Raw genomic sequence first — 57,671 nt, 5'->3', positions numbered from 1 at the left:
CTTCGCGGTGGCAGCCGGCATACTGTTTCCCTTGGCGATAATCGGATTTGTGATGCATTGGAAAAGCTGGGACGTCTTGGGAATGGCAACCCTTCTGCTTTTGGCCCTCGCTATGATTGGCCTATCTTTCTCAATGCTTGCTTTCTACCGCGACGCGGAGGAAATGTTCAATGCAGGGTACAGATGGATCCCCCGCTTACTGCGCCGGTCATTTCTTCAAGTCCACCGCTGGCTTACCAGGAACAAGGGTCGGCGCGACTCGCGTTCGAGCAGCAAATGTGACCCGAGCGCTAGGCCTTTCTCAACGACACCGCCGCAGTAGGAGCAAGATAAGCGACTACAAATTCGAGCCCGACACACTGAAGCGAGCCTGAAAATATGTCACGTCTTGGAATTGAGCGATCCACCGGCCTGGTCTACGAAGGTCGGGACCACCCGTCTTATTTGGTCTTACCGACACCGGTGCTGTCGCAAGCTACGCTCATCGAAACCATATCCGACTTCAAGAAACTACCCGTGGGCTTAGAAAGCCACCCCTTCACATGGATATTTCGAGAGGAGTCGTTTGACCCGGTCTCCCGTATTCGACGAGGACGGCTATTCCAAAAATACGGAATTCAAGGTTGGGAAAGCACATTGGTAGATGCACATCCTGCAGTTCATTCCGATTTGGATAATGCCCGCAGCAACGGTAAGATAAATAAGGAATTGCACCTTTATATTGAATGCGTTGAATTATTGGAAAAACAAAATAGAGGTGAAGGATTTCGTCTTGCTCTCGGTGTCGCTGACGCTCATTCTTTGTGGCGAATTATTCAGACTGAACGTACAGCCAGTCTAGGTATCCTGGTAACCTTACGAGCTGAATCAGCTTTTGGTGTCTTGCCAGAACTCGACAATACGAAAATTCTGCCAGATAGCCTTTCTCTTGTAAATTCAGTCATCGAAAGAGTTATCAGTGTCGCGTACAGAGAGATACCAACATCCGTAGTCGATCAATGTCGAAATGCGTGCACAGTTCTATCATCACGATGGCTGTTTCAATCGAAAGGCGACGAATCAATATTAAAGGAAGATTTAGGAAAATGCATTAAGGCAATCCAGTTGCATTACAAAGATGAGCCTCGGATCGCGCTTTGCAATGCACTTGACATCGTTCGAACCCTTCATCCTCGCGGAAAAGATAACGAGGCGCAGCACAGAAGGCTCAGGCCAGTTTCAGAGGAGGATGCGCAACTGGCCGTGCATCTACTGGCATTCGTTATCCGCGAAATTGGCTGGGCTCGTGTTTAGCCACGGTGGGCCAGCGTCGCGCGGCTGCGGCTGACAGGGCCCAACACCGACAGGCGGATGGAGCAATTTGCGGGGCGGCGACTCTGGCGAGCCCATCGCATATCAAGATATCAAGGGGGCGTCGCATGCACAGCATCATGGCGCCTCCACCATTGCCCCAAGCTATCGTCGGCGTCCTCACTCTATTGGCTCAGTTAGGTCTATAGGCTCAACAGTCTTCGCCAAGGGTACGGACTGAACAGGAAAGTCACGCCGTAGTTTACGCGCAAGCTCTCCGACAGCGTCGCTGCGATCAAGTGCCTGCTCGATCAGCAAAGAAGCAACCTGTCGCGCTTGCGCTTTTGCGCCAGGCTCGCGATTGTTCTCACGTCCGCGAATCGCATTGCGCCAGCCAATTTGGGCTTTCGCAACATCGATATGATCCAGCACCCGAGTTGACCTACCAGGCTCGATCTGCACGAGGAGACGTAGAAACAGCAGGCCTTCATTGTAGAAAGTCGGGCTAGGCTGCGAAAGCGCCTGCGCCATTCCATGGTAGTGTGGTTCAAGTAAGGCGGGAACAAGCGTCGGATCCGACCGAGCCATCCTCACCAAGACCAATGCTCCCAGTTGCCAATCAACGTGATCACCTCGGCAGAGCGCGATGCGTCTTCCTGCCGCTACATGACGTAGCGCGCTAGCAGGAGCGAGCGCCGCGAGATGCGTGGACATAACGACGATACGCGACTCATTGCGCTCAACCATCGCTTGGTGAGGTGTTCTGTCTAGAGCGGACACGTCTGGTTCATGCTGCAGCTAGTCGATTGAGGTAGCTTGCAGCGACTTCGCCTGGCGTTTGGTACCCCAACTTGGAATGCCGCCGTTGGCGATTGTAAAAAATTTCAATGTACTCACGAACAGAGGCCATGGCTTCCATCCGGGTGGCATACCGATGGTGGTACACCAGCTCTGCTTTCAGACTGCCCCAGAAGCTTTCCATGGGCGCATTGTCGTAGCAATTTCCCTTGCGTGACATCGATGCCTGCATGCCGAACTGCGCCAGCAACCTGCGATAGCCGTGAGCACAGTATTGGCTACCCCTGTCCGAATGATGTATCAGGCCGGGCCGCGGCCGCTTGCTACGCACCGCCCGGAACAGCGCCTCGCCTACCAGTTCCTGTGTCATTCTGGGCCCCATCGCGTAGCCCACGATCTCGCATGTGTACAGGTCCTTGATTCCTGCCAGGTACAACCACCCCTCGTCGGTTGCGATATACGTGATGTCAGTCACCCACGCGGCGTTTGGCCTGTCGGCTTCAAACTTCTGCTCCAGTAGGTTGGGCGCCACTGGCAGATTATGTGCCGAGCGCGTTGTCGCCACGAATCGACGCTTTTGCCGACACCGAATCCCCATCTCATTGCGCAGTCGGGCCAGCCGGTCACGACCGACCATGAATCCATCGCCAGCCAGTTCTCGCTGCAGGCGCCGCGTGCCATACGTCTGACGCGTGCGCTTGTGGGCCGCCCGGATCGCCAGATGCAACCGCTCCTGTTCCGGACTGAGCCCGTGAGGTCTGTGCGTCCAGTCGTAATAACCACTGCGCGAGACTCCCAATACCCGGCACATCATCTTCACCGGATACACTTCTCGCCATTGCCTCACGAACGCGTACCGGGCAGTGATTCCCTGGCGAAGTACGCTGCGGCTTTTTTTACAATATCGCGCTCCAGCTTCGCTTCTGCCAGCTCCTTGCGCAGCCTCGCATTCTCCGCCGCCAGCTCCGCCACTGTCACGCCTCCTGGTGCCGCTGTTGCTCCAGGCGCTTTGGCTCTCAACACCCAATTCGTCAACGTGCCCTTCGGAATCCCAAGACGCTGGGCGGCCGACTGCAGCGTCAGCCCCTGTTCCAGCACCAGTCTCACGGCCTCTGCCTGAAACTCTTCCGTGTACGTCTGTCTTGCCTTGCTCATCTTCGCGCGCTCCTGATCCACGATCTTAATCTAAGGACCAGGCGTGTCTGTCTCGATCAGGCTACCTCAGTCTCCGGCTGCAGAACAGGATCACCTGCAAGCGCTACGGGACGCGGCGGCAGCCAATTCGTCCGACTTCGCGATGCAGAGCGCGATCACTCTTGGGATCGACAATCCTTCCCGATTCTCGCCGGAGCAACTTCAAGTCGCAGTAGCCTGGGCCAACGCTCCCGCTCCAAGACCTACGGCGTCGACGGACGATGATAGCAATGACGCGTCGCCAAATATGCGGCCGGAGGCCGTGCTTGCAGCCGCGATGATGGTCATGCGAGACGGGGATGCCAGCTTGCGGGATACGCATGGCGACTGGGCGCGTGCCCGGTTGCAGGACGCGCTCGCGTCCGACGGCCACGACCCCGTGCATCAGGTTCGACCTGGCCTTCGCTTTAACCCGGTCGCAATCGCCTATGCCGGACTCATCTATGCCCTAGCCCACTGGAACACTCAAGCAGATGTAGAAGCCTTGCTCGCGGTGGCGGCGGAAGGTCACCATGCAGCTGCTCACGGCTTCGGCGTTGCAATCGAAGCACTGTTGAGAGTCGATGAGCGCCTGCCTCGGGCACTTCTCCGCTGCGCGCTCCGTGCATGCATCGTTCCCGTCCGCAAGTGGGATATTTCTGAGGAGGAAAATGCTACCCGTGGCGAGCGGCGGAAGGCGGCTGCAGCAACCGCAGTTGATGCGGAAATGGTATGGCTGGAAGGGGCCGGCCCCGAGCCTGCGTGGCCTGTTTTTCCCAAGGCGCACACCCGTCCTAGACGACGTCTTCGATTGCCCGTGACTCCCATGCAGGTTGAAGATCCGCCCGAAGCTGCAGAATTGCCGTCAGAGGAAGAGATTTACCACCGAACGGCGGCGCTGTGGCTACGCCAGATGCAAGAACTTGGCAACGCAGACAAGTTGCCGTGGCTTCGCGATGTCGCTAATGCCTACATGTCTTGGACAATTGCAGCAAATGGTGGCGAGCTCGTTGACGGGGAGGAAGCTGACGACACACCATCGGAATGGAATAGCGTCTTCTTTGCGCTGACCGCTCGTTGCACGGTCGGTCTAAACGCGACTGAGGTCGCAGATCTCGTACGACCGATTGCAGTACTACCGGATCAGAACTTCTTCGATGTTCTCGCTGACTTCTTGCGGAGCTTTGACGCGGTCTACTTCGGTGGCGGCGATTTGGATGCTTCAGTTGCTGTTGCCGTTCGATCGGGGTTCGTTGACCGCATGATGGAAACCTGGGGATGGAAGCGTCTAAAGGGCACCAAGAAAACGTCCATTGAGACGCACATCGCCCCGGCGATCGCCACGCTATTCTTTAACGACTACAACTTTGTCGCACCTACGAAGAGCTATCTCCTCGAAAAAGGCGTGGAGCGGCTCGGGCCGTTTTTGACAGTCTTGGCTCGACTCACTCAGTCCGGACCGTCGCCCTTTGTCGCCCTCGTCCTGTTAAACCTTTTGGAAGTTGCGCCACGCTCGGAGCATCTCGGTCTCCTCGTTCAAGCAGGGAAGATCTGGCTCGCAACCTATCCTGACTCTCGATCATTCTGGGTCGATCATGGGTTCGGTAAGCGATGGTGCGATTTCATCGAAAGGATTAGTATTCTGGCCCCTATGGCAATCGACGCCGATGCGGAAATTCGCGCCGATGTGGACAATACCGTGGCAGAGTTAGTTGGTCTTGGCGTTCCCGAGGCGAACAAACTTGAGGAATTACTCAACGGCCCACGCGGCCGTTGAGCTTCCGGCTTTCTCGTAAGCAAGGCGGCGGACGCGCTCGCGCCGAATCCTCGATTGTGAAAACGCCTGATGTCGACACCGTGATTGACCGTAAGGTGAAAGCCGTGCAGACCAAGGACTTCATCTACACGCATTCGATCTGCGGTGCTGAGAAGTAGGCGTACGAGCATCAACAGAGTGACCGTGCAATGGACTTTATCGAAAAGCAGATTCCACCACCAAAGTCGTGGGAGAGGTTCGAAGATCTGACTCGCGCACTATTTGCCGCTGTGTGGAAGGCGCCTCTCGCTCAGAAAAACGGTCGATCTGGACAACAGCAGCACGGTGTCGATGTCTATGGGACGCCCGAGGTCGCGCCAGGCAATAGTTTTGGCGTGCAGTGCAAAGGGAAGAACAAGGGCTACGGAGCCAAGGCTACTATCGCGGAGTTCGATGCAGAACTCACCAAGGCAGAGAAGTTCAAACCTACGCTTGGACATTGGACGTTTGCTACCACTGCTCCCAACGACGCCGCACTTCAGGAACATGCTCGGCTTGTGTCCGAACGCCGAGAGAAGGAAGGTAAGTTTCCCGTCGTGGCCGTCGGCTGGGACACGATTCAAGGGCTGCTGTCCAGTCATCAGGCAGTGGTGGAAGAAATCTATCCTGAGTATGCAGGTGATCTGCCGAGAATCATGGCAGCGCTGCGTGCGCTACCAAGAGCTGACGAACTCGATCAGATTCGGCGCGGCCTTATTGCGTTCTTGCCACGATCAGCAGCAGCCGAGACCGAAGTGTCTGCATGGTTTGAGGTTCAGTTCGAGGTGGCACGTGATCTCGGACCTGCGCTGATGGGGCGTTCGCTCGGGCCGGCAGATGTCGGGGCCTGTCCCACGCTTCCTGAGGTAGCTCTGCTGACTGCCGACCTAGAGAGGGCTGGCTCTGCTCGCCTCGCGGGCGTGCCCGGCGCTGGGAAGTCAATTACAGTCCTTCAGGTGGCACGCCAAATGCTCGATCGTGGCTGGCGGGTGCTACGGCTGGCTGATCCGATGGGAAGAGTTCCTCCCTTTGATGAGAGTTCAGATCCCACTCTCTATATCGTCGATGACGCGCATCTGACGCGTCCTGCGCTACTGCGGGAGTTGGAGGAGCGGGCGACCGCATCGCGCTGGGTGTTGAGCGCGTATACGATCTCCGACGACAGGGGGGGCTTTCCTGGCGCCATTCAGCTCGATGCTAAGCGCGCTGTCCGGGTCATTGCGGACGGCTTGCGGGCTTCGCCCGAAGCGACGCTGGCCGCCGTTCGTCGCGCCGACGATCGGATCGGCGATCGTCCGGGGGACGAGCGGCTCGATCTGCGCCTTGAACACGCGGCGGAGCAGGCGCTCTACCCATGGCAATTTTGTTTCATCCTTGGGGGAGGGTGGAGACGGGCGAGCGCATTGGCAAGTTCCGCTCGTGCAGCTGGAGCGGACTTGGTGCTCGCCGCTGCGGCAATTCGTCAGTTGGCAGCCCGTGATGCACACTGTTCGCGCGGGGCGTTGCTGGAATTAGTTGGAGACGCATTGCCGATTGCCGACAGCAATGGTGCGATAAACTGGTTGGTAGCGCAGCGATTCTTGCTGAGTGTTGATGATCTTCGCTGTCCGCATCAGCGTCTCGCCAGTATTCTACTTGCACGCATTCTTGAGGGGCATTCGGCCGAAGAGCGTCAGATGGTTGCTTGTGTGGTTAAGACGGTCCTCGCTGACGGCGAGATGCCGTTAGCTGGCCTAGCTGTGTTGCTGGGTGAACTGTCGACGGCGGGCGGGTATGGGCAGTGGCGTTGGCTGGTCCAGCGGGCATGGCTGACGCCCATCCTGGAGCGCTGTTGGTCTGCGACAGACCCACTCGATATTAGACATGCATGTTGGGTACTCAGCAACCTGCATGATTACCTGACGGATGAATTGAGCCAGATTGGCAGCCACAAGGAAACTCTTGCGGAATGGATAGAGGCGGCACCTGAAGGCGCATGCTATGCGATCGGCCGCGTCATCAATAATGTACTCAATGCTGATAAGACGCTCGGGGAAAGCATCGTCGCGCTAGTTGATCCATGCGTCATGGCTCGGGCTATCAGTACCGCGACTCCATTGCACGCCGGCGAGATCGCCGATTTGCTTTCCAAGATCGGGGCTGGAAAAGATGATGTGTGGAAGACCTGTTATCTCGAACACGTCGACCGCGACGCGTGTCGCAGTCTGGCCTCAACCTGGCCGCAGGACGCCTACCTGTCGGTCATGGCGGATTTCTGCGAACATTTCTGCTACTTCGAACCAGCGTTCGGATTTACGCTGATCGAAGCGCTGATCCCGGCCATCGCTGATCGGCTGCGAGCTGACCCTCATGATGCGTTCGACGAGCTACGCGATATCGTGTGGAACGCGTTGAGGCTTTACGACCCACTACAGATCTATGTAGGGAGGTTGGCGCCCTCTCGGCGCATGCGGCAGGTGGGGCGAACGATCTGCGCCTGTTGGTCGCCGAAGGACCTCGCAGCCCAACTGTCGTGCAGCACGCACAGAAACTTCCAAGCTGCCGCTGGACTCCTCAGCTTCATGCGCAAGGCGTCGCCAAAGCAATTTGAGGCAACGGTACTCGCCCTCGACTGGAACAAGATCGACCAGACAATCGCGCGAGATTGGGCAGAAGGTATCGGCGATGCCAGAATGCTGCTGGGCGTCGCGTATGCCGTACCGCCAGCGCGATTCGAGATCCATGAGGTAGCCTGATCGAGACAGACACGCCTGGTCCTTAGATTAAGATCGTGGATCAGGAGCGCGCGAAGATGAGCAAGGCAAGACAGACGTACACGGAAGAGTTTCAGGCAGAGGCCGTGAGACTGGTGCTGGAACAGGGGCTGACGCTGCAGTCGGCCGCCCAGCGTCTTGGGATTCCGAAGGGCACGTTGACGAATTGGGTGTTGAGAGCCAAAGCGCCTGGAGCAACAGCGGCACCAGGAGGCGTGACAGTGGCGGAGCTGGCGGCGGAGAATGCGAGGCTGCGCAAGGAGCTGGCAGAAGCGAAGCTGGAGCGCGATATTGTAAAAAAAGCCGCAGCGTACTTCGCCAGGGAATCACTGCCCGGTACGCGTTCGTGAGGCAATGGCGAGAAGTGTATCCGGTGAAGATGATGTGCCGGGTATTGGGAGTCTCGCGCAGTGGTTATTACGACTGGACGCACAGACCTCACGGGCTCAGTCCGGAACAGGAGCGGTTGCATCTGGCGATCCGGGCGGCCCACAAGCGCACGCGTCAGACGTATGGCACGCGGCGCCTGCAGCGAGAACTGGCTGGCGATGGATTCATGGTCGGTCGTGACCGGCTGGCCCGACTGCGCAATGAGATGGGGATTCGGTGTCGGCAAAAGCGTCGATTCGTGGCGACAACGCGCTCGGCACATAATCTGCCAGTGGCGCCCAACCTACTGGAGCAGAAGTTTGAAGCCGACAGGCCAAACGCCGCGTGGGTGACTGACATCACGTATATCGCAACCGACGAGGGGTGGTTGTACCTGGCAGGAATCAAGGACCTGTACACATGCGAGATCGTGGGCTACGCGATGGGGCCCAGAATGACACAGGAACTGGTAGGCGAGGCGCTGTTCCGGGCGGTGCGTAGCAAGCGGCCGCGGCCCGGCCTGATACATCATTCGGACAGGGGTAGCCAATACTGTGCTCACGGCTATCGCAGGTTGCTGGCGCAGTTCGGCATGCAGGCATCGATGTCACGCAAGGGAAATTGCTACGACAATGCGCCCATGGAAAGCTTCTGGGGCAGTCTGAAAGCAGAGCTGGTGTACCACCATCGGTATGCCACCCGGATGGAAGCCATGGCCTCTGTTCGTGAGTACATTGAAATTTTTTACAATCGCCAACGGCGGCATTCCAAGTTGGGGTACCAAACGCCAGGCGAAGTCGCTGCAAGCTACCTCAATCGACTAGCTGCAGCATGAACCAGACGTGTCCGCTCTAGACAGAACACCTCAGCTTGATCGGCGAGGTTCATCGCATGCAGGACCATGAACTCCGGATTACTGAGATGGGTTTGGGCTCCGGCTGGTCCCAGGCGAGCAGCCGCATCACGTAGCAGTCCCGTTAGCTTTTGCAGTTGCTCCGGCTCGGTTGGCAAGGCGTAGTTGCCGATTAGACCATCTAGCGTCATGCGCCTAGACAACCGTTTGTTCAGCTCGGCGGCACTGACCCTACCGCGCGGTTCGGTCTGTAGCGCTTTCAGCCCGAAGAAATCTGGGGCCTCGAACTGATCATGAACCTGTCGCGTATGGTCTAGGCATAGGAGTTCGGGGCACCCAAGAAACTCCCCAGCTGACGTGGCTGACTTTGGCCAATGCGAGATGATCAGGTCCACCGCAACAAGCAGATAGGCCGCGCAAGATCCTGGTGGCCCGAGTACATCTTTCAGAACAGCATCGAAGGGTTCACCGGCCTCGATACGTTGATGGGCCCATGCTTCCAATGCCATCAGCGCCGACGTTATCGCGTAGTAGTTGCTGTTCCTAGACCAGAAATAGGTACCTGTCCATGGAAAGGCACGTGCGCCATCCGAATACGCCAGCGTGATCGCGTTATCGCCGGCATTACGGCCGCGGGTGCCGTGAGCGATAGCATGACCCACCAAGCGGTGAATTAGCGAGAGCCCGTCCGCCGGCGAGTGCAGCAGTAGTTCGAAGAACGGGCCTTGCGCCGGAGAGGCCGGAAGAAACTCGTGATCGACGAATGTGAAGGCCTCTTCACGCTCGTCATGGAACCGACGATGGCGGGGGCGCGGTTGATCAATCAGTGCTTGCTCGGTCAGCCTGGCCAGTTCAGTGGGCGCCGCTTGTGCCAAAGTTCCACGCATCTTCAAGATGTTTCGGACCAAGTCGTCGTTGTGCTCGACTTGCGCGACGGCCCGAAGATATTCTGCGGCTAGATCGGGTGTGGTGCGAGCGAACATGAAGAATCCGCTGCGAAGATCCCGCCGGACCGACTCCACTTGACCGCGCTCAAGGCGCTCCCAAAATCGCGGCCCTTCATTCGGGCCGGGCGGCCTGTTCCTCGGTTCCACCAATCTCAGCCATCGGTACAGCTGTCGCGTTGTGAGCGGTGTGATGGTTCGAAAGTTGCGACTGCGGGGCGCTTCAGGTCCAGCCGGTCGATGAGACTCACATCTGCATGTAGTGCGCAGGCAATAGCCCATTCGCGCAGCACGTCGTGACGGAAGTAGACGCGGTCCGGGCCCAAGCTGCGCAATGTGCCGCTCTGAACCAATGCGTCAATAGGCTGTGCCGACTGTGTACTGACATCAAGACCATCTGGTCCTGTGAGCGTCTTCCGGGCCAGATCGCTCAATAAGCGAGCCCGATCCCGCCATCCAGTGTCACGCTTGCCATCAGCCGTGGACCACCACTGGCTGGCCATCTCAGCTTCTGTGTGTGGCAAAGTGTCGGCCGCAGGCTTACTTGCGACGCGAGCGAGCCGAAACAAATTCTTTGTCACCTGTCGGGCAGGATGGTTCTCGCTAAGCAATGGGCTCAACGCTGGATCTCTGTTTGCGAGTTGTTCGATCTCCGCCTTGCTCAACGCATCGATCATCACCGGCGACGCGCGCTTCAATCTATCGAGCGCGTCCTCTGGCAACCAACTGGGTTCCTCCACTCCGAACTCAGCTCGAGCAGTGGCGAGAACCGATACACCTGAGACATCCGCGGCGGCTCGAAGCATGTCAACGACGGTGAGACGTTCCTCGCCGCTGAAAGCGTCAAGATTGTCCACAAACAGGATGGCGCCGCCGTTATTGGCAAGCTCGACCAAAAGCTCATGGACGGTACCTTCAAAACCGATCTGCGCGCGCATGGCTGTCCAGCCGCGTGGAACGCAACGACCAGGGCTTAGGACGAGAACGTGCCCCTCTGCCTGCAAGGACTCGGCCATCTGACGCAGGACACCGGACTTACCCACGCCTGCGTCGCCGCGAAGTTCGACATAACGTCCAGCATCGAATGCCTCGTGCACCGCGGCCACGCGCTCATGTCGCGTAAGGACGACTTGGCCTACGTGGTTTTCGATGTCAGCGAGCGCTTGGCGGGCATGTTCAGCAAGGGCCGCCCGTGCACTTGCGTGCCGCCGGTCTTCGGCGAAGCGAAATCCGCGAGGATGCAGGGACTGCAAAAGGGACGTGCGACTTCTGTCCCCGCCGTTCTTCGCTACGCTGATGGCTAGCTCAACAAGATTCCCCCAGAAGGCGTCCACTCGCGAAGCATCGTCGGCATGCAACGTGCGGAGCGTTCGCTCCCGAGCGAGATCCTCCGAGGCTGAGCCAGGTGCTGTGAAGTCGAAAGTGAGAATCTGAAGCCGGCGTAGCAATTTCCAGATCGTTTCGTCATCGTGAGGTGCCCCCTCTTCCTTAAGGTGACCTTGGAACGTTTTGACGAAAGTCCGCATGTCGTCGTTTGCGACACCAGGAAGCTTGAGTTGTGAGACGAAGGTCTCTGCATCTCCTATTTGTCGAGCCAGTGCGAGCACGTCCTGATATGGACCTTCGATCTTGCGCGACCCTCTGGCAGTGGCGATTGCCAAGCCATACTGTGTTGGCCAAAAGTCCGGGCGACGCACGGCTTCGGCAATCTGGCCGACAACCTTTCGGAACACTGGGTCCGCAGGGGTCAACGTGATCGTCCGCTTGACCTGTATTTCCAGTACCGTAGGTCTGCCGGAACCATCGACTGCATGAACGATCACGTCGTCGAGCGGCCGCCCGGTGTTCGCTTGCTGAAGTGCAATTCGATCGATCGTTGTGCCGGGAAGACCGCGTGGCGGTGCCCCACAGAGCATTGCGAGCAGATAAAACGCTGCAACCTGCCCTTCAAAGTGTGCGCCCGCAGGCCCACTGGCAGCCGTACTCGTGCCCTGTTGATTAGGGATGCCAGGGTCATTGCCTTCCGGTTGCATCTTTTCCATAGTATGCGGCCCCACGCGAACGCGCTCTGGGTTACGACCCCTGCTAGCTCGCGAGGCGATTCCACTCAATACGTCGCTGACGCCAATGGTCGCCGATAGTTTGTATGAAATCAGCTTGAACCAGTTTTGCCCGCTCTTCACATATTCGCGTGGACTCTCGCCGAATGATGAGTCCCTCCATTGGCCCCTTGCGGTATCGACTCGCCTTGGATTTCAGCATGTCTTTCAACTGCAAGAGCGTACACCGCCCCTCATAGACTTGGGGCACCGTTGATAAGCCGACCCTCAAGGCCAATTCATCCCTTCGACGGCTGCTCCAAAACTGTCCTGTACGTCGTTCGTACACGTCGAATAGCAAAAACCAATCTGGCAGATTTCTATAGTCCAAAGTATGCCGAGCAGCGCACCATTCCCCGAAGAGGATCAGATCGGTTTCTAGATGTTCGAGAAGGATTGCCAACAATCCCTCGCCGTGTGCATTCATCCAATCAGGTAACCGCACGAATTGACCACCATACGGCTCGTGAAGATAATTCCCTCGGTTTTGCGCTAGCAAGTCACCCTCAGTCGAGAGCGAGAAGCCTAGATTGGCTCCATCCAGCTTTTCTTCGACAACCAAATGCCCTTGGAGAAGTTGCCCCACCTCTAATGGAGAGAGCACTTTGTCATCGCGCGGCGACCCCGCGCCCATCCAGGCGATGTGCGGGGTGTGGGGAAAGCGAAAGAACTCACTCATGCGCGACCGAGCTTAGCCTTATACTTTTCCCTCGACCAGTGCTCGATAATGGGCGTCAAACCGACTCCATGCTTTTCGAGCGCCTCTTCCCATCCGTGCCAATCAGTATCGCCGGCAAATGCAATCGGACATTCACCATGGGTGTCTTGGGCCGTAAGCGCCGCAGCCACCATCTTCCGATCAGCAATATCGTGTATAACCTTCGTCAAGGCTGTAGGGATGACAGTATAGCTGTCCTTTTCAGCCTCCAGGCTCACGTTGTCGACGGCCGCCGTGCTCCACTTGTTCATAACTACTTGGATGCCGAAGTCGTTAAACCCCAGCTTTCGACAGTACTCGTCGTAAATTTCACTTCCACCATCCAGCACCAAGTGACTATCAGAGTTGTTAAAGCCATCGAGCCAGCACCATACCTCCTGCCTTACGACCGGATCGTCGGGAGTCGCATCAATGTCGGTTGGCGCGACCGGATCCGCCGCACTCGCGGCAATGAGGACGTTGGTATCAACAACATAGCGGGGCTTCATCCTTGCTTCTCCAGCGCCTGTCGTGCAAACATCAACCTGGCTTGCTCTCGCGTCTCGCCCAGTGCATCACCAAAGAAGTTGTCGGGCCAATCCTTAACCCGGCCATACTTGTCGATCGGCAATGGACGCAACTTTGCCCCCCGTCGTCCACGCTCCACGAAATACATCGCGATTTCATCTGTAGCCGTCTTTTGGCGAGCCACGAGCGTTTGCATACGGCGGAAAAGATGCTCCGAATGGGTTTCGACCAGGAATTGCACCTTACGCTTTTTGCTGACCTCCGCAAATAGTTCGGCCAACACGGACTGAGCAAGTGGATGCAAATGGATCTCCGGCTCTTCTAAAATGATTGTGCTACCTTCAGGCGCGAAGAAAGCCAGTGTCAAGACTGGCAGCACTTGCGAAACACCTATCCCGACGTCTCGCAAATTGGACGACACACCTTGCCGATGCACCACGACCTCGTAACGTGTCGACCGACCAAGCTGCCGAACTTCCAACCGATCGGCGATCTTCATCCGGGATAGCCATTGCGAGACACCTGTGATGACCCTGTTATGTTCCTCACCCTTGGCCAGTGCGCTAGCCAGGAGTACGTCCACGGCGCGGTGACCATCGCTGCCAACCCCGCCCGGCGTGGACTTGTTCCAGACGTAATCTCGCTCCGGCTTGCGACGCAACGGACCAAGGTACGCAATATTCTCAAGTTCGCGTCGAATGGCGAGGCTGAGATCCTCCACAACGCTACCTTCTTTTTCCAGAAAAGCGATTGCCTCGGCCGGGAGCGCAATGGACCGCTCAGGCGCAAAGTTGCGTCCCTTCCCCCGCGGCTGCGCCTCTTGATTCACCACAAGCGAGTATGCCCCCTTCTCTCGGCGGATCGCTCTGAACTGATGGTCCCCGGTTGTCAAGCGAGCTTCCTGCACCGCTACGCTGCCTGATGACAACTTGCTATAGGTGCCTTCAAATTCCCCGGCATCGATCCGTACATTCCTACCTTTCGGAACTTCGAAGGAAAATCCAAGCGCGAAGTAGCGAGGTGCTGTGGCTCCGCTAAAGATCACGTCATCGAAGTCACCGAAATTGAAAAGGTCGTTCACCTCATCTCCGCCCAGGTTTAGATGAATCGTTCGATCGGGGGATTGAACCGTCTGCTTTAGCAGGAGGAGGCTCTGAATGAGCGAGGATTTACCGGAAGAATTCGTTCCCAGCAACATCGTAACCGGCTTGAGCGCGATTGGATCGGTTTCCGACCACGCCTTGAAATTGTAAATTTTTAATTTAGTTAGCATGTCAATAAGATTGCTTGTAGAACAAGCCCGGCGCAGCCAGGCCGGCATTTTCGAATGCAGACTGCTGGGTAAGCTGAAAGCTTAAATATCGGTAACGCGCGAAGATCCCGTACCCCACGATGGTACTAGTTCCACTACTGCATCTCCCATTTTGCAGCGCTCGCCAGCCCTTCATGCTTCCTGGTGTCCTTGCGCCCAAGTGGGGCTCGATGGACAGCTACCGACCAAAAACAGGGGGGCATCGAAGGACCGCTCCAGGCGGCGCTTCTTCGCGCGTCGGCGCAAGAACTTCAGCGCCCGGAGATAATACCTTGACGGAGCGTGATGGACAGTTGGTTTCCACCGGCACGGGGATGCTTTGCAAGGGGTAGTCGTCCTTTTTGTACAAAATCTTACGGTTTCCCCGCAAAGCCGGTCTTTTTGCGGGGGGGGCGGGGGGGCAAAGCAGACAACTGCCCGGAGTACCATGTCCGCCCGCGATTTCGGATCGTGTCATCGGCCCCTGACCAAGATAAAGCCTTATGCGCTGCAGCGCATAAGGCTTTATCTTGGTCGCCGGGAAGCCGAGATGGCTACGGACGCGTACGGGTGCCAATCTGAAGAGTACGTCAGGTAGGCGGGATCTGTCGCCACCGTCGATACCGTTCGCTCCGCTGCCACAATGAGGACTTGAATTGGGAAAATTGCTAGCGATTAACGACTTGCCCATTTTCCCAGAATGTCTGGGCGAATCCTGCATCGTCTGCGAGCACCAAGCGAACTTTGCTCGAAAAGTGACGTCCAGTCAGATCTTGGTAGGTAATCGTGATTGGTATTTCCGCACCGGCCCGCCAAGAATCCGATTGCCCGAGGTGCCAGAAGGCGTTCGTGATCGAGCGGCCATTGGCGAGTACTGGGATGGTAATACCGCTAAAGAAGCAGCGTTCGGCGTCTCTTGGAACGAGCGAGCACGCTGACGCGGCCCGTACAACTGATTCCACCGCAACCAGGCGGATGTCTCGCGCTGGGCGATTTCCCGTATTCTCAACTAGCAAGTTAAGAGCGATTCCGGAATTTCCGCCGGTTGCTGTAGTGACTCGGGCAAAAACAATCGGCCTATTTGCCTCTCTCCATGAGTACATGGAAAACCCGAGCGACAACAATGAGACGGCAGCAGAGAATGAACTGATGAAAATAGCGGCCATATCTTGATGTTCCGATTTCTAAAAATGCACTGGGATTAGCCGAGGGAGTGCTCTCTTACCCGACCCGGTAAAACTCCTTACTCTGCCCCGCATTGACCGCCCGCTGCAGCCAGTCCGGCATCTCGCCGGTGCCGTCCCTGGCGTGCGGGATGCCGTCGGGCATCAACGGACCCCCGACTCGGGGGTCCTCATTCCTGCCACGGGTCGACCGGGGGCGCGATACCGATGCTGTACTGGTCCATGAAACTGGGCAGCAGGTAGAACCGGTCCAGCGGCACTGGGCCGCCGCGCGCCACCATCGGCGCACGGTCGAAGATGGCGACACTGGCCTCGTTCGCGAAGCGCGACGTGAAATAGATGCCATCGACGTGCGGGAACGCATCGTGGATGGCCCGGCTCCACAGGTTCGGCCCCCGATAGTCCGCAGTCGACAGGATACGATTGTCCATGCCGAGATGGAAAAGCGGCTGGGTCAGGTCGGCCAATTGGAGGGGCCGGCCCAGCGTCGTGCCCAGATCGCTGATGCTTCGTTGCGTCAGTTCCTCTTCGTCCAGCAGCAAGGGGAGGGATTGACCCTGGAACCGGTCCCGCAGGACTGCCTCCGCCATGCACCCCGCGAAGCTCGGCGAGGCGTAGAGGACGCCGAATTCGTCGTTCGGCGCATCGAAGCGGTACGGATTACCGCCAGTCGAGCGGCGGTTGTAGTGGATCGGCCCGTAGATCGAACGATGGATGCGCCACAACGGCGTCACCGCGCTATCAAGTTGCCTCACCGGCATGGTACGGGCGGCCAGATCCTCGGGTGGCAACGGGCAACCCAGCAGCTGCGCAGTCAGAAGCTGCATCAGGCCGCCCCTTGCCCGCCGGCGTACCGGTTCCTCACCGCCTGGAGCACTGGCTCGACGGACTTGGACGCATCGAGGATCCAGTCCATCGGCCGTGCGTCACCGAGCGCCTGGAGGTGCCGCTGCATGAAGTTGTGCACGACCCAGCAGCTAGCGCCAGCCTCGATGAACGGCGCCAGGACGGCGGTGAGCCGTTCCGCTTCGGCATCGAACTGCCATTGCGGGTAGCGCAGGCCGCGTTGCTTGCCGGGCGGGACCAGGGCGTACAACTGCCCTTTCAGCCGCGCCTCGTTGATGGCACGGTCCGACCGGCCGGAATACGTGGCGGCGTCGCGCAGGGAGAGGTTCTCCGGCCGTTGTAGTTCGGCCAGCGCGTGGTGGCGGCCTCGATCTCGAGCAGCTTGCAGCGGGTCCTCAGCGGTTGCCTTCGATTGCGCGATTGGTCGATGGACGTTGATTGCCTCAGCAGCACGCAAAATGAGCTCGTCCAACACGCGTGCCGAAACGGGCCCGCCAAGATTTGTGAGTCCGAGAATTTCTTCCATCCTGGCATGGAGCCGTTCCGCAAATGATGTCCGGTGGCGAGCTTGCTCGTCAGTGCTTCCGCGGGTCTTGCACTGAAAAATGTGGTACTCACCGGCTCCTGAGAGCAGGACAACATCAGCGGGGTCATATTCCGGATCGTTATGGGGTGACCCCAGCGTTTTTAGCTCTTCTGGAATTCGATACACAAATAGGCCCGGCACTTGTTGCTCGTGATACCAGCGAGGGGGAATGCCTTTGCACCGCAAATCCTCTATGGCTTTCGGATCGAAAGCACTGGTCTGCCGTAGGAGTGGCAAGGCCTTAGGATTTATCCGATACGTGGCATGTGGCTCAGAAGGCGCCTCAGGTGAGCTCGTCACTTTTATGGTGATGTGCTCTTTGAGTAGTGATGGGAGGGGCTGCGTTTTCGTTTCCATGCCTAAGGCTAGTTCATGAACTTCATGAACGCAAGAGGATCTTGGGCGTAGACCCCATCGGCGCATTGTAGATACCTCATTGGCCTCTCAACTCTGAGGGGCCGGCCGGGATACGCCCTTTATGCGCTGCAGAGCATAAAGGGCGTACCTTGGTCGCAGCCAGTGTCCTTGCTGGCCAGGTTTCCGCAGGGCTGGCCGAAGCGATTAGCGCAGCACACCGCGGGGAAAGCCAACTGTATCGCCAGAACGGAACGCTCTCACCGTCGTCGGCACTGGCGGAATTTGCAAGGATCGAAATTCGTCGAGGACATCTGACGTCACCTCCTCGCATGGGGTCAGGAATTGACTGCCTAGTTTGCGCTGGAGGCGTCGAGTTGCATTGACACGCGCTCATCGTCACGCAAGCCCTGTTATCCAGCCTAGCCCATTCCCTCCTCGAGCGGACTTGCGCTCCTCTTCAAGGCGCAGCCATCACGAGAAGGGCCTATCCCCGTGGGAACGGGAGGAAGCACGGGCCACACTCACGGCTGCAGGCGGTCCAGGGCCTATCCCCGCGAGCACGGGGGAAGCAAGATGATCAGCTGCTGCATGTCCTTCTTGCGGGGCCTATCCCCGCGAGCACGGGGAAGCCTGGAGTCGACCGCCAACGGCGTTGGCAACACGGGCCTATCCCCGCTGGCGCGGGGGAAACGGTACTCGAGCCGAATTTCGCATGGCCGATCAGGGCCTATCCCCGCGGACGCGGGGGGGAAGCTCCGAGCCTGACGCGCCGAAATAGCCCAGGATGGGCCTATCCCCGCGGCCACGGGGCAAGCTCAGCCCCCGACATCCACGGCTGGATCGCCATGGGCCTATCCCCGCGAGCACGGGGGAAGCAGGTGGCGCTGCTCGAGCGCGATCATCTGGGCGGGCCCATCCCCGCAGGCGACGGGGAAAGCGACAGGATGTACAGCGCCTTGGACATGCGCTTGGGCCTATCCCCGCAGGGCACGGGGGGAAGCACGTTCACGATCACCGGCAGTTGGTCGGCGAAGGGCCTATCCCCGCGGGCACGGGGAAACCCTTGTGATTTCGTTTTGGAACAGAGGGACTACGGGCCTATCCCCGCGGACACGGGGGAAACAAACGCGGCCTCCCGTCCCTGGTCCTCGAGAAGGGCTTATCCCCGCGGGCACGGGGAAACCTCTATATCGCCAACCGCACGCTGATACTGCGTTGGCCTATCCCCGCGTGTGCGGGGAAACCTCCTCGATGGTGGCGGGGGTGGGCCTGGCGCAGGGCCTATCCCCGCGAGGACGGGGGAAGTGGCTCTCCGGGTTGTCCCGCTTCTGTCCGCTTGGGCCTATCCCCCCGGGCACGTGGGAAGCGGCAAGCTACTGGTCAGCAATGACCCCATCACGGGCTTATCCCCGCGGGCACGGGGGGAGCATAAAGCCAGCGCTGGGTCCGACCTATGAGGCGGGCCTATCCCCGCGAGCACGGGGGAAGCTCGTTCATCATGACGTTCCCGTACCTGCATCAGGGCCCATCCCCGCGGGCATGGGGGAAGCCTTCTTGTCCGCGCACGGATCGAACGTGTACAGGGGCCTATCCCCGCGGGCACGGGGGAAACGGCAGGTCGAGCTGACGCACCAGAGTCCGCTTGGGCCTATCCCCGCGGGCACGGGGGGAAGCAAGGTCTACGACCGCTACGCCAAGGAACGCGGGGGCAACCTTTCCATCCTTGAAGTTGACCGCGTCGACATACGACCTATCCCCGCGTGTGCGGGCAATCCTCTGCACCGCGTTTGGTGACGGTGCACTGGTAGGGCCCATCCCCGCGTAAGCGGGGAAACCGATCTGCTCGACGGAGTGATCGGCGAAGCCGAAGGCCTATCCCCGTGGGCGCGGGAAATTGGAGATGTGGAAGCAGCTGGACTCAATCCCATCGGACTATCCCCGCGTACGCGGGGATAGCGTATTGGTGCGACGCGCGTCACCGGTAATGTCGGGCCTATCCCCGTGAGGACGGGGGAAGCTCAGCCAGGGCCGCGTTGATGTACTGCGCCGGGGGTCTATCCCCGCGTGCGCGGGGAACCTACGCCTGCCGCGATCCCGAGTGCGGCCGCACGGCCTATCGCTGAGTGTGCGGGAAGGGACGGGAAAAAACTTGCAGTGGAAGTGGTCATCTTCCCCTCACTGGGGCCTATCCCCGCGGGCACGGGGAAACTTCATCACCTAACCCATTGATATCAAACAAATACTGCGTATAAATCCGAATTTTTAAAGAGCCTAAGTCAAGCTTTATCGCGACGGGTTTGCCACATTTCGTCCGTTTCAATTAATTCTACGGGCGGAGTCCCTAAGTGAGCTAAACCTGTCCCGCTGGGCTCGTTGATGTCGCGCCAACTTTTCGAGGCCCAACCTACCTTTGAGCATCTGCCCCGCTCAACTCAGTGCGAAGCTGGTTTGAGCAGCAGCATGCCGAAGCCGAAAGCGCGGTGCCGACCAACGCCCCGGCGGATCAGTTGTGTGAAGGCTGCAGGATCATGGACTCTTAGTTGCCCCATGAACACGGCATCCGGCCCGCTCACCGCCCTGGTGCGGCGTGGCGTTCCGTCAACGCTCTGGGTTTGGCGGACCACATCACTAAGCTGAAAGCGCGTCATACACGCGCTAACTACCTGTGCGGCGTAGCCGGCGGCAAACTGCTTATCAAGCCACTGACGGTACACGGCTTCCCGGTCTAGGGGCTGCCTCCCCGCTTCCCCCAACTTCTCAACTGCCTGCAGGAAGGCATCGCGTTCCCGACCATCACGGCTGCCACGAACGATCGGCCGTACCCGCACCTCGAAGTCGAATCGCTGTCCTTCCGCCCATTGCTCCGGAAAACGCCTGGCGCTCAGGCCTGGACTACGTGGCGTTGCGTCCAGGCCCAACGCCGCCGCAATGTCAGGGGCTGCAAATGCAGCTTGCTGCTGCAACTGTTCCAGCTCCGCTGTTGCATAGCCAAGCAGGCCGCGCTGGGCTCCGAGGTAGGAAAACGGCTGGGGCGCGTGCTGGCCGAACGCCGAACGCAACAGCGCGTGTATTGCGTATCCAAGGTCGCCCTGCTGACCAAGGTAGCCCTGTCTTGCCGCCCATGCGGTCAGCCGTGGCACATCGGGCTGGCAATGCATCAGGGTGATTGTCATGGATGTTCCCCTTTCATTCGATGAGCCCCTCGCGCACTGGCCGCCAGCCACCGTGTACACCGCTGGTCCAGTTCCGCTCGTCGCAGATATCGAGCAAGCGGTCGCCCTCGCTCAATCGACCCTCGCCCTCGGGCCATTGCAGCCGAAAATGACGCCCGGCGACCGTCGTCTCATTTGGCAGCAATGCACCGAGCACGTTATCCGCGTCGACCCAGCCGGCAACGAGCCGTCCTGTCGGCAGACACGGCTTGCGGCCAATAAACAATGGGCGCATCGGCCTGTCCAGCGCACGCGCTACGTCGTCGAGGGTGGGCGACTCATCGACCGGCTCTAGGCGAATGGCGAGCAGCGCATCGAGATCCGCGTGATACCTGCGATAGCGCAAATGAGGCCCTTCATAGGTGCCAGCGCCCCCGCGCCGCTCCTCAACACTGCCCCACGTGGTCCAGCCTTTGTCGTTGGCGCCCAGCTGTGCAGTCTGAAAGTCGGTGATCCGCTGCCCGGGATTGTCCAGTCGCGTCCCCAAACGCAGCCGAGCTTGCAGCCGGTCGTGCGCGGCCACATCCCCCCGATCCCACCCCAAGGCATTGGCTACCAGGCCCGTCACCATCGACAGCGCGGGAAAATCGCGGATGACACCATGGTTGTCGATGGTTTCACCACCAAACGCGATCAATGGCGCCCGCAGCCGAATCAGCAAATGGCGCGCCATTCTTTATTCCCCCTGCGCGATCCGCGCTTGCAGCCATTGCGCCAAGTCGGCCAAGGACAGCCGCTCGCCTTGCGGCACGTTCACGTCGTCCAATGCCAAATACCGCCGCTGAAGGGGCGCACCGTAGGCCGCGTCCAGTTTGGCCACTTCGTCACCGAGGCGCTTCACCGCTGCGTGGCGAATATTCTCCGCGTTCAGCGGCAAGGCGTTCTGAAAGGCTCCAGCGAGACTGCGAGGCTGCCAGTCACCAGTCTCAACGAGGATGAACTTCGCCCAGTCAAAGGGTGCGGTAGACCCGCGTTTGGCACCCGGGCTCACTGTCGCGATGAGATGCAGCAGGTGATGTACGACTCGGCTTGCCAGCTCGCGTCGTTCCGTGGGTGCCGTGAAGCATTCCTTAATGTCGATGCCCTCCAAATTCGCCACCAGTTGCGGTACGTCCACTACGACATACCCGTAGTACAACCCGGAGGCCAGTTCCGTGTCGAAGATGCCCGCAGAGCCCTGTTCGCCCGATTCGTGTAGCAGGTCATCTACGACCGTGAAGTAGTCGTTTTCCACCTGCGCCTCATGCACGGTGAACGCGTGACCAACATAGACAGCCGCCTCGCGGCTCGCCAGCACATCCGACGTGACCATGCGGCCGAACAAGGCCGATTCCAGGCCGCTGCCATGCTGCAGAGCCTCAATGTTCTTCTTCTCATCCTTCAGGAAGCCGGCGACCGCCGCCTTCAAGTCCTTCTCCTCGGCGTGGTCCTGAATCAAGCGCAGGGTGCGCTGGACCAGATACTCGATCTCCGCCTTGCCCAAGAGAACGGCTTGACCCGTCTTTAGGGCTTCGTCCCCTTTTCTTTCCTTGTCCGTCCTGTCAAGTAGCTTTCCACTGCGCAAGGCTTCTACGGCAGCAAGTGCCGAAGCTTCGCTGGCACCTCGTTCCACCAGCGTTTGCCGAATGTGATCCAGCGTGTAGCGCGAGCGAATCGCCATCGGCACGCCGAGGCTCGCCAAGGAGTGGTGGTCATCCGCTACGCGCCAATGGCGCTTCAGGCATTGCGACGAGATGCGCGTGCGTACGGCGTCTCCCAACGGCAAGCGCTTGGCAAGGCCGGCATCATCACGATTGATCAACGCCCCCGGGTAGTTATGCAGGGTATGGATTTGAACAAACCGGGGAACCGACATGGACTCTCCTTGTTGAATTCGGGTACTTAGTTGGTGGACGAACGGGCCTGTGCTGAGAAGTACCGGCCAGCAATTCGCAGACGTATTTCCTCCGCCTCTTCCTGTGAGCGGGCATTCACGCTGGCCTCCGCCATGACGAGGCGCCCCAGCTCGACCCAGTTGGGCGCAACAGACTTGCTGGCCATCAGCCGCACGATGCGCGGCAGCAGCTGTGCGAATGCATCGCCTCGGGCCGTGAGGAGCTTAGTGACGCGTGATTCCGCCACGCCCGCGCGAGACAGTTGCTCGCCCAGCGAGGTGCGACCATCGTGTCCTGCCAGGGCCATACCGCTAGCTACCATCGCCCAGCGCTGCCAAAGCACCGACCCCCACGATTCGGGCGTCAGGCCCGCCGCAACCGCGGTGCGCGACAGGGCCGCCAACTGGTGCGGCAGAATCTCCCGGGGATCCAGCCGCGCGAGAGCGGCTCGCTCGCCGAGCCGTGCACCGGCGATATACCTCGCCATGGCAGGAAACGGCGACGAAGGCTTGGTCGCAATGGCGCCATCGCCCTCACTATCGATCGTGGTCGGCGTGCTCATAGGTCGACTCCCTGTTTTTGTTCGTTGGCCCCTTGGGCCGCTAGCTGGCGGAAATGATTGGCGATGACTGGCAGTGGCGACGAAGGCCCACGCAGCGCGCCGTGGAAGCGATTCAAGGCAGCTGCTTGCGCCCGATAACGCTGCATGCCGCTACGTGGCCCTGCGTTGAATGCCTCACGCAAGACGGCTTCGCATCGGGCTGCCAGACCCAGAAGCCAATTGAGGTACTCCGCTTCCGGTTCCTCAGCCTCGACTTCGCGCGCAAGGTCATCAAAGAATCTCGGATCCTCGTTACGTTCGACGGCCCGGACAAAATTCGAGGCACGGTCCTTCACGCTATCGCTGGCGTTCGACGAGGCCTCTCCGTTGTCGAACAGCAAGCACAAGGCCCCCCAGACCAGCTTGCGCATTTCGCCAATCGCTTCTACCCGCCGCTGAGATAGCTTGGCGAGCAGGTCGGCCTGGCCTGCGCGAATCAAGGATCGCATCCTGGGGGAGATCGGTATGCGGCGTTCGTGATAGCCCTCGGTTTTGCCTTGTCCCCGCGCAACGGCCTGAGCGAGCATAACCAAGCCTGTGCTGCCGTCGTCCACCGACACTTGCTGTGCAACCGGCCTTCGATACTTACTGCCAAATAGCAGCTCGGAAGCGAGCTTGTAGTGGAACCCCGCCCCCGAAACAGTGAACGCCTTCGCGTCCACCGCATCCACCGGGGTCCAGGCGTCGCCCGTCATGCCGTTGCGTTCCTTGGCCGAAATGCGCGCCACCTTGCTGCCGGTCGCCTTCGCCATGAGCTTGCCATCGACAACGAGCAGGCGTACACGGCGGCAGATCTCGATATAGTGAGGATCGAGGGAGGCAAATGACAGGCTCGTGGCGCCGTCCCAAGGCATCAGCCACACCAGTGCCACGCCGCCCTCCGCCTGAAGCCCCATGGCCTCGGCCGTATCCGACCTGGTCGCAAGCAGTAGGCGCACGTCCCGAATCCAACGACAGCCCCATCCGCCCTTAGGCACGACGCCCAACGCTGGCCGGCTGGCAAATCCACCATTCATGCGAGATATGCCGTAGTTGCCCGCCCCAAGGAAGCCCTCCTGCGACTGCAGGCTGACTAGAGCGAACAACCAATCGTCCGGCTGTGCCCGGCGTACCCGAGCAGGCTTCAGATCGTGCCCTTTCGAAGTCACCAGCATGTCCAACTCATCTGCAGCATACAGCGCGTTCTTCCAGCTCTGCACGTCGTTGGAAGGTACGGGCGCCTGCAACAGCGCCGGTCGATCCGCCGGCGTGACCAAGCACCATGCCGCCCCATCGACATGCTCCGGAGTCAGCGCAAGCAAGGTATGTCGCCATTCATCCGGAGCCGAGAATGGCTCGCTGACACCAGCACCATGCATGGCAATGGCGGCGAGTTGCACCAGAAACGCATGCCATGGGTGGCGTTGATGAGGCCGTAAGGCAGGGAAGTCGCGAACCTCGTCGGCCAACAGGGCAACGAACAGGCCGGGTAGGCTTGTGCTGACGGTCTGTGCATCCGACACGCGTCGGTAGCGAATCAGGGCTTCGTCAAGCAACGAATACGCCAGAGTCATGCAAATCCTCCTGCAAGGTGAGTCGTCCTCGCGCGATTGATGATGCGCAACGCAATGTCATGAATCGCTTGCACTACGCAGGCGTTCCAGTCCGAAACGGTAGTATCGGAAACGCGCCGTCCCGAGTGTGAATTCAAAACCGCCGTTGCCGGGCAAGATATCGGTCGGCTTGACATCGATGGCGAGGCCGGTCGGAAGCTGATGGTTTCGGATCGCCAATTGGCGAACCTCTTGGGCAAACGGCCCCATGAGCGGGACTGCGAAATCCACCAGGCGGTCAGCCGCCCCCAGCCGGGTGGCCACCTTTTCATCCGTCGGGAAGCTCAGGTCTTCGAATGGCTCGGAAAACGGCAGAGTCTGCAGCCGCCCAACACTGCGCTTGGCGCCAGTGTCTCCATCGATTTCCTGCCCCAGCTTGCGCCAGGCGTCGCCCAACTCGGATTCGAGGCAAGCAAGGCGGTCGGGGTGGGTCGCCAACTCGACGAGGAGGCGGTTGTCTGAGGGAATCACACGCGCAGGTTGTGCGCACACCAGTTGGCGCGTGGCCTCCAGAATGCGCAAGTCAGGGTACACTCCGCCCCGCTCGCCGTTTCTCAATCGCATTAGCCCGAGTCCTTGGCGGGCGCGCGTGAGCAACGGCTCCAGCCTGCCCCCCTCCGGAGTCAGCACGTAAGCCCGGGCTTGTCGATAGTGCGTCGGGCGTTCGCTCTCTGGTCGCTCATGCCGGTGCAATCGCCCGACGCGCTGCAGCAGCACATCCATCGGGCAGAGGTCGGTAATCAACAGGTCAGCATCCAGATCCAGGCTTTGCTCCAACGTCTGGGTACCGATCACGATCCGTCCGCCGACATGCTCACGCTGCTTTCCGATCCAAGCGGTCACTTTACGATCAAGCAGTGGGCGATCCTGGCGGCTGAAACGGCTGTGATGCAGCGTGCTAACGCCGTTGACTCTGAACAGATATTCTTCAGCCGGTGTGCCCTTAACCAAAGATTCCAAGGCGAGCAGCGTAGCAACCGCGGAGGGCACGGTATTGCGGATGACGAGCACGCGGGCACCGTGTTTGGCTGCGTCCAGAGCCTGAGCGGCAATGCGTTCGGGCGCGTCAATAATATCCAGCGCATGCCAGTACACCGTCTTTTGCCGTGAGGTGCCAGGGACTGTATTAAGGTGCGGGCCGTCGCTCAGTGCAGGGTATGGCAGTTTACAGGCCGCCTCCAGGTCGGGAGGCAGGACTGGCGCACTGCCAGGCTTATGCAATAAGGCCTGATAGCGGGCGCGGGCAACGGAGCCCAGGGTGGCAGACAATAACAAGGCATGTCCGCCCAGACGCAGGTGAGCGGCAAGCAGTTTCTCCAGCAGGACCCCCATATAGGCGTCTGACGCATGAACTTCGTCGACCACCAGCAAGCCGCGGGACAGCAGTGCATGGCGCAGGTGAGCGTGACGAACCTGCAGTGCACCCAGCAAGGCTTGGTCGATCGTGCCAACCGTCAGCGTCGCAGCCAGATAACGCTTGGGTGATTCAGCCACCCAGCGCTTATGGGCCTCGCGTTCGTCCGGATCGTCAGCCCACAGCACCTGGAAGTGGGGCAGGCATTCCTTGCCGTGGCCGTCAGCAGCTTCGTATCCCGGTAAGGCGCGAACAACCGTGGGGGCGTCGTCTGGCCACAACCTCTGGGTGAACTCGAGCAGGCGGGTGTAGAGCTGCGTCGCCGCGACGCGGGTAGGCAGCGCGAAGTAGAGGCTGTCTACCAACCCTGCACGGAACAGCTGCGTGAAGCGCCACAAGGCCGCCTCGGTTTTGCCGCTCCCGGTTTCCGATTCGAGAATCACCAAGGGCCCCAGATCCAGCGAGGCAGCCTCCGCTTGAATGGGCCGGGGATTGGCCACGCAGAACGCTTGGCTGAAGCTGGGGTTGCGGGCGATGAGCCGATCGCGCAGGCCATCGACATTCAGGTGAATGGCCGCCACCGCATTCTTTGCATATGTCGCCACGGTAGTCAGGCGATCTTCTCCGGCCGCGCTGTATCTGAAGAAACGCGTGTCGGATCCAAGCCAATCGGCCAGCTGCACCAGTCCGGCGAAGAGATGACCAAAGGCTGGGCAACTTGGTAGACCGGGAGCACTACCGGCAAAGGCCAGGGGATACATCTCTCGTACCACCGCGCCGATGCACTTCAGTATCGCTTCGGGACTGTAAAGCTCGGTACCGTCGCTCAGCCGCACAGGGCGCCAGATGCGGGGGTCCCCCGAAGGATTCTCGCCCACCGGCCGGCCATGATGACTGATGCTGGCCAACAGCAAGCCAAACACCGCATCGCCCCAAGCGGATATCGGCTCCAGGTCTAGGCTTTGTGCAAGTGATGGATCGCTGAGAACGTATAGTGCCTCAGCACTGTGTCCCGCGCTGACTGGCCAGTGCAATGGTTTCTCGGCGTCCGCCCAGCGCTTGCCTTGAAAGCCTGCATTGGCCTTGCCAAGATCGTGCAGAAAGGCCAGGGCAGCCAGTCGCTGGAGATCGGTGTCCGTTAGCGTTCGTTGTGCCGCCTGCTCCAACGCGCGACGGATACCGCGGCACTGGGCGAGTTCCCAGAAACAGGCCGCTACATCTGCCATATGATCGACTAACGGGTGCCAGCTGGACAATCTTCCCGTTCGATCTCGCTCAAGCTTGCCCCAGGCAAGATACATTTCCGGATGTCTGAAGAAGACGACCGGGCAATTATGCTATTAAAAGCACTTCATCCGCCACATCCATTTCGAGGCAACGCGGCAATCGCGGCGCGGTGAGATCTGCCACGTGCCGACAACCCGCTTCTCAGCGCGGGGGCGAGCACCCGCCTCGCCGTCACCACCTCGCGCGCATGCCCTAGCGATCGACACGTCGCGTGCGAGCGGCGTGTGCATGCGCGATCATCAGTCGATGCTCAGCCGGATCTGGTGGGGAGACCGCGCCAAACCGGGGGCCAGCGTCTTCAACCGGTTGTTCGCCGCACGCGCGCCTTCGGTAGTCGGCCGCGCAGGTGGTGTGACAATCTTCTTTGGTTGGGAAACGCCACGAGGTGCCTTAGATAACGGATCCGTCTTCGGGGCTGAGGGAACTGGAGCCATGGTAGCCCGCCCTGTGTTCGGGGCCTCCATTGGGGGAAAAACGCACTGGGCGCTCTCGCAAATCCGCTCGCCTTTGCACTGCATGTCATATTGGTATCCCACCGCGCCGGTGCGGGGCGTGCCCCCCGCAATCGCAATGTCGAGAAGCAAGCCTGGCGTTTTTATACTTGCCCTTTCGAAAGGCGGCGAGGCGACAACTATCCTGACATGGAGGGTAATGAAAATTACAAACTTCTTCCCAATTTCTCAAGCCTTTGAACATGAAGTTGGCACAGTTAATAGCTTCATGTGGGCGAGCTACGCAGGATTATGGAAAATACATTTTGAGGCCAATCGCCTAAATGATGCTGTGGCGGTAGATAATTGGAAGAAGGCTGAAGAATATCTTCTCGGAACTGTGCCTGGCGCCGGCGGGGTCGATCTTCAGGATATCGCCATTAATACGCCTTGGAATGAACATGAGATTACCTTCGAGCAGATGGTTCTAGTTCAAGCGGCCGTCATGTACGAGGACTGGGCAACAAACTTCTGCAAACTGATTACATCGAATATAGACCGCGCCAGCGAACTGCTCCAATTTCCATCGTCCCAGCCGCGTCCGGTATCGAAAAATCAACCTAAAACATGGGTCGATCTGAAGAATTTATTTGACGCCAACCCTTGTGTTCTATTGCAAAACGATTATCAACCAGCGTTGGTTTCTCGATATAACACCAATAATGTCGACGCACTACTGTTGTGGTATCGATTCTTCAAGGAATGTAGAAATGATTCTATTCATAACGGTGGCAGGCATTCAATAAGATCGGTTGATGCCTTTAGCAGAGCAGTAGTTTCCCCACTAAAATCAATCGGATTGAAACGCAACGTGCAATTTCCTTCCCCGCCGACCCAGGGTGACCCTATCAAACTAGGTCTTTCAAACGCTCTTTTGAGTTTCGGGGTGGTCAGAGATTTAGTGGACGCATTTGACGCATTATTGTGTCATTCGCCCGGAGCAGAAAATGACTTTAAATCGCAAATTCAGGTCGGTATACGCGTAGGAAAAAAGGGAAAGCCGCCTAGCGGCCGCCCAGGAAAACTTGAGTAGTATTTGCGTTCTGCGCTTCTCCACGCACGAGTTCCGCTGCCGAGCTCCCTCTCCGGGACAGAATTCTATCTTCGGCAACTAAAGATGATTCCGGTTTAAAGCGAACATCAGCGTCCATCTAATAACAGCCGCTAAAATTCTAATGAATCAAGAAATATACTTCTCGTTGATCCGACCCATCGAACCGCAGGCTGAGCTTTCAGATTTGCTCAATAGAACACACGACGACAGGTCGGCCATTATAAACGTGCACCTTATGTGCGAAAAATTACTGGAAGCATGGATTTGCGCTCACAGCGAAGACGACTCCTATTTTTATAAAAACAAGGGGATGACGTTTTTTAAAAAAATTGAAACAGCCAGAAAATTCTGCCTACCAGGACCCGCGGTTAATTTTCTAACTGATTTGAATCGAGCTAGAAATACGCTCGCCCATACGTTAAAAGTTAAAACGATGGAGCCCTGCTTTCCTGAAAAACTAGCGGCGCATATTGACGGATTTAACGGGCATGCGTTCGATCCAGCGGGCATCATCGTTCGCGGCCCCGGGACGCAAGTATTCGAACTGGCCAGTGCGAGCACTCCGAACCAAATAAAGCTATGTATTTTGTATTTTTCATTTCAAATGAAGCTTCATTTCTCGGTAGTCGACGAACCAAATTTGGGTGAGGATCCAAATGGTGTCACCCTTCAATTAGGAGTTCCCTTATCTTCATAGCTCTGGCGGCGCGCCCCGCCTAGCATGGCCGTCAATCGTCCGAAAAGCAGGTTGTGCGCGTTCCGAGGCCGCCAGGCCATCTGCTGCCGTTTGACGAACCGCTTGCTGACCACCTGATTGACGGCCGACTCGACAAAACCTGAGGCAATGGGCTCCCCATGCCGATAGCGGTCACCGTAGTTCACGATGAAGTGTCGGTTGTTGTCGAGGTAGACAATGAACTCCTCGAGCTTGCCGAGAAGTTTGCGCTCCTCGGGGCTGGCCTCAGGGTCCAGATCCCAGCTCAGGCTTTCCAGGCGGCGCAACGCTGGAAAGGGGCAGCCGTGCCACAAGTGCCACTTGGCGCCATGCAGCGTCTTGATCAATGCGGTATTGCTGGGGCCATCGCTGTGTGCCGGCCGGCCCTTGATCATCTGTTCGAGATTCTGTACCCGCATGGCGATGTGGTCTCCCTTTGTTTTCACTGCAGTTTACCGTGCTAGCCACCCCCAGTAGTCATGCGGGTTTCCGGGCCGCCACGTAAGAAAAGCGCCAATAAATCAGTGGGTTGCTGTCTACCCCATCCCATTTGCTGCAGGCGGCATATTCTCATGCTGAATGTTGCGACCACCTCTCATCGCGGCTACCCTCCGCAGTCCGTCTCACGCTTAGGAGAAGCGCGATGGATCACTGGCGGTTGGCCTACCTCGGGATGCGGCAGATCCCACAGGAACTCAGCGAGTTCGAGCTTGCCACGTTCTTCACCTACTCCCCCAAGGAGCGGGCACTGATTGATGCTAGGCGTAGTCCCTTGTATCGCTTGGCCGTTGCCGTACACATCGGCTTTATCCGCATGACGGGACGCACGCTTGATGCCTGCAAGCAAGTGCCCAGATTTCTCTGGGCGCATGTCGGTGCCCAGGTTGGTGTGACGCCACCGGATATGGGCACGCTCAACGCACTCTACGATGGGCGCACCGATACATTGTCAAATCACCAGATGCTGGCTTACCAAGTCCTCGGCTTCAGTCCGATGGCTGAGCACCAGCGCCGCTATGTCACGCGCTGGCTCAAGGAACGTTTGACGGGACAGCCGAGCCGCACCGAGCTGTTTCAAGAGCTGAAGCGCTGGCTGTATGAACATCGGATACTGATACCTCATGATCGCGCACTAAAAAGACTGATCAGCCAGGCCGTCGCCACGGCTGAGGCGGCGCTTGCTGTCGCTCTGGTGCGCGCCTACGGCGCCTCCGTGGACACGTGGGGCATATCACTTGCGCGCCCGCATGGCGATCACACGAGCCTGCAGCAATGGCTTTGGGCCGTCCCGTTGCGAACCTCGACCCACCAGATCGGGGAATTGTTCGACAAGGTCGAACTCCTTTACAAGATGGGCATCCACCGAAACTGGCCAGCGGCGTGTAACGAAGCGCTGATACGCTACTATGCCCGGCGCTGTGCCAATCGGCCGCCTTCAGTGAGCAAACGAGTCGCGCAGCAACCCCGCCGATTGGAAGCCGCTTGCTTTCTGCGTTACGCTTTATGCGCCGCCACGGATCATCTGGCGACCATGTTGCGACACTGGATTCAGAAGTCTGTCAATGACGTGCGGCGCCTGATTGAGGCTGGCCGACCGGACCCTGGCACCCAAATGCGAGAGTTCGCGACCGCGGTCAAAGCGCTGGCCGCGGATGAGACGCTAACCCGTGAAGCACTCTGCCAGCAGTTGTCGGCGCTGGCCGACGCGGCGCTCAACCGGCGAGCGCCCAGCCGTGCCAGCCTGATCCGCGCGCAACTCCTGTCGCGACACCGCCAAGCTCGAGCGTTGCTCGGCAGGTTGGTTCTGCTGCCATTCGCCGCCCTGTCAGCACACCCGGTGATTGAAGCGTTGGCAGTGCTCCAGGAACTCTACGCGCGGAAGTCCGATCATCTTCCCGACCCAATCACGATTCGACTTGGTCGCGCCTGGCAACCCGCTCTGGACGGAGAGGACCGACAGCGGGCCCTGGCCGCATTCGAGTGGGGTACGCTTTTCGCCCTGCGGGTGGCATTGCGCAATGGCTCAGTCTTCCTTGAGCACAGCTTTGCCTTCCGAAGCCAAGCGACCCTCTTGATCAGCGCCAGCGATTGGAAGGCCAAACGCAACCACTACTATGGCCATCTTAAGCTGTCACAGGATGCTCAGGCATTTCTGAAGCCTGTGATCGCGCATCTGGATGAAAGCCTCGCCAGGCTCCGGGACGCTGTCGTGTGTGGGGAGCTCATGATTGACAATGCGATCCACATCGACCCCTTGGTAGCAAGCGCTACGCCCGCGAATGTGAAGACATTGCGAGGCGCACTGTTCGAGCGGCATCCAAACGGTCAGTTGCCTGAGATCCTGCTCGAGATCGACAGCGCCACGCACTTTAGTTGGCTCTTGCTGGGAAGGGAGCCTCATTCCCGCGGCGAATTGCTATTGGTCTACGCAGCGATACTCGCGCACGGCACATCGATGTCAGCTGCGGATCTTGCCCGAATGGTGCCGGAGTTGTCGCCTCTCGCGATCCGGCAGATGATGCATCGCGTTGCGGACGAGCGGAAACTGCGCCACGCGGCTGAAGCCGTGCTGACCTTCATGCATCAGCACGAGATTGCCCAGGATTGGGGGCGCTCCGATCTGGCCTCGTCAGACATGATGTCGTTGGAAACGACACGCTCTGTCTGGAAAGCACGGGCCGACCCACGCCGGCGGACTGCTTCGATCGGGATGTACACTCACGTTCGCGATCGGTGGGGCATCTTCTATGACCAGCCCATCTTGCTCAATGAGCGCCAAGCCGGCGCAGCGATCGAGGGCGTGATTCGACAAGGAGGTTCGGAAGACGTCGCGCAACTTGCTGTGGATACGCACGGCTTCACAGATTTTGCGATGAGTCTGTCACGGATGTTGGGCTTCGATCTCTGTCCACGACTGTCCCACCTGCGCGACAGACGTCTCCATGTTCCCAGGCATCATAATGTGCCTGGCGAATTGGCTGCGGTCACCGATGCAGATGTTCGACTGAGCCTCATTGAGTCCGCTTGGGACGAGTTGGTGCGGATTGCAACGTCCGTGCAAAGCGGGCAATGCACTGCAGTCCAGGCACTTTCGCGCTTTGGGGTGGCGGCGCGCGGACAGCCAGTGTATGAGGCCGGCATGCATCTCGGACGGTTGTTTCGTACGATCTTCCTGATCGACTATTTCACGAATACCGCATTTCGCCATGAGATGCAGCACGTGCTGAACCGCGGTGAAGCCGTGCACATTCTCCAGCGGGCGATTCATTCCGGCAAGATACCGATCGAGCTGGCGCGCCATGATGCGTCGCTGGCGGCAGTGTCATCGGCCTTGACCTTGCTATCCAATTCAGTCATGGCTTGGAATACGATGCACATGCAACGCAGCTGGGACATCCTCGAGAGGATCAACAGCGAGACGACTCGATCTGAGGACCTTCGGCATATCGGTCCCACACATCTCGAGGGAATCAATCTGCGGGGCACTTTTGAGTTTCCCATCGCGCGCTACGCGCATCGGCTCATGCCCACCGCGGCGTTCCAGTCGGACTCGCCGTCGCAGTGGCGTACGGCATAACCATTTTGCGTTGAAAGCGGCTCAGCGGTCTGCACAGAAGACCTGAGACCTCTGGGTCCGCGATAGCCGCACCAGGCGGCATACATCTCCCGACCGGCGAGCACTTGGCGTCATCCGTTCGTCGGCTCCGACTCGGCTTTTTCGGAGGCTTACCGCCCTTCCCCTACCGTCACGCCCATGCTGCAACCGGTATCTGTGGATGAGGGAATAGACCAGTCAGCAAGTGATTGATTTTATGTGGATTTCTTGTTGGCACCAGCCGGAAACCCGCATGAATGCTTGGGCCTGCTACCCCGGCAAATTGCATCGAAAACAAAGGGATACCGGAAGACACTTCCAGCACCTTGGACGACTACCGTGACCGTTACCAGCGACTCACTGGCAGGTCGCTACGCGATTGCCCCGTCTGCAACAAGGGGCACATGGTATGCATCGAAACGTTTCTGCCCGGTGCACTGCCGCGTGCGCCGCCCCCAAACCATGTTCACTGATCCGCTGGCATTACCCTCGACCACGTTTCCCGTCATTCCTGCTGGCAACGCGCCAGGGCTTGCGCCATCCAGTCCTTGCTCGGTGCCAATGTTCCGCAAGCTGCCCAGTTCATCTCGCCATGTCGACGCTTGCACCGTCCATTGCACGATCGCCTTCGTCACGTCACCGCAGTCCCGTGCCCGGCTGACGCGTGTGGAGCGCGCTGGATCATCGCAGCGACCATTCAATGTCCATAGACGCTAGCGTCCGTGGAGCGATTTAGCACAAACGGTTTTTTAGTCACCGGTCGCGGGCTGCTCTCCCCAGGTGCTAATCACGCGCACGCGGCCGCGACCGCTAACCAAAAAACCCTCTGCTTTATGCGCTGCAGCGCATAAGGGCGTATCCCGGCACGCCCCCTAATGCGCGTTCTGCGCGACGAAGTGCAGTGCCGCGTCGATCGTGGACAACTTTTGGTGCATGTAGGTCAATGGCTGTATGAGCCACCCGGCGATCATCGCGATTGGGATGTCGAGATCCCCACGCACGACGGAATGGTCACGAAGGCGACACCACCCCTCGGCCCGCGCGGCCGTGCTACGTCGACTGGCAACGCTTCCCATGTCGACCTCAACGCGTCAGCGCCGATATTTTTCGACCAGACGGAGCTGGCCGTCTTCCGATGCTGATGTCGTGCTGCCCGTACGGCCGCATCGCCATACTGCACGAGCCGTTGGTCATAATAAGACTACCCAACCATCCCGAACGACCAGAAGGACCATTCGAGGGTCAGGTTCGCAAACTGAGTGCCTGTGAGCTACCTATTTCACTATGCTCAATACGCGTACGCTCATTGCGCATGCCCAAAACGGCGACGGCGCAGGCTGCTACGACCATCGGCACCGCCAGCGCCAGGAAAATCTGTCCGAGTCCCCATCCCCAGCCCATCATGGTTGCGCCGATAAAGCCGCTGGCAATGGCGCCCAAGCGGCCGAAGCCATGCATCCAGCTGATCCCTGTCGAGCGAGCCGCTGTTGGGAATGACATGGCCGAGAGCGCCTGCAAGCCAGTCATCGATCCGTGGAAGAAGCACCCCAAGGCAAACATCAATACGCACAAGGCACCGAAATCTCTTGGTGCGACGCTGAGGGAGGCGAGGAATGCGCCAGCGATCAGAAACGTCGGTACCAGTACCCAGTGCGGACGTACGCGATCCATGATCGCACCGATACAGATCGATCCAATCGGACCGCCGAGCGTGATCAGGGTCGTAATGACCACGCCCTGCCCGAGGGTGAAACCGGCGTCCTTGGCAATGACTGGCAGCCAGTTGACCATTACGTACGTGGCGCACACGCCCATGAAATACGCGACGCACAACAAAAATGTCCCCATGGCATAGGCTTTTGTGAACAAGATGGCGACAGATCCCTTTGATTGATCAACGGGCGTTGGAATCCAAAACGTGGCATCCGAGAGGACGCTCGAGCCTCTGTCGATTTTGCGGAGAATTTTAGGAATGGCAGCAAGGCGCTTTCCTTTAAGCGTGAGAAACGCCACCGATTCAGGCAGCCAAATAGCTAGGACAAGGGCCAATACGATCGGGAGTAGCCCGCCGATTGCGATCATGACTCGCCATCCAAACGCCTGGAGTAGCCACGCCGCAATCAGGCCGGCAACGGCAGCCCCGCCAGTAAAGCCGCTGTAGACGATCGTTACGATTAACGAACGTTTCCGCACGGGTACATACTCGGAAATGAGCGTAACAGCATTCGGCAATGCCGCGCCGAGGCCGAGGCCTGTCAAGATCCGCAAGGTGATCAACGTATTGACGTCTGTCGCCTGAGAGGAAATCAGAGTCAGCACCCCGAACCAGAACACGCTGGCGGTCAAAATGAGCTTGCGACCGTAGCGGTCGCCAATTGGGCCTGCAATGAGGGCGCCGACTGCTACGCCGAAGAAGACCGCCCCCAAGATTGAGCCCATTTGCGACTTTGTAATGCCCCAGGTGCGAATGATTTCCGGTGCAGCGAAGCCCATGATCGCGACATCCATTCCATCAAATGCAACGACCAGAAAAACCAGAATAATAATGAATATCTGATAGCGCCCAACCGGACGCTCATCAATAAACGAAACGACATTAATTTTTTGCTTATCCGACATTGTTGTCTCCGTATTTTTTCGTGTAATTGCAGCGTGGATCGCGCCGTGATACGGCTTAAATAATTGAGCGCCCCCCGTCGATGAGCAGGGTTTGGCCAGATATGTACGATCCGGCTGGCGACGCCAACAAAATCGCGGCGCCAACGATGTCGTCTGGTTCGGCGATGCGGTTAGAGGGAGATTTGGCGGCCATCGCTTTTACGGCGTCTGGGGTGCTCAACATGACTTGCGAGAACGCCGTGCGCACCATCGATGGGGCCAAGGCGTTGGCGCGAATGTTCCATTGCCCCCATTCGGCCGCGATGCTGCGTACCACGCCGTTCAGCGCGGCCTTAGCCGCACCATAGGCGCCAAGAGCCGGACTGGCGCGTTCTGATGCGATACTGGACGTCATGAGAACGCTCCCGTAACGGCGTTCCGCCATCTCTGGCAAGAATTGACGGATCAACACCAAGTTATTTCGCACTGTTGTGAGGAGCAAAGAGTCCAGTAGATCAATATCGGTTTCGGCAATTGGCCCGACCGGGACCGGACCTGCCGCATGGCAAACGATAATATCGACATGACCGAAGGCGCGCTTAGACTCTTCAGAGAAATTCTTGACGTTGTCGAGATTGGTGATGTCGCAGGGGATACCCTTAACGTCGAAACCCTCACTTGCCAATAACGACGCTGCCGAGTCGGTGTCCGACTGAAGATGGCTTGATACGACGACTTGCGCACCGCATTGGGCCAAGCCCCGAGCAATTGCCAAGCCCATTCCAGAAGTGGATCCGGTCACTACTGCAACTCGTCCAGTAAGGTCAAAACCCTTGTAATTCATAGTTTTTCTCCATGTCTCCGTTAAAGTAAATGAGAATTTGCAGGATGGAATCGGAAAATTCTGTTGAATATTGAGCAGGAAACTTGCGCACCCAGATCTGGATAATCGATCTGGTGGGGCAGGCTCCGTTCAAATGTTATTGCGCCAATACGCCGCCATCAACGGGAAGGATGTGGCCGGTAACCATGTTCGATGCGGCAGTAGCAAGAAACAATACTGGCCCGGTCATGTCCGCAGGTTCGCACAGTCGTCCTAGCGGTGTCAGCGCTTCGAATTTCGCAACCACATCCGGCTGACTTGTGAGCGCTTCGGTCATTGGAGTGCGAATAATGCTCGGCGCTACAGCGTTGACGCGGATGTTGTAGGGCGCCCATTCGACAGCCCACGAACGGGTCATGTTGACCACCGCGCCTTTAGTAGCCTGGTAGACAATATTCGGATACCAACCGCCGGAAATACCAAGTATCGATGCGGTGTTGACGATTCGCCCGCCACCGCCATCGCGCATGTGCCGCGCGGCGGCCCTGGCGCAAAGAAACATGCCGGTCATGTTTACTGTTACAACCGCATTCCAATCCGCGATCGTCAAATCAAACGAGGTGTTGCGCCGATTGATACCTGCGTTGTTGAATAGCACGTCGATTCGACCGTGTTGGCGGGCGACGTCCTCCATGACGCTTTCGATCGCTTCTTCATTGGACACGTCCGCAACCGCATGTTGTGCCATCGAGCCTATCTCGTTGGCCACCTGTTCTGCCGCCGCGCCGTTTGTATCTAGTACAACGACCCGGGCACCCGCGCCAGCAAACGTGTGTGCGAGGGCCTTGCCAATACCGCTACCGCCACCAGTAACGACGGCGACCTGGCCAGTAAGGCGAAAATCGGGGAATGGATGAGGCATGTGAATTCCTTCTGTTGATCAAGTGAGGTACTGGGGCAAGGCAACCCGTCACGATCGTGGCGCTGAGCGCTTCTTCCCGCTTCTAGCGCGCCAATCACCGTGCGCCTCGACCACCCGCTCCAGCAACTCCTGCATGTGCGCTCCTTGCAGGGCTTGCGTGGCGCATTAACGGCCCTTGAATTCGAGCGGCGGACGCGGTGTGCCGGCCTTCAGGGCCTTGATGGCCGAAGCAAGCCCGTCCTTCACGTCCTCTGTCTCGAACAAGGGCATGGCAACGTTGAACATCACATCGTCGGCCGCCTGGACACCGCCGTTGGCCCAGGCCCGCAGCAAGGCCTTGTGGGCGGCGTGGGCGCGCGTCGGGCCGTGCACGAAATTTCCGGCGAACGCGTGCGCCTCTGCAAGCAGCCCGGCATCAGCGACGACGCGGTTGATCACGCCGAAGCGCTCCATCGTTGCGGCGGGGACGCGCTCGGAAGTCAGTGCCCATTCCATGGCACGTGCGCGTCCTGCGCGTTCGGCGACGCGGTAGATGCCCCCCAGCAGGGTCACTAAGGCAAGCGACTGTTCCGGATGGCAGAACGTGGCGCTTTCGGCGGCAAAGATGACATCGGCGCGCAACGCCAGCTCAAAACCACCGCCGGCGCACAAGCCGTGCACCACCGCGATGACAGGCAAGGGCAGGCGTTCGAAGCGATTGAAGACGTCCATGTAACCCTCGAAGCGCGCACGCAACTGGCGGGGGGTGTCGTCGGGCCACGGCATGATGTCGCCGCCAAAGCTGAAGTTATCGCCTTCAGCGCGCACCAGCACGACGCGTGCGTCGCTGCGTTCGATCGCGTTGATAGCTGCGGCCAGTTCGTCAACCATCCGGTCGCCGATACGGTTTTGCGGCGAGCGATCGAGAATGATCGTGGCAATGCCATGCTCGATGGTATGGGTGAGATGAGACATGTCGGGCTCCTTCGTTGTTGCAAGTTGGTTACGCGAGGTGCTCCTTGAACCAGTCCAGTGCGGCGGCACTGGACTGATCGAACCTTGCGACGTACGGATCGAAGTGGCCACCGGGGATCGTCACGAGGCGCTTCGGCTCAAGGGCCCGCTCGTAGGCCGCCAGCTCGAGATCGGTCAGCGTGATCGTGTCTTGGAGCGCGACGATCATCAGCAGCGGCGTGGGAGACACGCGCGCAATCCACGCGCCCGGTTCGTACATGCGCGCAGCACGCGTAGAGCGCACGGTGACGCTGTTCTCCCAGGCACCGTCAGGCACGGGCTGCAGATAGAACTCGATGGCGTCCTTGGCGCGGTACGAAGCAGGGACGGCCGGATCGGCGCTGACGATCGTCTGCCGGCGCGGCGGCTCGCCGCGCGCCTGCGCGCGTTCGTCCGCCGAGAAGGCCTCCTCGATGGCGGCGACGGCGTCGGGCGGAATGCGGCGCAGTCCTTGCTCGAAGCCGCTGATCGTCGGCACCTGCGTGACTACTGCGCGCAAGCGGCGTTCAGTTGCGCCAAGCACGAGTGCGTGGCCGCCGGAATAGCTCGTGCCCCACAAGCCGATGCGCTTCGGATCGACGACGTCCTGGTGTTCGAGGAAGCTGATCGCGCGCCGCCAATCGGCGATCTGACGCCATGGGTCGATATCCTGGCGCGGCGTGCCGTCGCTGGCGCCGAAGTTGCGGTGGTCATGCAGGAGAACGACAAAGCCGTTTGAGGCGAATTTCTCGGCGAATCGCTCCAAGCCGTGCTCCTTCACGCCTGCGTAGCCATGCGCCATGGTGATGGCGGGATGGGGCCCGGTGCCGCCGGCTGGTACATAGAGCCAGCCGCGCAGCGTGACGCCGCCCTCGGCTTCGAATGCGATATCGGTACGTTGAAACATGGGAGTTCTCCTTGTAGAAAGATTTCAGGCGACGCCGTAAAAGTGACTTGCGTCGACCTTGCCTTGCAGATGGCGACCGAGTCCCGCGGAAAATTTCCGGCCGCCATCAAGCGGCCAGCGATGAATCGCTACGTGCACGATCTCGCTCGACGCCAAGTCAATCACCCGGTCGCTCAAGCGTGAAGAGCTGTCCCGCGCCGATTTCGAAGTAGTCGGCCGGCCCACCCCCGCGCAGGATCGGGCGCGCCTGCGCAGTCTGGTAAACGCCGTTCGTGATGAGCTGCCGGTCAATGTGGATCGCTACTGCTTCGCCTAACACCAGCCACGCCGGGAGCGCCGCGCCGGCCTGCGCCTCAAGCTGCACGATCTGGGTGACCACGCACTCGAACTGCACCGGGCTAGCCGCAACGCGCGCTGGCCGCACCTTGGCGGAGGGCAGCGTCTCCAGCTTGGCCAACTCGAACTCATCGACGTGCGCGGGCACCATTGCCGCAGAGGCGTTCATCGCCTCGACAAGCGGTCGCGTAGCTAGGTTCCACACAAACTCGCCGGTGTCACGCGCGTTGGCGAGCGAGTCCTTCGCACCAAGCGAGCAAAAGCCGACGATCGGAGGCTTGTAGCTGAACAGGTTGAAGAAGCTGTAGGGCGCAAGGTTGCGCACGCCGTCGCTAGAGATTGTGCTGATCCACCCAATCGGTCGCGGAGCAACGATGGCGTTGAGCGGATCATGACGCAGGGCATGCCCCCGTGCCGGTTCGTAGAAGTGCCAGTCGGTCATAGCTCTAACTCTTTGTGGACGGGCGCAAGGACTGCAGACTCCAAGACTCCGGCTCGGTTCTGCTGCACAAAGGGCCGGAGCGTTGGCACTTTCCAATCGCGAGTTCCGTCCAGGGAATGGCTTCGGATCGAAGCCTCGTGGTCCCACGCCTGAGAAACGAACGAGACTTCCGTTTCCCGCCAATTCAGCGCCCTAACTTCAAGAACAGGGCAGGCGCGTCCTTCTTACTTGTTCACCCAAGGCATGGAAAGGTCGATATCAGAGACCAGCTTTCCGCCTCCAAAGCTCATGTTTTCCAAGGGAATGGCATACATCATCAAGCTGATATCGTCTTTGCTGACGCCAACCTTTTCTACTGCGTATCGGGTAACCAACTCCGCGAGCTTGCGTTTCTGCTCCACGGTCCTGCTCGTACCGAACGTCACCGTTACGACCATGCGCTTATCGGATCTCTCCATGGCAGGAAAGGTCGGATGAATGAAGAATTCATCGTCCCTGTGCTCACTGATGATGACGAAGCGGTCATCCATAGGCGTATCCATGGCTTCATGAAGAGCGAGATTCAAGGCATCCGCCAGGGCCCGCTTTTCTTCGCTAGAGAACCTTTTAGCTGGAATGTGAGCGTGAAATGTTGGCATGAGTGCTTCCTTGGTTGTGTTGTTCAGGTCAAATGAGGCGATGAAGTTGGATGTTTTCCCGGCTTAGCTAAAAAAGTCCTGACCGAGTGTTCCTTCGAGTCGCCCCTTAAGGCCAGATGAGAATTCACGAACGACGGGAAACGGGCTTTGGAAGAGCTTGATGTTGTTGATGAGACCAGACTCATTCCGAGTGATGATGGTGGTGCCGGCGACCGGCTTGCCACCGTGGATGGCATCCCACTCAAGGTAAGTCTTCGCACCGTCAACCGTCTCCGCAGTGAACACGAAGTGTTCGTACATCGTGCTCGTCGCGGCAAAGAACGCCCCGATGAGTGTCGGGCCGACCACAGCCTTGCTGAGGGCTGAAGTCTGAAGGCTGGCGTCAGCGGTGAACGACGCCGCGAATTCGCTGGTTCCTTTTTTCTTGACGATTTCCATCCATGCCGTTGCCGGTGTCTTGGTGTCAGTAGTCATTGCATTCTCCAATCTGGTGTCTAGGTCTTCGTTGAGGGCGTGCGTGCTACTTCTCGAGGTGCCCAATGAGAAACTCGCCGGCTCTCTGCAGCGCGTCGTGGGCCTGAGGCAATGAGGCTGTCTGAATGTGCCAGACGTGCAGCATCTCGGGCCAGACCTCGAGGTACGACTTGCCGCCGGCCGCGCGCACCTTCCGGTCAATTTCAAGGGCGTCGTCGAGAAGTACTTCGTCGCTTCCAACATGGATGAGCAGTGGAGGAAAGCCGCGCATGTCGGCGAACATCGGTGAGATGCGCGGATCCTTCAAATCGTGGTTGCCAGCGTAAGCCTCGACCATCGCCCGCATCGCGCTCGCGTTGACCATTGGGTCGCGGTCGGCCAACTGCGCTAGCGAGGGCAGCGTGAGCGTTAAGTCTGCCCATGGGCTAATGAGTAGCGCTGCTCGTGCGTCCTTGTGGCCCTTCGAGGATGCGTAGGCAAGGACGTTGAGAGCCATGCCGCCGCCACTGGAATCTCCGGTCACGGCAAACGGCTTGCCAAGCGCACGCACTGCTTCGTAGCCGCGGATGGACTCGTCGTAGGAAGCAGGGAATGGGTGCTCGGGCGCCCAGGAGTGGTCCAGGACGATAACCTGGGACTTAGCCGCTCGAGACAACTCACCGAGCATGCCCAGATGCGAGGCAGGAGAGCCAGCCACCCAGCCGCCACCGTGGAAATGGAGAATCATACGGTCTTTGGACGCATCGGGAGCCGTAATCGCCACCGCGGCTATGCCACCGAGTTGGGTCGGCTCGACGGTTAGGTCAGCCGCCGGCGGGTTTGCTTGTGAAATTGCCTCCATGACGACGCGGAGCGTCTCGATCGTGCTTACGGGATGCGCAATGTTGAAGGCGAACATCGCTTCGCGGAGCTTGCGGGCGGAGGAGGAATCGTAGGCCATGGTTCACCTCACTTTAGGTTGAGGAAAGTTGCCGGTACCCAGTCGTAGCCAGTGCCGGTGTCGGCCTTTCGAATACGGCCCAGGCCGGGGAACGGCATGTGGGCTGCGGCAATCATCGTCTTGTTCGCGGCGAGTTTCACCAGAAGGTCTTCACGGGTTTTGATGGCCGTCGCGCCGTCCGAGTCGAAGGCGATGCCGATTTCCGGGTGCGGCATCTGGACGGCGAGGACGTGAGCGGTGTCACCCCAGACCAGCAACGACTGACCCTTTGAGGAAATCATGTAGCCAGTGTGACCGGGCGTATGGCCGGGAATGGCATACGGTGCGATGCCGGAGACGATTTCGTCCATGCCTTCGTACGGCTTCCATTTGCCGGCAGCGATGTAAGGCGCGGCGGCATCCTGTGCCACCGTGAAGAAGATTTTTGCTTCTTCCGGGGCCTTGGCCATGATTTCCTTCGACAGCCAGAAGTCGGCGTCGGCCTTCTTCATCATCACGGTCGCGTTCGGGAAGACGCGTTTCCCGTTTTTGTAGATTCCGCCAGCATGGTCAGCGTGAAGATGCGTCAGCAGCACCAGGTCAACCTGCTCCGGCTTGTAGCCAGAGGCCTTCAAGTTCTGCACGAGCTTGCCCAGCGTGGGGCCGCCCCAGTGGCCGCCTGCACCAGTATCGATGAGAACGAGCTTGGACCCGGTGTTGACGAGGTAGCCTTGGACGGAGGCCGAGACAGTCTTGGGATCGTTTTGGAAGGAGCGCGCCAGGAGGGACTGGATGAGCGCCGGATCGCCATGCAGGATGCTGGAGTCAACGCTGCCGCTGCCGTCATGGAGAGCGGTGACTTCATAGTCACCAATCATCGTGCGATAGAAGCCCGCAACCTGCTTGTGCTGCATCGGCGCTGCTGCTTGGGCCGGGGCTACAGCAACGAAGGTGCCAGCGAATGCTAACGATACCGCGAGAACGGCACGCGAAGTGATGGTGGAGAATTTCATAGTGTTTCCTAACGATTTGCCAAGATCTCTACAGCACTTGCATTGTGCAAGTGGTTGCATAATATGCCCGCCAATTGCATAATGCAAGTGGAAATTCAGGAGAAGACTTTGTCCCAAACAAGACGATCGGGCTGCCCGATCAACTTGACGCTTGAGCAGATGGGCGACCGCTGGAGCCTGATCGTTATCCGCGATGTCATGTTCGAGAACAGGCGCAGCTATGGCGCTCTGCTGGAGCAAAACAAGGAAGGCATCGCCTCGAACATCCTCGCAAGCCGGCTGAAGCACTTGACCGCGTCTGGCCTGCTGACACGATCTCCGGATCCGAATCATCGGCAGAAAGGCATCTACAGCCTCACGGAAGCGGCCATACAGCTTGTACCTCTGCTCGCATGTATGGCTGTCTGGGGCCTTCGGCATACGCATCCGGAGGCGTCTTTGCGCTCGGAACTGCTGGAAAAGGGCGGCCCTTCACTTTGGAGTGCCCTTATGGATGAACTACGTTACCTGCATCTCGGTGCACCGCGTCCGGCACGCTCAGTGTTGAGCGAGCTCGGGGCTGGCTACGAGAAGGCAATCACTAGTTAGTAATTAGCTCAGGAATTGCGGGACGTGACGAGCAAATTGCTTGGCGCACTGAAACAGGATCGATGCAGTATTGACGATTTGCCCGCCGCCGCCACCGCGCATCTGCCGCGCGGCGGCCTTGGCGCAAAGGAACATGCCTGTCATGTCTACCGTCCCTTGCGGTGAATACACGGATCAGTACCTCGTCTGAGCACAAGCAACGTCAACGACGTGACGCAAGCTTGCTTGCTACTGCAAGGTGAAGAGACGGTGGCCTTTAGCGATGCTGGTTATCGGGGCGCGAATAAACGCGAAGAAGCGCAGGGCCGAAGTGGCACGTGGAGATGCAGCCGGGTATGCGCCGACAACGGGATCCACGGCGCAAGTGGACGCGCTTGCTGGAGACGGCCGAGCGGCTGAAGGCGAGCGTCCGGGCCAGGTCGAGCACCCGTTCCATGTGAACAGGAACCTGTTTCGCCACAGGAAGACCCGCTACAAGGGACTGGCCAAGAACGAGGCGCAGCTGTTCAGCCTGTTCGAGTTGGCTAATCTCGTCATCGCCAAAAAGTCGCTGCTGATCGCTCATGTTCGAGGCGCGTCTTGAACACCAAAATGGCCGCAACAGAGGCGCCGGGCGGCGTACGAAGCAGCTCTGCACCGTGCCGAGCGCAGGCTACGGGATCCCTCGCGTGATTTTCGTCTCAATCAGCCTCCAAGCCTGCATTGCTTGCAAATTTTCAGCACTTCTTGGCTGAGCTGCCGGGCCCGCAGCCCTCAGCTATTACCCGTGGAGGCGACCTGCAATACTGGCGCTGTGGCGCTCGCCCACCGCAGCGCCAATGCTCGCTTCCCCGCGGGCAGGTCGGCGAAATGGCTCTCCACTAACTCGTACGCTCGCAACGGGTCGAGCCTCAAGGCTGCTGCCCGACCGCGCTCGCGTCGTGGCTGTGCGAAGAGGCCGACGACTTGTGCTTGATCAGCGTAACCGCGACTCCGCCGATCAGCGCGGCCATTGCAATGGCGAGGAAGTTCTGCACCAGCGGCAGCTTCATCGAGACCAGCAGCCCGATCACGATTGGCGCCGCGATCGCGCCGATGCGCCCGACCCCCGAGGCAAAGCCGAGTCCCGTCGAACGGATCGCCGTCGGGTAGAACTGCCCGGCATACGCGTACAGCAGGATCTGCGTGCCCAGCGTCGACGCGCCGACGACGGCAACGATGAGGAACAGCGGCTGCGCGCCGTAACCGAGCAGCGTCAGCGAGACCGCGGCGACCGCGAAGAATGCGCCCGTCACCCACTTGATGTTCAGCTTGTCGGCGAGCCATCCGCCACCGACGGCGCCGACGACTGCACCGGCGTTGTAGGCGAGCAGGAAGTTCAGGGCGGAACCGAGGCTGTAGCCGGCCATGCCCATCAGCTTGACCAGCCACGAACTGAGCGCATAGAGCATGAACAGGCAGGTCATGTAGGCGACCCAGAACATCACCGAGCTGAAGCCCCGGCCGTCCAAGAACAGCCTGCCTACGGTCGGACCTTCGGCCTTGTCCTCGGCCGGAACGGGGAACTCCTCGTGCGGCTCGAGCGGCATGTCCGGTCGGATCTTCTGGACCACTTCGCGCAGATGCGTGTGGTCGTGCTGCTTGATCAGGAACGGCAGCGACTCAGGCATGTACTTCAGGATGAACGGGATCAGCACTACTGCGGCGCCCGCGGCGATGAACACAGATTGCCAACCATAGGTCTCGATGAACTGCTTGCCGAGGAGCGCGGCGAGGATGCTGCCGACCGCGTAGCCGCAGCACATCAGCGTGACCATCACGCTGCGCACCTTCTTCGGTGAGTATTCGGTCATCTGCGCGGCCGCATTTGGGATCGCACCGCCGATGCCGAGCCCGGCGAGGAAGCGCATCACGCTGAAGGTGATCGGGTCGTTGGTGAACCCGGCGGACGCGGTGAAGGCGCTGAACAGGAACACGCAGATCGAGATCGCCCAGCGGCGGCCGATCTTGTCGGCTAGCGCGCCGAGCGCGATCGCTCCAAACATCATGCCGAACAGCGCCGAACTGGCCATGAAGCCCGCTGTCGCGGCCTCGACATTCATCGCCTTCATGATCGACGGAAGCGCGGTGCCGGCGACCGCCAAGTCGTACCCGTCGAGCACCAGGATCACGAAGCACCAGATCAGCACCGACCAGTGAAAGCTGTTGAACTTGGCCTCGTCGACCAGTTTGTGAACATCTAGCCGGTGCATGCTTGAAGGTGCAGGTGCCAGCTCAGAGCGGACTGGTTTCATACGCTTGTCTCCTTTTATCATCGGTTTGCGGTTCGGCATGCGGCGCAGTAACCACATTCGGGGCCGACACCTCACGGCCAACGCCCGCCCTTGCATAGAAAAGGGCGGTCCCCTCAGTCCGGCCAGGCTGCACCACCCTCACACGCGAGGGGCTTCGGGTAGGCGTTCACCACCGCGCACAACGTACTTGGCGGGATACAGTGTGACGAGAACCTCGACTTCGTCCTCCGTTGCCCCGGTGCACATGCTCCAGATCGAGCTCACCTTTTTGGCCAGCGATAGCACGGCGCCGTCGCTGCGCCCATCACGGATGTGGCAGAAGATCAGCGTTTCGGAAGTGGGCTCTCCCGAACGGTAGGTATTCTCGGGCGTGGATTCATGGAATACCACGCTAATCAAGTCGAGCGGCGAAAGGATGATCTCCCTGATCGCGCTTGTGAACTCGCTGGCGATCCTTGCCTTGACGCCAGCTTCGATTCCGACCTTGCATTCGCAAACAATGATGGGCATGTTGTGTCTCCTTGAAGATAGGGCTGCTGAAGCCTCATTCTCTCGGAACGTCACCGCCTGCGATTGCATCGGGGCGCCACCACTTGCTTGGAAGTGCCATGACATGGCGTAGTGCCGCCGGTCCAGGCCAAGCTCGTTATGGGGGGGCCGGTGCCCGCCAGTACGACGCGCGCCAAACAGCGTCCACGCGTTTGGAACCTACAAGGTTGCACGTTGAGAGAGTCGGCCATGGCGGAGTCAACCTCCACGGTCGAGCAACTCACAGGCCACGCGCCCCGTACGCTGACGCAGTCGCTGAACATCGCGTTCTTCAGGGTTAGTAGACAGATGGCTCTATAGCTGCGGCCGGCCGCGTTCGTCTCTTAAGTCCTCCACAGTGACGCACCGATCAGCTGCGTGAAGGCCGGCGCCATACCTTGAAGTAGTCGAGGTAAGGGGCGGCATCGGTGGAGACTTCAGGGCCATTGAAGTCATATCTGTCGACGAAGAATGGCTACCTGCTCGGCAAGAATGCGCGGCCGATTTGACCTTTCGTGCGAAAAGTTCTTTCAGCGAGCACTGCTTACCCTGGTCCCCGGGATCGGGGAAAGCATCGGCCGGCTAGCGCAGCGAGTCACACTCAAGAATGATGGAGGAAACCCTTGTTGACAGGGGCATGACGATAACATACGCTTCGTTTACTAAACGGTCGTTTTACTAAGTGCACCTGCGGTCCGGCCTCGCGCCCTCTTACTCATCCATGGGAGCAATTCACATGGCAGACAAGGAAGCTATTCTGGTGATTGGAGCCGGCGACGCTACCGGCGGCGCCATCGCGAGCGCTTTGCCAAAGAAGGCTACCCCCGCCGCACCGTTGACAAGCTCCAGCCCCAGATTGACGAGATCCGGGCAGAAGGCCGCGAGGCGAACGGCTTCGGCTCCGAGGCGCGCAAGGAAGACCGCGAAACGGCGAGGTTCATGCTGCCACGCGGGCCGCGGCACCATCATCTTTACGGGCGCAACGGCCAGCTTGCGCGGACGCGAAGTCTCGCCGCAGTCGCCGGCACAAAACATGGCCCGCGAACGGGGCCCGGAGGGAATCCACGTCGCTCATCCCATAATCGACGCCGCGATCGACACGGCGTTCCTCCGCGACAACTTCCCCGAGCGTTTTGCGCTGAAGGACCAGGATGGGATCGTTCAATCCAGCTCGATCGCAAATGCTTACTGGAATTTGCATGAGCAGTCCCGCGATGCCTGGACGACGAGATGGAGCCGCGGTCCTGATGGGAACGTTCTGAGGCCCGGACGTGCCAACCTTTACTGACAAAAAAGCGTTCGTCTTCCCTTGCAACGCCAGTGGCCACGTCTTCATGAAAGCGTTGAGCGAGCGTGCCCGTAGCCGCTACCTCTTTGCCCGCGCCACGGTCGGCATCGGCGGCTTCTATGCCCGCAGCAAATCATTGCGCGGCGCAGTGCGAATTGGAGCCAACTTAATGAGTTCGAGGCACTTGATGCGCCGCCTCCACAGACCTCCAGCAACGACGGTGGTATTTCGCGGCTCAATAACCGGCCCGCGCGTACCCCCATCCGCGCTTCGCCCACAACCCTCACGAATGTGCACGCATGACTCGGGGCTGCGTATCTGGCTAAGCCTTCAACGTATCACTCTCCTTCTTTCACAACAATTTGCCGGCTTTGACCGGCGTACGGAGACAAACCTTGGCACAAGGTCGCAGCAGATTTCTCAACTCCGCCGTCGCGCTGGCAGCCTTGCCGGTCGCCGGTTGCCGCTCGTCATCGGTTGACACCGCCGCGCTGAAAGCCAACGCCGACCCGGTGCTGATCCGTGCCGTCGCATCCGGCCACACGGCCGGCGTCGCCGCCGCGGTAATCACTCGCGATGAGACCCTCTACACCGCAGCGCAAGGAGCGCGCACGCTGGGCGCCTCCGCAGCGATGGACCTGGACACGGTGATGCTCATCGCATCCATGACCAAGCCGATCACCAGCGCCGCAGCCATGCAGATGGTCGAGCAGGGCAAGTTGAGCCTGGACGGACCAGCGGCCGCAGTGATCCCCGAGCTGGGCGTTCTCAAGGTTCTGGAGGGCTGGGACACGAATGGCGCGCCCCAGCTGCGAGATGCCGAGGGCCAGCTCACCCTGCGGCATTTGCTCACCCACACGTCCGGCTTCACCTACGAGATCTGGAACGCAGACCTGGAGCGCTTCTACCGCACGCAGAACACCCCGGGCATCCTGACGGGGCAGAAAGCGGCGCTGCGGGTGCCTCTGTGCTTCGACCCCGGCGCGCGCTGGGAATATGGCATCGGCATCGATTGGGTGGGCCAGCTGGTTGAAGCCGCCAGCGGCCTGCGCCTGGGCGACTACTTCCAGCGCAACATCACCGGACCGCTGGGCATGGACAGCACGGCGTTCAAGATCAGCACGACCATGCGCACTCGACTGGCCGGCATGCATTTGCGCGGAGACGACGGAAAGTTATCCGTGATCGATCTCGGAACAGTGAAGGATCCCGAGTTCGAGTCGGGCGGTGCAGGCCTGTACTCCACCGTCAACGACTACCTGAAGTTCATGCGCATGATCCTCAATGCTGGACGGGGCAATGGCAACCAGATCCTCAAGCCGGAGACGGTGGCCCTGATGTCGCGCAATGCCATGGGCGCGCTTAGCGTGAGCAAGCTGCCGACACAGAATCCTTTTTTCTCGCGTGACGTGGAATTCTTCCCCGGCGTGCCCAAGACCTGGGGCCTGGGCTTCATGATCAACGAGAGCGCAGCGCCCACCGGCCGCAGTGCCGGCAGCCTAGCCTGGGCGGGACTGGCCAATACGTACTTCTGGATCGACCCCACCCTGAACATCGCAGGCCTGGCCATGATGCAGTCGCTGCCGTCCGTGGACCCGAAAACCGTGGACGTCTTCTACGGCTTTGAAGAGAGCGTTTACGGCTCGCTGAGCTGATGCCTGAAGGGCGGTCACCGCCCTTCAGGATTGAGGGCGCAGGATCTATGACACGGCTTGTTCATTCACAACACTTTGCCGGTTTCACAGGCGCACGGAGACAAACATGAAAACACTGACTCGCAGACTCTTTGATGCCGCTGTCGTGGTCGCGCTTTGCTGCGCCGCCGCCGCGACGGCGCAACCCTATCCGAACAAATCCATCCTGATCAAGGTCGCTTACCCGCCCGGGTTCGGCGTGGACGCATCAGTGCGTCCATCCGCACCCGTGCTGGAGCGCGCCCTTGGGCAGACTCTCGTGATCGACAACATGCCCGGTGCAAACGGATCCATCGCGGCGATGAATGTGTTGAAGGCGTCGCCAGACGGATACACGCTGCTCGCGACGGCGGGCCCGGATTTACTGGTGGCGCCGCTCACGGTCGCTTCGGCCAAGTACACGTTCGACAGCTTCAAGCTCATCGGTTCGTTCGGGATCTCGGACATGGTCCTCGTCAGTCATCCCGACCGCCCTTTCAACAATCTCACCGCGCTCCTCGAACAGATGCAAAAGCGTGGCGCGAAGGAGCTTTCCATTGCCCACTGGGGCCAGGGCACGCTCGCTCATCTCGCGGCCGCTGAATTCCAGCAGCGGGTCGGCGTCAAGTTGCTGGAGGTGCCGTACAAAGGCATCGCTCCCATGGCCACGGCCGTCGCAAGTGGCGAGGTGGACCTCGCGTTTGTTCCTCTTGCGGGGCCAATCCTAGGAATGGTCCAGACCGGGCGGATCAAGGCCATCGCCTTCGCGAGCGCCAAGCGACATCCGCTCATGCCGGATGTCGCGACGCTGAGCGAGCACGCTCGATTCAAGAACTTCGAATTCGGCATCTGGACGGGCTTGTTCGCGCCCGCGCGCACAGCCGATGCCGTTGTCGCGCGCCTGAGCAAGGCCTTCCAGCAGTGGAACGATAGCCCGGAATTCCTCGCGCTCGCGACTGCGCAGGGCTTTCGCAAGCTGGACTCAATGACGCCGCAGCAGGCAGCGGCCTTCTTGCGTGTAGAGAACGAAAAGTTTGTCAACATCGCAAAGACACTTAATCTGGCGGCGCAATAACGCTGCCGCGCCGGAAAGGCCCATACTATGACCGTTCGAGACTTTCACTACTACGAGCCCGCGGAGGGCCACGGGCTGAGCCACAACCCGCTCAATGCGTTGGTGGCCCCGCGGCCCATCGGCTGGATCTCGTCACGCGACGCGCAGGGGCGGGTCAATCTCGCGCCCTACAGTTTCTTCAACGCGTTCAACTACGACCCACCGATCATCGGATTTTCTTCGATCGCCTGGAAGGATAGCGTGCAGAACGCATCAGAAACGCGTGAGTTCACCTGGAACCTAGTCACCCGCGAACTCGGTGATCAGATGAACCAGACCTCATCACCGCTTCCGCACGGCGAGGATGAGTTCCAGTTCGCCGGCCTTACGGCCGTGGCGGGTCGCAAGGTCAACGTCCCGCGGGTGGGCGAAAGCCGCGCGGCTATGGAATGCAAGGTGATCGACATCGTGCAATTCCGAAACACCGCAGGCGAGAAGGTAGGTGGCTGGCTCGTCTTGGGCGAAGTGGTGGCCGTGTACATCGACAAGACACTCCTGAAAGACGGCGTGTATCAGACAGCCGAGGCATATCCGATCATGCGGTCCGGCGGACTGAACGACTATGTCCAGGTCTCGCCAGACAATGTCTTTCAGATCGCGCGGCTCGCGGGCGCCAGCAGCCCATCGTCGCACGGCAAGGGATAGCACCATCCGCAAGACGGCACATGCCAAGGAGATGCAACACCCCCATGCCGGCCTGGTGCTGCCGCAACCGCCGGCCAGGGACATGGGGGGCCATGGGCTGTATTCCACCGTGGGCGGATACTTGAAATTCATCCGAATGCCCGCGATACGCCTGAACCGCTGGGTGGTCGCGCGCCGATACGCTGGTCTGCTGGACGCCGCCTTAGCACGGTCCGGGCTTTACGAATGGAACTAGAGCTTTTTACATGAGAGAAGTCTTGACACTTGGTGCGCAAGCACGTACGTTTACATAACGATCGTTTATCAAAGGAAAGCGAGTTCATGGAACCCACTACTCCGAAAGTCGCGCTGGTCATCGGCGCAGGTGATTCGACCGGCGGAGCCATCGCACGCCGCTTTGCTCGTGAAGGGTTCGTTGTCTGCGCCACCCGCCGCGATGCCGAGAAGCTCACGCCGCTGCTTGAAGAGATCCGCGACCAGGAAGGCAAGGCCTACGGCTTTGGTTCCGATGCCCGCAAGGAAGAAGATGTTGTCGCACTCATCGAGAAGATCGAATCGGAGATCGGTCCCATCGAGGTGCTCGTGTTCAATATCGGCGCCAATGTGCCGTGCAGCATCCTGGAAGAGACCGGTCGCAAGTACTTCAAGATCTGGGAGATGGCGTGTTTCTCCGGCTTCTTGAACGGTCGCGAAGTGGCTCGCAGAATGGTGGTGCGCGGCCGCGGAACAATCCTGTTCACCGGCGCTACGGCCGGCATTCGCGGCGCGGCCAACTTCGCCGCCTTTGCAGGTGCCAAGCATGCGCTGCGCGCGCTGGCTCAAAGCATGGCTCGCGAACTGGGTCCGAAGAACATCCACGTCGCCCATGTTGTCGTCGACGGCGCCATCGATACCGAATTTATCCGCAACAATTTCCCCGAGCGCTATGCGCTCAAGGAGCAGGACGGCATCCTCAATCCTGAGCACATCGCGGAAAACTACTGGTACCTGCACACGCAGCCGCGCGATGCCTGGACCCACGAACTCGATCTCAGGCCCTACATGGAACGCTTCTGAGATGGAGCCAATCCACAACCATTACGACTCAATCCCATGAAAACACGGATCACCGAGCTGTTCGGCATTCGACACCCGATTGTGCAGGGCGGCATGCACTTCGTTGGCCTGGCCGATCTGGCGGCCGCAGTCTCGAACGCCGGCGGGCTGGGCGTCATCACCGCGCTGACGCAGCGGACGCCAGAGTTGCTGGCGAAGGAGATCGCCAGATGTCGCGAGATGACGGACCAGCCTTTCGGCGTCAACCTCACATTCCTGCCGACTTTCTCCGCCCCGCCCTATCGCGAGTACATCCAGGCGATCGTGGAGGGTGGTGTGCGCATCGTTGAAACGGCTGGGCGCAGCCCTGAGGAGTACATGCCGGCGATGAAGGCGGCCGGAATTAGGGTGATCCACAAATGTACGTCAGTCCGGCATGCTCTGAAGGCCGAGAGGATCGGGTGTGATGCGGTGAGCGTGGACGGCTTCGAGTGCGGTGGCCATCCCGGCGAGGACGATATCCCAAATATGATCCTGCTGCCCCGAGCTGCAGATGAGCTCAAGATCCCGTTTGTGGCTTCCGGCGGCATGGCTGACGCCCGTAGCCTGGTGGCCGCCCTCGCCCTTGGCGCCGACGGCATCAACATGGGCACGCGATTCGTGGCGACCAAGGAAGCACCTGTTCACGAGAACGTGAAGCGCGCCATCGTCGCGGCCACCGAACTCGACACGCGACTCGTGATGCGCCCATTGCGCAACACGGAGCGTGTGCTGAAGAACGCTGGCGTCGAGAAGATCCTGGATATTGAGCGCGACAAGGGTGAGCAGATCCAGATCTCCGACATCCTTGAGCAGGTCGCAGGCGTCTATCCGAAAGTGATGCTCGACGGTGAGATGGATGCAGGGGCCTGGAGTTGCGGGATGGTCGCCGGCCTCATCGACGACATTCCGAGCGTACGCGAGCTCATCGATCGCATCATGGCGGATGCCAGCCACCTGATCGGGCAGCGTCTCGCCGGGATCCTCGAGTCAGAACAAATTCCCGGGGAAAGCGTTGCCGCCTGAGGAAACTCGAGGTACGTCGGAAACCCATCAGCCCAAGGAGAAAACTCATGTCCAAGACCGCGGAGTTCTATTTCGACGTCGGCAGTCCGGCATCGTACCTCGCATGGACGCAATTGCCGACGATCTGCGAAGAAACCGGTGGCACGCTTGTCTACAAGCCCATATTGCTCGGTGGGGTATTCCAGGCCATTGGCAATGCCTCGCCCGCGGCAATTCCAGCCAAGGGCGCATACACCAACATCGATTACGCCCGGCACGCAAGGCTCTACGGCGTTCCCTATCAGTGCAACCCGCACTTTCCCATCATCACGCTCACGCTAATGCGAGCCACCACCGGCGTACAGATGAGAATGCCCGACCGCTTCCAGGATTTCCTGCGCAGCGTCTTCCATGCGCTGTGGGTCGATGCGCTGAACCTCAACCAGCCCCAGCTTGTCGCCAAAACGCTGGTCGACGCGGGGTTCGACGTCGAGGCGATTATGGCACTCACTAACGATGCCGAGGTCAAGTCGCAATTGCGCTCAGCGACGGAAGAGGCCGTCAAGCGTGGTGTGTTCGGCGCTCCGACCACTTTCGTCGGCGAGCATATGTTTTTCGGCCAAGACCGCCTCGAATGGGTCTGTCACGCGCTGCAAGGCAAGCATCTGTGATTGATCCGGCCATCTCCGGCGACCCGGCTCTGACCCGGCATCCAGGCTTCCCATGGCAATCTCCCATCCCAGCGACTTAATGCGTTTTCGACCGACCGGCTGAGGGGCATCCGGCATGGCGTCGAGAAAGAGTCGCTGCGTGTGCGTCGCGCCGGCAGCCTTTCTGTGACGCCCCATCGGTGGCGCTGGGCTTGGCCTTGACACACGCTTGCATCACCACAGATTTCAGCGGAGTCGCAGGTGGAGTTCGTTCGACGAGCCGTAGCGTGCGATCGGAATAGTCTCATCGGAAGCAGGCCGCATGGCATGCCCGCCCTCCGGAACATCTCGACGCGCGCCGCCAGTTTGCAATAGCGGCGATATTGCCGCATGTGCGCGTCCCCGGCACGATCGATGATGATCTTCGGGATGCCTTCGTGCCGACGCTGGATCTTGAGCCTCACGCGTGCCGGGGTGCGGGTAGCTCAAGGCTGCCGCGGCGAGCAGCTTCCTTGCGGAGCTATTGCCGGTCTTAGTGATATGCGGCTCAATTGCCCACGGACGAAGGTTGCATCGAGCGAATTAATGTGTCCCGCAACAGCTTCTTCTGAAGCTTTCCCGTGGGCAGGCGCGGAAATTCGAGCACAAACGAGAAGGACCGCGGAACCCGTAGCGCACCGAGCTTGCTGCGACAAAGGGCCCTCAACTCCTCAGCTAACGCGTGAGGGGCGCCTGGTTGCCGCTCGACCTGAACCACTGCGTGGACCGCTTCCCCGTACTCGTCATCGGGCAGGCCGAAGACAGCCACGTCGAGCACGCGCTCATCGGTTACAAGAATGTTCTCTATCTCTTGTGGATAGATGTTCACACCGCCGGATATGATCGTAAAATCGCGGCGGTCCGAGAGGTATAAGTATCCCTCTTCGTCGAGATGGCCTATATCACCGTAGGTCCACCACCCCTGTTTGCTTCGGCTCGCCGCAGTTTTTCCGGTATCGTTCCAGTATGCAAACTTGGCGTCCGACTCAAAGTACACCGTTCCTGTCGAGCCAGAAGCTACTTCGTTCTCATCGTCGGCAAGGATATGAACGATTCCTTCGACGGCTCGACCCACTGATCCCTTGTGAGCGAGCCATTCAAGCGAACTGATCGAACAGGCGCCGATCCCTTCTGTTCCCGCGTAATATTCCTCCAGGATTGGCCCCCACCATTCGATCATTGTCTCTTTGATATGAATGGGGCAAGGTGCGGCGCCGTGCATCGCTAAGTGATGACTGGAAAGGTCAAACTGCATGCGCAGGCCCGCATCAAGGCGCAGCAATCGATGGAACATCGTCGGAACCCATAAGCTGTGGGTAACCCGGAATTTTTCCATGGCATGGAGCGCCTGAACTGCATCAAAGTGTTCCATTACCACAGCGGTACCGCCGAAGGCCAGGGTCGCCGAGACGTTTCGGTGCGGCGCGGCATGATACAGAGGTGATGTGCAGAGATAGACCATGGACGTATCGACGCCCGGCTTGCTGGCGAACGAAGCATCGCGCGGGTCCATGTCATGGAACGATATGGGAGGAATCGGCTTGCGCACACCTTTTGGCCGGCCGGTGGTCCCGGACGAGTACATCATCTCCCTGCCGCGAGCCGGATCATGGATTGATGTCACGGGGCATGCACGAAGCGCGTCCTCGAGTCGCTCAAAACCGGGAATATCGCCCCCAAGGGCGAAACATGCTGCGGAACCAAAATCGGCCGCTAAGAGACCGGCGCTGTTGACGGCGGCCACTGAAACGAACACAGCGCGCGCTCCGCAATCGCGCGCGATATAGCGCAGGTCGTCGGCGCTTAACTTGGTTGACGCCGGCGTAAAAACGACGCCAGCGCGCTGGCACCCCCATCCCAAATACAGGAACTCGGGGCAATTCTCGACGCAGAAGAGCACAGCGTCTCCGGTCTTGATCCCGGCACTGCGGAGAAGATTGGCAACCCGATTGGCCCCCTCTTCCAGTTGGAGATACGTGATTTCGCGCCCGCTAGGTATGAAGACCGCCGCAATCTTCTTAGGCATGGTCTGTGCGTAGTGCGATGGATGCGCCATGTCGCCTCTCACGAGAAAAGGGAGAAGCCAGGCGCACGACGCGCGAAAAAAGCCGCGAGAGCATTCTTGGGATCAGCGGACCTGAGGCGGCTGGCAAACTCTGGCACTTTGAGGTCGATAGGATCGAGCTTTTCCTCATCTTCACTTCTGCGAAAGAGCGAACGCGTTGGCCGAATCGCGAGAAGCTCCATCGTGTGCGCTAATGCTGTTCCCGCGGGAATGTCGATCAGCCCGCATTCAGCCTGCTCTTGCGCGCTGCAGGGCTCGGCAAGCGGAAGCAACTCAGTCGCCTTAGGCGTCCCGACGTTGTTCGGCGGCAATTGACATGACTTGAACTTCCGGCAAAGTCCGAAGCTCGATGTTGCCTCTGAGGCATCCTCATTTCCGCTCGCGAATACTTCTTCGCTGTCGTGTATCACCACAGCGCGAACTTCGCCGCGTCTGCCAGCGTCTCTGATTGACTCAGCAAGGGCTCCGTGCCTATCAAAAGTGATGGCATTCTTCCGCTCCAGTCTGTAAAGGACAATGAGCATGACGCCACGGTCTGATACTACTTCTAAGTGCTCCATTGCGGTCTCCTAAACACCGCGCCGATTTGCATCGGCTTCAGAAGGTCGCCAGCCCGTTATAGGCGACGATGGGTATTGCACGATGGATACCGAGCCGTCCATGCGGGATCGGCCTCACCCGCTGTGCCACTATTGACCTGGCGGTCGAGGGTGCTGCTCACCGTAGCCAGTTCTTTCTGGATGGCAGCCGCCTTGATGTTTAGCAGCACCACACCGAAACCGGCCGCGACGTCTTGACGGCATGGCCCAATCGAAGGAAGCGGCCACCTGGACGGGCTGAGGCCGGTTCGTCGACCGTCAGCACATGCGGCTATCCCGCGGCCTTGACCATGTCCTCGACCACCTTCTTGGCGTCGCCGAATACCATCATGGTCTTGTCCATGTAGAACAGCTCGTTATCGAGGCCCGCATAGCCGGCCGCCATCGAGCGTTTGTTCACGATGATGGTCTTGGCCTTGTACACCTCCAGGATCGGCATGCCGGCGATTGGAGACTTGGGGTCGTTCTTGGCCGCCGGGTTGACCACGTCGTTGGCACCGAGCACCAGCACCACGTCAGCCTGGCCGAACTCGCTGTTGATGTCTTCCATCTCGAACACCTGGTCGTAAGGCACCTCGGCCTCGGCCAGCAGCACGTTCATGTGGCCCGGCATACGGCCTGCCACCGGATGGATCGCATACTTTACCGTCACCCCGTGCTCCGTCAGCTTCTCGGTAAGTTCCTTGAGCGCATGCTGGGCGCGCGCCACCGCGAGGCCATAGCCAGGCACGATGACCACCGTCTCGGC

At 59.5% G+C, this 57,671-nt stretch carries 46 protein-coding genes and 6 pseudogenes (2 of these 52 running past the window's edge); 18 read left to right on the top strand and 34 right to left on the bottom strand.

The window, feature by feature from the left end; genetic code table 11:
• Nucleotides 1-322: the end of a hypothetical protein gene (locus tag ACIGJG_RS32020; RefSeq protein WP_483674089.1), read on the top strand. It extends 401 nt beyond the left edge of the window; 322 of the gene's 723 nt are visible here — the last part of the coding sequence; its start codon lies beyond the left edge, outside the window; the stop codon is at nucleotides 320-322.
• Between the two features lie 56 nt (nucleotides 323-378).
• Nucleotides 379-1,293: a hypothetical protein gene (locus tag ACIGJG_RS32015; RefSeq protein WP_483674088.1), complete on the top strand. Its 915-nt coding sequence runs from the start codon at nucleotides 379-381 to the stop codon at nucleotides 1,291-1,293.
• Nucleotides 1,294-1,470: 177 nt separating this feature from the next.
• On the opposite strand, the gene ACIGJG_RS32010 is transcribed toward ACIGJG_RS32015, so the two are convergent.
• Both ACIGJG_RS32010 and ACIGJG_RS32005 read right to left on the bottom strand, forming a co-directional pair.
• Entirely contained in the window at nucleotides 1,471-1,821 is a 351-nt protein-coding gene (locus tag ACIGJG_RS32010; RefSeq protein ID WP_483674087.1) for a hypothetical protein, read from the bottom strand.
• Nucleotides 1,822-2,077: 256 nt separating this feature from the next.
• A protein-coding gene (locus tag ACIGJG_RS32005) for an IS3 family transposase (RefSeq protein WP_483673311.1) occupies nucleotides 2,078-3,243 on the bottom strand; the annotation gives its coding sequence in 2 pieces (ribosomal slippage) (nucleotides 2,078-2,979 and nucleotides 2,979-3,243; 1,167 coding nt in all).
• Nucleotides 3,244-3,286: 43 nt separating this feature from the next.
• Here ACIGJG_RS32005 and ACIGJG_RS32000 point away from each other — a divergent pair.
• The 3 genes from ACIGJG_RS32000 to ACIGJG_RS31990 all read left to right on the top strand — a co-directional run bounded on the left by ACIGJG_RS32000 (nucleotide 3,287) and on the right by ACIGJG_RS31990 (nucleotide 9,013).
• A complete protein-coding gene (locus ACIGJG_RS32000) occupies nucleotides 3,287-5,038 on the top strand; it encodes a hypothetical protein (RefSeq protein WP_483674086.1) in 1,752 nt (583 codons plus the stop codon).
• Between the two features lie 188 nt (nucleotides 5,039-5,226).
• Entirely contained in the window at nucleotides 5,227-7,791 is a 2,565-nt protein-coding gene (locus ACIGJG_RS31995; RefSeq protein ID WP_483674085.1) for a DEAD/DEAH box helicase family protein, read from the top strand.
• A gap of 56 nt (nucleotides 7,792-7,847) precedes the next feature.
• Nucleotides 7,848-9,013 (top strand): IS3 family transposase gene (locus tag ACIGJG_RS31990; protein WP_483673311.1). Its coding sequence is split into 2 segments (ribosomal slippage): nucleotides 7,848-8,112 and nucleotides 8,112-9,013, totalling 1,167 coding nucleotides; the frame shifts between segments, so codons are not numbered across the junction.
• On the opposite strand, the gene ACIGJG_RS31985 is transcribed toward ACIGJG_RS31990, so the two are convergent.
• The 14 genes and pseudogenes from ACIGJG_RS31985 to cas3 all read right to left on the bottom strand — a co-directional run bounded on the left by ACIGJG_RS31985 (nucleotide 8,986) and on the right by cas3 (nucleotide 27,497).
• Nucleotides 8,986-10,014, bottom strand: a complete 1,029-nt coding sequence (locus tag ACIGJG_RS31985) for a hypothetical protein (RefSeq protein ID WP_483674084.1) — start codon at nucleotides 10,012-10,014, stop codon at nucleotides 8,986-8,988. The genes ACIGJG_RS31990 and ACIGJG_RS31985 overlap by 28 nt on opposite strands.
• Before the next feature lie 116 nt (nucleotides 10,015-10,130).
• Nucleotides 10,131-12,017 carry an NACHT domain-containing protein gene (locus ACIGJG_RS31980; RefSeq protein WP_483674083.1) on the bottom strand — a complete coding sequence of 629 codons (1,887 nt, stop codon included), beginning with the start codon at nucleotides 12,015-12,017 and terminating at the stop codon, nucleotides 10,131-10,133.
• Between the two features lie 43 nt (nucleotides 12,018-12,060).
• Entirely contained in the window at nucleotides 12,061-12,753 is a 693-nt protein-coding gene (locus tag ACIGJG_RS31975; RefSeq protein ID WP_483674082.1) for an RNA ligase family protein, read from the bottom strand.
• Entirely contained in the window at nucleotides 12,750-13,280 is a 531-nt protein-coding gene (locus ACIGJG_RS31970; protein ID WP_483674081.1) for a hypothetical protein, read from the bottom strand. Before ACIGJG_RS31970 ends, ACIGJG_RS31975 begins: the two co-directional genes overlap by 4 nt.
• Nucleotides 13,277-14,572: an AAA family ATPase gene (locus ACIGJG_RS31965; protein ID WP_483674369.1), complete on the bottom strand. Its 1,296-nt coding sequence runs from the start codon at nucleotides 14,570-14,572 to the stop codon at nucleotides 13,277-13,279. The genes ACIGJG_RS31970 and ACIGJG_RS31965 overlap by 4 nt, the downstream gene beginning before the upstream one ends.
• Nucleotides 14,573-15,811: 1,239 nt before the next feature.
• Nucleotides 15,812-15,892, bottom strand: a pseudogene (locus ACIGJG_RS31960) (H-NS histone family protein); the annotation flags it as partial.
• 52 nt (nucleotides 15,893-15,944) lie between these two features.
• Nucleotides 15,945-16,601, bottom strand: a complete 657-nt coding sequence (locus tag ACIGJG_RS31955; RefSeq protein WP_483674080.1) for an RES family NAD+ phosphorylase — start codon at nucleotides 16,599-16,601, stop codon at nucleotides 15,945-15,947.
• Nucleotides 16,601-17,563: a hypothetical protein gene (locus ACIGJG_RS31950; protein WP_483674079.1), complete on the bottom strand. Its 963-nt coding sequence runs from the start codon at nucleotides 17,561-17,563 to the stop codon at nucleotides 16,601-16,603. Before ACIGJG_RS31950 ends, ACIGJG_RS31955 begins: the two co-directional genes overlap by 1 nt.
• 2,432 nt (nucleotides 17,564-19,995) lie before the next feature.
• Nucleotides 19,996-20,736: a type I-E CRISPR-associated protein Cas6/Cse3/CasE gene (gene cas6e / locus ACIGJG_RS31945; protein WP_483674078.1), complete on the bottom strand. Its 741-nt coding sequence runs from the start codon at nucleotides 20,734-20,736 to the stop codon at nucleotides 19,996-19,998.
• Nucleotides 20,737-20,749: 13 nt separating this feature from the next.
• On the bottom strand, nucleotides 20,750-21,448 hold the full coding sequence (gene cas5e / locus ACIGJG_RS31940) for a type I-E CRISPR-associated protein Cas5/CasD (protein WP_483674077.1): 699 nt from the start codon (nucleotides 21,446-21,448) through the stop codon (nucleotides 20,750-20,752).
• Nucleotides 21,449-21,451: 3 nt separating this feature from the next.
• Nucleotides 21,452-22,630, bottom strand: coding sequence for a type I-E CRISPR-associated protein Cas7/Cse4/CasC (gene cas7e, locus ACIGJG_RS31935; RefSeq protein WP_483674076.1), 1,179 nt, complete (start codon nucleotides 22,628-22,630; stop codon nucleotides 21,452-21,454).
• A 26-nt stretch (nucleotides 22,631-22,656) separates the two neighbouring features.
• The gene (locus ACIGJG_RS31930) at nucleotides 22,657-23,211 is read right to left on the bottom strand and encodes a type I-E CRISPR-associated protein Cse2/CasB (protein WP_483674075.1); all 555 of its coding nucleotides are present in this window, start codon (nucleotides 23,209-23,211) and stop codon (nucleotides 22,657-22,659) included.
• Nucleotides 23,208-24,803, bottom strand: a complete 1,596-nt coding sequence (locus ACIGJG_RS31925) for a type I-E CRISPR-associated protein Cse1/CasA (protein WP_483674074.1) — start codon at nucleotides 24,801-24,803, stop codon at nucleotides 23,208-23,210. Before ACIGJG_RS31925 ends, ACIGJG_RS31930 begins: the two co-directional genes overlap by 4 nt.
• 57 nt (nucleotides 24,804-24,860) lie before the next feature.
• Complete coding sequence (gene cas3 / locus ACIGJG_RS31920; protein WP_483674073.1) at nucleotides 24,861-27,497, bottom strand: CRISPR-associated helicase Cas3'; 2,637 nt, start codon at nucleotides 27,495-27,497, stop codon at nucleotides 24,861-24,863.
• A 214-nt stretch (nucleotides 27,498-27,711) separates the two neighbouring features.
• Here cas3 and ACIGJG_RS31915 point away from each other — a divergent pair, with 214 nt between their 5' ends.
• Nucleotides 27,712-29,007, top strand: a complete 1,296-nt coding sequence (locus ACIGJG_RS31915; RefSeq protein ID WP_483674072.1) for a hypothetical protein — start codon at nucleotides 27,712-27,714, stop codon at nucleotides 29,005-29,007.
• Between the two features lie 142 nt (nucleotides 29,008-29,149).
• Complete coding sequence (locus tag ACIGJG_RS31910; protein ID WP_483674071.1) at nucleotides 29,150-29,725, top strand: hypothetical protein; 576 nt, start codon at nucleotides 29,150-29,152, stop codon at nucleotides 29,723-29,725.
• Here ACIGJG_RS31910 and ACIGJG_RS31905 read toward each other — a convergent pair.
• Nucleotides 29,698-30,171 (bottom strand): annotated as a pseudogene (locus ACIGJG_RS31905) (ISKra4-like element ISBte1 family transposase); the annotation flags it as partial. The gene ACIGJG_RS31910 and the pseudogene ACIGJG_RS31905 overlap by 28 nt on opposite strands.
• 215 nt (nucleotides 30,172-30,386) lie before the next feature.
• Between ACIGJG_RS31905 and ACIGJG_RS31900 the strand changes: the two are divergent.
• On the top strand, nucleotides 30,387-33,320 hold the full coding sequence (locus ACIGJG_RS31900) for a Tn3 family transposase (protein ID WP_483674070.1): 2,934 nt from the start codon (nucleotides 30,387-30,389) through the stop codon (nucleotides 33,318-33,320).
• A 347-nt stretch (nucleotides 33,321-33,667) separates the two neighbouring features.
• Nucleotides 33,668-33,811: pseudogene (locus ACIGJG_RS31895) on the top strand (IS91 family transposase); the annotation flags it as partial.
• A 769-nt stretch (nucleotides 33,812-34,580) separates the two neighbouring features.
• Here the strand turns inward: ACIGJG_RS31895 and ACIGJG_RS31890 are convergent.
• From ACIGJG_RS31890 to ACIGJG_RS31845, 10 genes are all read right to left on the bottom strand, one after another.
• Entirely contained in the window at nucleotides 34,581-35,957 is a 1,377-nt protein-coding gene (locus tag ACIGJG_RS31890; protein ID WP_483674069.1) for an MFS transporter, read from the bottom strand.
• 55 nt (nucleotides 35,958-36,012) lie between these two features.
• Nucleotides 36,013-36,780, bottom strand: a complete 768-nt coding sequence (locus ACIGJG_RS31885) for an SDR family NAD(P)-dependent oxidoreductase (RefSeq protein ID WP_483674068.1) — start codon at nucleotides 36,778-36,780, stop codon at nucleotides 36,013-36,015.
• 136 nt (nucleotides 36,781-36,916) lie between these two features.
• Complete coding sequence (locus tag ACIGJG_RS31880) at nucleotides 36,917-37,681, bottom strand: SDR family NAD(P)-dependent oxidoreductase (protein WP_483674067.1); 765 nt, start codon at nucleotides 37,679-37,681, stop codon at nucleotides 36,917-36,919.
• A 165-nt stretch (nucleotides 37,682-37,846) separates the two neighbouring features.
• Complete coding sequence (locus tag ACIGJG_RS31875) at nucleotides 37,847-38,635, bottom strand: enoyl-CoA hydratase/isomerase family protein (protein ID WP_483674066.1); 789 nt, start codon at nucleotides 38,633-38,635, stop codon at nucleotides 37,847-37,849.
• A gap of 28 nt (nucleotides 38,636-38,663) precedes the next feature.
• Nucleotides 38,664-39,560, bottom strand: a complete 897-nt coding sequence (locus ACIGJG_RS31870; RefSeq protein WP_011295809.1) for an alpha/beta hydrolase — start codon at nucleotides 39,558-39,560, stop codon at nucleotides 38,664-38,666.
• A 157-nt stretch (nucleotides 39,561-39,717) separates the two neighbouring features.
• Nucleotides 39,718-40,338, bottom strand: a complete 621-nt coding sequence (locus tag ACIGJG_RS31865) for a flavin reductase family protein (RefSeq protein ID WP_483674065.1) — start codon at nucleotides 40,336-40,338, stop codon at nucleotides 39,718-39,720.
• A 224-nt stretch (nucleotides 40,339-40,562) separates the two neighbouring features.
• Nucleotides 40,563-40,976, bottom strand: coding sequence for a tautomerase family protein (locus tag ACIGJG_RS31860; protein WP_011295811.1), 414 nt, complete (start codon nucleotides 40,974-40,976; stop codon nucleotides 40,563-40,565).
• A gap of 63 nt (nucleotides 40,977-41,039) precedes the next feature.
• Nucleotides 41,040-41,450 carry a hypothetical protein gene (locus ACIGJG_RS31855; RefSeq protein WP_011295812.1) on the bottom strand — a complete coding sequence of 137 codons (411 nt, stop codon included), beginning with the start codon at nucleotides 41,448-41,450 and terminating at the stop codon, nucleotides 41,040-41,042.
• 46 nt (nucleotides 41,451-41,496) lie between these two features.
• Entirely contained in the window at nucleotides 41,497-42,390 is an 894-nt protein-coding gene (locus ACIGJG_RS31850; protein ID WP_483674064.1) for an alpha/beta hydrolase, read from the bottom strand.
• A gap of 8 nt (nucleotides 42,391-42,398) precedes the next feature.
• Nucleotides 42,399-43,382, bottom strand: coding sequence for an MBL fold metallo-hydrolase (locus ACIGJG_RS31845; protein WP_011295814.1), 984 nt, complete (start codon nucleotides 43,380-43,382; stop codon nucleotides 42,399-42,401).
• 81 nt (nucleotides 43,383-43,463) lie between these two features.
• Between ACIGJG_RS31845 and ACIGJG_RS31840 the strand changes: the two genes are divergently transcribed.
• Entirely contained in the window at nucleotides 43,464-43,970 is a 507-nt protein-coding gene (locus ACIGJG_RS31840) for a winged helix-turn-helix transcriptional regulator (protein WP_041680731.1), read from the top strand.
• Between the two features lie 3 nt (nucleotides 43,971-43,973).
• Here the strand turns inward: ACIGJG_RS31840 and ACIGJG_RS31835 are convergent, their stop codons facing one another.
• Nucleotides 43,974-44,114 (bottom strand): hypothetical protein, encoded by a 141-nt coding sequence (locus ACIGJG_RS31835; protein ID WP_483674063.1) that lies wholly within the window; start codon nucleotides 44,112-44,114, stop codon nucleotides 43,974-43,976.
• A 245-nt stretch (nucleotides 44,115-44,359) separates the two neighbouring features.
• On the opposite strand from ACIGJG_RS31835, the pseudogene ACIGJG_RS31830 reads away from it, so the two are divergent.
• Nucleotides 44,360-44,553, top strand: a pseudogene (locus ACIGJG_RS31830) (transposase); the annotation flags it as partial.
• 307 nt (nucleotides 44,554-44,860) lie between these two features.
• Here the strand turns inward: ACIGJG_RS31830 and ACIGJG_RS31825 are convergent.
• Nucleotides 44,861-46,201: an MFS transporter gene (locus tag ACIGJG_RS31825; protein WP_483674368.1), complete on the bottom strand. Its 1,341-nt coding sequence runs from the start codon at nucleotides 46,199-46,201 to the stop codon at nucleotides 44,861-44,863.
• A 180-nt stretch (nucleotides 46,202-46,381) separates the two neighbouring features.
• A complete protein-coding gene (locus ACIGJG_RS31820) occupies nucleotides 46,382-46,753 on the bottom strand; it encodes a tautomerase family protein (protein ID WP_011295817.1) in 372 nt (123 codons plus the stop codon).
• A 754-nt stretch (nucleotides 46,754-47,507) separates the two neighbouring features.
• Between ACIGJG_RS31820 and ACIGJG_RS31815 the strand changes: the two are divergent.
• From ACIGJG_RS31815 to ACIGJG_RS31785, 7 genes and pseudogenes are all read left to right on the top strand, one after another.
• A pseudogene (locus tag ACIGJG_RS31815) lies at nucleotides 47,508-48,059 on the top strand (Rossmann-fold NAD(P)-binding domain-containing protein).
• A gap of 395 nt (nucleotides 48,060-48,454) precedes the next feature.
• Nucleotides 48,455-49,714 (top strand): serine hydrolase domain-containing protein, encoded by a 1,260-nt coding sequence (locus tag ACIGJG_RS31810; RefSeq protein ID WP_483674350.1) that lies wholly within the window; start codon nucleotides 48,455-48,457, stop codon nucleotides 49,712-49,714.
• Between the two features lie 106 nt (nucleotides 49,715-49,820).
• Nucleotides 49,821-50,807 (top strand): tripartite tricarboxylate transporter substrate binding protein, encoded by a 987-nt coding sequence (locus ACIGJG_RS31805; RefSeq protein WP_011295819.1) that lies wholly within the window; start codon nucleotides 49,821-49,823, stop codon nucleotides 50,805-50,807.
• Nucleotides 50,808-50,834: 27 nt separating this feature from the next.
• Nucleotides 50,835-51,491 (top strand): flavin reductase family protein, encoded by a 657-nt coding sequence (locus ACIGJG_RS31800; RefSeq protein ID WP_011295820.1) that lies wholly within the window; start codon nucleotides 50,835-50,837, stop codon nucleotides 51,489-51,491.
• Between the two features lie 321 nt (nucleotides 51,492-51,812).
• Nucleotides 51,813-52,547, top strand: coding sequence for an SDR family oxidoreductase (locus ACIGJG_RS31795; RefSeq protein ID WP_011295821.1), 735 nt, complete (start codon nucleotides 51,813-51,815; stop codon nucleotides 52,545-52,547).
• 36 nt (nucleotides 52,548-52,583) lie between these two features.
• The gene (locus ACIGJG_RS31790; RefSeq protein ID WP_011295822.1) at nucleotides 52,584-53,591 is read left to right on the top strand and encodes an NAD(P)H-dependent flavin oxidoreductase; all 1,008 of its coding nucleotides are present in this window, start codon (nucleotides 52,584-52,586) and stop codon (nucleotides 53,589-53,591) included.
• Between the two features lie 47 nt (nucleotides 53,592-53,638).
• The gene (locus ACIGJG_RS31785; RefSeq protein WP_011295823.1) at nucleotides 53,639-54,241 is read left to right on the top strand and encodes a 2-hydroxychromene-2-carboxylate isomerase; all 603 of its coding nucleotides are present in this window, start codon (nucleotides 53,639-53,641) and stop codon (nucleotides 54,239-54,241) included.
• A 332-nt stretch (nucleotides 54,242-54,573) separates the two neighbouring features.
• Here ACIGJG_RS31785 and ACIGJG_RS31780 read toward each other — a convergent pair.
• The 4 genes and pseudogenes from ACIGJG_RS31780 to ACIGJG_RS31765 all read right to left on the bottom strand — a co-directional run.
• A pseudogene (locus ACIGJG_RS31780) lies at nucleotides 54,574-54,760 on the bottom strand (IS110 family transposase); the annotation flags it as partial.
• Between the two features lie 7 nt (nucleotides 54,761-54,767).
• Nucleotides 54,768-56,285 carry an AMP-binding protein gene (locus ACIGJG_RS31775; protein ID WP_483674349.1) on the bottom strand — a complete coding sequence of 506 codons (1,518 nt, stop codon included), beginning with the start codon at nucleotides 56,283-56,285 and terminating at the stop codon, nucleotides 54,768-54,770.
• A gap of 38 nt (nucleotides 56,286-56,323) precedes the next feature.
• A complete protein-coding gene (locus ACIGJG_RS31770) occupies nucleotides 56,324-56,884 on the bottom strand; it encodes a Clp protease/crotonase-like domain-containing protein (RefSeq protein WP_483674348.1) in 561 nt (186 codons plus the stop codon).
• Nucleotides 56,885-57,194: 310 nt separating this feature from the next.
• On the bottom strand, nucleotides 57,195-57,671 hold the final stretch of the coding sequence (locus tag ACIGJG_RS31765; RefSeq protein WP_483674347.1) for an NAD(P)(+) transhydrogenase (Re/Si-specific) subunit beta. Its footprint extends 993 nt past the window's final position; only the last 477 of its 1,470 coding nucleotides appear in the window; its start codon lies off the right edge, out of view; it ends in the stop codon at nucleotides 57,195-57,197.

Source organism: Cupriavidus sp. C1SS-2L, from assembly GCF_057073735.1.
Note: the sequence above shows the minus strand (reverse complement) of the source record. Positions and strands in the feature narration are given on the sequence as shown.

What these genes read in the sequence shown, in the direction of transcription:
- ACIGJG_RS32015 (WP_483674088.1), top strand. Translation starts at nt 379, where the DNA reads ATGTCACGTCTTGGAATTGAGCGATCCACCGGCCTGGTCTACGAAGGT.
- ACIGJG_RS32010 (WP_483674087.1), bottom strand. Translation starts at nt 1,821, where the DNA reads ATGGCGCAGGCGCTTTCGCAGCCTAGCCCGACTTTCTACAATGAAGGC.
- ACIGJG_RS31995 (WP_483674085.1), top strand. Translation starts at nt 5,227, where the DNA reads ATGGACTTTATCGAAAAGCAGATTCCACCACCAAAGTCGTGGGAGAGG.
- ACIGJG_RS31985 (WP_483674084.1), bottom strand. Translation starts at nt 10,014, where the DNA reads ATGTTCGCTCGCACCACACCCGATCTAGCCGCAGAATATCTTCGGGCC.
- ACIGJG_RS31980 (WP_483674083.1), bottom strand. Translation starts at nt 12,017, where the DNA reads ATGGAAAAGATGCAACCGGAAGGCAATGACCCTGGCATCCCTAATCAA.
- ACIGJG_RS31975 (WP_483674082.1), bottom strand. Translation starts at nt 12,753, where the DNA reads ATGAGTGAGTTCTTTCGCTTTCCCCACACCCCGCACATCGCCTGGATG.
- ACIGJG_RS31970 (WP_483674081.1), bottom strand. Translation starts at nt 13,280, where the DNA reads ATGAAGCCCCGCTATGTTGTTGATACCAACGTCCTCATTGCCGCGAGT.
- ACIGJG_RS31965 (WP_483674369.1), bottom strand. Translation starts at nt 14,572, where the DNA reads ATGCTAACTAAATTAAAAATTTACAATTTCAAGGCGTGGTCGGAAACC.
- ACIGJG_RS31955 (WP_483674080.1), bottom strand. Translation starts at nt 16,601, where the DNA reads ATGCAGCTTCTGACTGCGCAGCTGCTGGGTTGCCCGTTGCCACCCGAG.
- ACIGJG_RS31950 (WP_483674079.1), bottom strand. Translation starts at nt 17,563, where the DNA reads ATGGAAACGAAAACGCAGCCCCTCCCATCACTACTCAAAGAGCACATC.
- cas6e (WP_483674078.1), bottom strand. Translation starts at nt 20,736, where the DNA reads ATGACAATCACCCTGATGCATTGCCAGCCCGATGTGCCACGGCTGACC.
- cas5e (WP_483674077.1), bottom strand. Translation starts at nt 21,448, where the DNA reads ATGGCGCGCCATTTGCTGATTCGGCTGCGGGCGCCATTGATCGCGTTT.
- cas7e (WP_483674076.1), bottom strand. Translation starts at nt 22,630, where the DNA reads ATGTCGGTTCCCCGGTTTGTTCAAATCCATACCCTGCATAACTACCCG.
- ACIGJG_RS31930 (WP_483674075.1), bottom strand. Translation starts at nt 23,211, where the DNA reads ATGAGCACGCCGACCACGATCGATAGTGAGGGCGATGGCGCCATTGCG.
- ACIGJG_RS31925 (WP_483674074.1), bottom strand. Translation starts at nt 24,803, where the DNA reads ATGACTCTGGCGTATTCGTTGCTTGACGAAGCCCTGATTCGCTACCGA.
- cas3 (WP_483674073.1), bottom strand. Translation starts at nt 27,497, where the DNA reads ATGTATCTTGCCTGGGGCAAGCTTGAGCGAGATCGAACGGGAAGATTG.
- ACIGJG_RS31915 (WP_483674072.1), top strand. Translation starts at nt 27,712, where the DNA reads ATGCGCGATCATCAGTCGATGCTCAGCCGGATCTGGTGGGGAGACCGC.
- ACIGJG_RS31910 (WP_483674071.1), top strand. Translation starts at nt 29,150, where the DNA reads ATGAATCAAGAAATATACTTCTCGTTGATCCGACCCATCGAACCGCAG.
- ACIGJG_RS31900 (WP_483674070.1), top strand. Translation starts at nt 30,387, where the DNA reads ATGGATCACTGGCGGTTGGCCTACCTCGGGATGCGGCAGATCCCACAG.
- ACIGJG_RS31890 (WP_483674069.1), bottom strand. Translation starts at nt 35,957, where the DNA reads ATGTCGGATAAGCAAAAAATTAATGTCGTTTCGTTTATTGATGAGCGT.
- ACIGJG_RS31885 (WP_483674068.1), bottom strand. Translation starts at nt 36,780, where the DNA reads ATGAATTACAAGGGTTTTGACCTTACTGGACGAGTTGCAGTAGTGACC.
- ACIGJG_RS31880 (WP_483674067.1), bottom strand. Translation starts at nt 37,681, where the DNA reads ATGCCTCATCCATTCCCCGATTTTCGCCTTACTGGCCAGGTCGCCGTC.
- ACIGJG_RS31875 (WP_483674066.1), bottom strand. Translation starts at nt 38,635, where the DNA reads ATGTCTCATCTCACCCATACCATCGAGCATGGCATTGCCACGATCATT.
- ACIGJG_RS31870 (WP_011295809.1), bottom strand. Translation starts at nt 39,560, where the DNA reads ATGTTTCAACGTACCGATATCGCATTCGAAGCCGAGGGCGGCGTCACG.
- ACIGJG_RS31865 (WP_483674065.1), bottom strand. Translation starts at nt 40,338, where the DNA reads ATGACCGACTGGCACTTCTACGAACCGGCACGGGGGCATGCCCTGCGT.
- ACIGJG_RS31860 (WP_011295811.1), bottom strand. Translation starts at nt 40,976, where the DNA reads ATGCCAACATTTCACGCTCACATTCCAGCTAAAAGGTTCTCTAGCGAA.
- ACIGJG_RS31855 (WP_011295812.1), bottom strand. Translation starts at nt 41,450, where the DNA reads ATGACTACTGACACCAAGACACCGGCAACGGCATGGATGGAAATCGTC.
- ACIGJG_RS31850 (WP_483674064.1), bottom strand. Translation starts at nt 42,390, where the DNA reads ATGGCCTACGATTCCTCCTCCGCCCGCAAGCTCCGCGAAGCGATGTTC.
- ACIGJG_RS31845 (WP_011295814.1), bottom strand. Translation starts at nt 43,382, where the DNA reads ATGAAATTCTCCACCATCACTTCGCGTGCCGTTCTCGCGGTATCGTTA.
- ACIGJG_RS31840 (WP_041680731.1), top strand. Translation starts at nt 43,464, where the DNA reads ATGCAAGTGGAAATTCAGGAGAAGACTTTGTCCCAAACAAGACGATCG.
- ACIGJG_RS31835 (WP_483674063.1), bottom strand. Translation starts at nt 44,114, where the DNA reads ATGACAGGCATGTTCCTTTGCGCCAAGGCCGCCGCGCGGCAGATGCGC.
- ACIGJG_RS31825 (WP_483674368.1), bottom strand. Translation starts at nt 46,201, where the DNA reads ATGCACCGGCTAGATGTTCACAAACTGGTCGACGAGGCCAAGTTCAAC.
- ACIGJG_RS31820 (WP_011295817.1), bottom strand. Translation starts at nt 46,753, where the DNA reads ATGCCCATCATTGTTTGCGAATGCAAGGTCGGAATCGAAGCTGGCGTC.
- ACIGJG_RS31805 (WP_011295819.1), top strand. Translation starts at nt 49,821, where the DNA reads ATGAAAACACTGACTCGCAGACTCTTTGATGCCGCTGTCGTGGTCGCG.
- ACIGJG_RS31800 (WP_011295820.1), top strand. Translation starts at nt 50,835, where the DNA reads ATGACCGTTCGAGACTTTCACTACTACGAGCCCGCGGAGGGCCACGGG.
- ACIGJG_RS31795 (WP_011295821.1), top strand. Translation starts at nt 51,813, where the DNA reads ATGGAACCCACTACTCCGAAAGTCGCGCTGGTCATCGGCGCAGGTGAT.
- ACIGJG_RS31790 (WP_011295822.1), top strand. Translation starts at nt 52,584, where the DNA reads ATGAAAACACGGATCACCGAGCTGTTCGGCATTCGACACCCGATTGTG.
- ACIGJG_RS31785 (WP_011295823.1), top strand. Translation starts at nt 53,639, where the DNA reads ATGTCCAAGACCGCGGAGTTCTATTTCGACGTCGGCAGTCCGGCATCG.
- ACIGJG_RS31775 (WP_483674349.1), bottom strand. Translation starts at nt 56,285, where the DNA reads ATGCCTAAGAAGATTGCGGCGGTCTTCATACCTAGCGGGCGCGAAATC.
- ACIGJG_RS31770 (WP_483674348.1), bottom strand. Translation starts at nt 56,884, where the DNA reads ATGGAGCACTTAGAAGTAGTATCAGACCGTGGCGTCATGCTCATTGTC.